This is a genomic window from Sphingomonas sp. TDK1 (assembly GCF_001650735.1).
Classification (GTDB): Bacteria; Pseudomonadota; Alphaproteobacteria; order Sphingomonadales; family Sphingomonadaceae; genus Sphingomonas.
Window position 1 is genome coordinate 1 of record NZ_LXVY01000023.1, and the last position, 57,671, is coordinate 57,671.

Below are 57,671 nucleotides of genomic sequence, written 5' to 3' on the forward strand. Positions count from 1 at the left end.
ACCTGCTTCACCTGCTTCACCCATTTGCCGGCGGCCGGATGCTGCGCGACCTGCTCCGGCAGGAGGGCATGGCGGTAGGCCGGCTGCATGTCGCCACGCTGATGAAGCGGATGGGACTGGAGGCGCGTTGCATCGTTCCTGTGCCGGCTGATGCCGGCAAGTAGGATGTTGATACAGGCGCAGGATATGTACGCGCCCGCGCTGCTTGGTCTTTGCATGAATGGATACGCAAGGCTGGGACAGTTTGCCGTATCGCTTCGATGAAACGAGCGTTGTACCGGCGGATCCAGAGTCGCGGACGGTCGCCGGCGCAGCATGTGCGCCGCTGACCGCGAGACTGGACGGAAGACGAGATCTTGGCATGCTGACGAAAGGCGAGCGCCGGTTCCGGCGCGGGCTGCACCTGACCATTGCGCTGTTGCTCGCGTTCACCGCCTTCGTGGTGCTGTTCGAGCCCAAGCGATCGGCGGCGTCGGGTGCTGCGACGCCGCCGATGTGTTCCAGCCGCTAGCGGCGCAGACCGGCTACCGCGCCGCGTTCGCCCGGTCGAGCGCCCGGACGAGGTCGGCGAGGATGTCGTCGATATGCTCCAGCCCGATCGACAGCCGGACATAGCCTCGGGATACGCCCGTGACCGCCTGCTCCTCGGCGGAGAGTTGCGAATGGGTGGTAGAGGCCGGATGGATCGCCAGGCTGCGCGCATCGCCGATATTGGCGACATGGTAGAAGAGCTCAAGCGCGTTGATGAATGCACGGCCCGCGTCGCTGCCGCCCGCGAGCTCGAAGCCGACAAGACCGCCCTGGCCACCGGTCAGCACGCGTGTGGCGCGTTCGGCCTGGATGCCGGTCTGGACCGAGGGGTGGATCACCCGGGCTACCTCGGGGCGCGCCTGCAGGAAGGCGACGACCTTTGCCGCATTCTCGCAGTGGCGGGGCATCCGCAGCGGCAGCGTTTCCAGGCCCTGGAGGATATGGAACGCATTGGTCGGCGACAGCGCCGCCCCCAGATCACGAAGCAGCACGGTGCGGGCGCGCAGGATATAGGCGATAGGTCCCAAGGGCTTGGCCGCCTGGCTCCACACCGCGCCGTGATAGCTGGGATCGGGCGTGTTGAGCAAAGGCTGCCGGTCGGGAAAAGCTTCCCAGTCGAAATTGCCGCCATCGACGATCATCCCGCCGATCGAGGTGCCGTGGCCGCCGATATATTTGGTCGTCGAATAGACCACGATCGCGGCGCCGTGATCAAACGGCCGGGCGATCAGCGGCGCGGCGGTGTTGTCGACGATCAGCGGGATGCCCAGCGGACGGCCGAGCGCGGCGATCTCGCCGATCGGGGCGACGATCAGCTTGGGGTTGGGCAGCGTCTCGACATACCAGGCGCGGGTACGCGCGTCGCTGGCGCGGACAAAGGCGTCCGGATCAGCGGGATCGACGAAGCGGACTTCGATGCCCATGTCCTTCAGCGTGTTGGCGAACAGGTTCCAGGTGCCGCCATACAGGTCGGTGCCGCTGACGATGTTGTCGCCGGCGCGGGCGAGGTTCTGCACCGCATAAGCCGAGGCTGCCTGGCCCGAGGCCACCGCCAGCGCCGCCGCGCCGCCTTCGAGGGCGGCGATGCGCTGCTCCAGCACGTCGGTGGTCGGATTGCCGAGCCGGGTATAGATGTTGCCCAGCTCGCGCAGCGCGAACAGGTTCGCGGCATGCTCGGTATCGCGGAACTGGTAGGAGGTCGTCTGATAGATCGGCGGCACCACCGCGCCGGTGCTCGGGTCGGCGCGCCAGCCGGCGTGCAGGGCGAGCGTTTCGGGGTGCAGCGGGCGATCGGCCATCGTTCTTCCTCTCAAGCGGCGGGTCTATCCTGTCGGGCAGGATGCTAGCGGGCGTCCCCGCGAAGGGGAGATAGATTTCCTTGGGATCGCCCCGCTGGACGCTCACCCGTGGCGGCGGCGCGGCCTCCGGCGCCGCCAGCGCAGCAGGCCGGTGACGAACAGCGCGGTCGGCGCGAGCCCCGCCACCAGCGCGAGCAGTCGCCCAGACATCCCGAACGCCTCGCCGCCATGCAGCGGGTGCAGCCAGTTGACCAGCACATCGCCGCTGCTTTCCGCCAAGCCGTCGCGTACCGCGAGGATCCGGCCGCTATAGGGATCGAGCCAGACATTGGTCCGCGGGAAGCGCCGGCTCGGTTCGCCGGGGCGGGCGAGGTTGATCCGGATCGGTGCGGTCGCCCGCGCGGGCGTCTCGATCCAGGCGAGGCGGCCATCGGGAAAGCGATGCTCGGCGCGCGCGACGAGGGTGTCGAGCGGCAGCGGGTTGCTGGTGGGCGCCACGGTCAGGGCAGGGGGCGTGAACAACGGCGACATCTGCCGGAGCAGGGGCCGGACCTGATCCGGCAGGTCTAGCAGCACACCCGTGCCGGTACCGATGAGCAACAGCACCAGCGTGCCCGCGCCGGTCAGCTTGTGCCAGTCATAGAGCCGCCGTACCGGCGCCGCCCGGCGCTTGAAGTGAAGGCTCCGCCGCCAGCCGCCCTTGCGCGGCCACCAAGCCCAGAGCCCGCTCGCCACTAGGATCAGCATCACGCCCCCGGCGATGCCCATCGCTACCCCGCCGGGCTTGTCGAGCAGCAGCCGGTAATGGAGATCGTAGGTCCAGGTGAAGAGGGTCTCGCCCCAGAAACCGGTGCGGATCGTCGTCTGCCGGACCGGGTCGATCCAGACGAGCAGCGGCGCGAAATCGCGCGCCGCCGTCTCTTTGGGCTTGTAGTAGCGCACCGGTATCGCGCCGCCGCCTTCCGTCACTTCGATCCGCCACGCGCCGGTGCGGGCGGGGTGCTCGCGGTGAAGGGTGTCGACCACGGCCTGCCAGGATGCCGGCCGCGCCCCCGCTGGCACCGCCCGCAGCGCCGGCGACAGCGCTGCGTCGATCTCCGGATAGAAGACCAGCAGGCTGCCGGTCAGCCCGGCAACAGCGAACAGTGCGCCGATCGTCAGGCCGAGCCAGAGATGGACCCGCCGCACCAGCACGCGCAGCGAAGGGCGCGCCGCCGCCATCAGAAGCGGAAGCGTACCGCGCCGTAGAGCGCGCGCGGGTCGGCCGGCCCGTGCAGCCGTTGGGTGCCGTCGAACCAGACATATTCGTAGCGGTCGTTGGCGAGGTTCTTGAGCTGGGCCGAAACCTCGACATGCGCGTCGATCTGGTAGGCGACCTCGGCGTTGAGCACGACATAGTCGCCGAACCGGCCCTGGTTGTTGGCGGCATTGAGCTGGTAGCTCGACTGGCCGTTGCCGGTCAGCGACAGGCGCAGCTTCTCGGTCGGCGTTACGTCGATGCCGCCGGAGAAGACATGGCGGGGAACATGGTCGATATCGTTGCCGGCCTGCGACGGCGTCGCCGGATCGGGGGTGACGACCCGCGCGGTCTGGTAGGAATAGCTGCCCCACAGATCGACGCCCTTGATCGGCTTCAGATCGACCTGCACGTCGATGCCGCGCCGCCGGGTTTTGCCGAGATTGTCGAAATCGCCCGAGGGATCGTTGAGCCGACGCTTGAGCTCGCCGCTCGCGGTCTGCTGCCACAGCGCGACGCGGGCTTCCAGCCAGCGCCCGCGCGCCAGCTTGATGCCCGCCTCATAGCCTTCGTTGATCGAGGGGGCGAGATTGGCGGTGCGTGGCGGCACCAGATAGGCACCCGAGCCCGCCCCGATCTGGAAGCTGCGGCCGTAATTGCCATACAGCGTCACGCCCGCGCCGGGGGTTACCGCGACGCTCATCTTGGGCTGGCTGATCGTGCCATAGTCGTTGATCGGCGCGGTCGCACCGTTCAGCCGGTTGGTGAAGCTGCCCGCCACCCGGTCCACCCGCCAGGCGGGGGTAAGCTTCAGCCAGACGGTCGGTTCGATCACCGCCTGCAGATAGCCGCCATAGACGGTGAGGTCGAATTTCTGGTCGCGGGTCTGGCTGGTCAGCGTCCGGCGATTGGCCAGCCAGCGCAGGCTCTTGTTGTCCTGCACCTGCACGTCGCCGCCGGCTTCCAGCATCAGCCGATAGAGGAAATCGACCTGCGGGTGATAGTGCAGCGCCAGCGTGCCGCCATATTGCCACTCGTCGGCCAGCCGTCGCTGCTGCGCGACGTTCGCCGAATAGCGCACATAGCGGTCGTCACGCAGGCTATTCGCATAGCCGGTGGCGTTCAGCGCCAGTGCATCGTTGAGGCCGCTGTCGAGATGCAGGCTGTACTGGCCGATCCGCCGCGTGCCGCCATCGGTTTCGGAAATTGGATAGGAGATGCGCCGACGGGTGTAGGCGTCTGCATCGGTAAGGTAACCGGGCTCCTGCGCGGTCGCGTCCGAATAGCGGACGATCGCTCCGATCCGCGTGCCGCCGAAATTGAAGAACCATTTGCCGGCCAGGTTCAGGCGTTCGAGATCGGCATGCGCGCGGTAGCCAGTGGTCGAGCGGTAGCCGACCATGTAATTCTGGCTGAAGCGTCCGCGCTCCAGCCCGGCGGAAAGCTGCCCGTCCATCGTCCCGAACGATCCGCCGAGTAGTCGAGTGTCGAGGTACGTGCCGCCGATTCGGGTGGCGATGCTGGCACTGCCGGCGATGGCGTTGAGCCCCCAGCGTGGATCGGCGGTGCCGCGCACCAGCTCGATTCCGGCGATGTCGAGCGGCGATATCATGTCGATCGCGGTCATCGCGCCGGCATTGTCGTTGCTCGGCACGCCGTCGACCAGCAGCTTGACCGCGTTGATCTCGCCCTCGCCGTTGAAGCCGCGGATCGAGAAGCGGCCCGAGGTCGTGCCCTGGTTGAAATCGGTCAGCACCACGCCGGGTAGCCGCGCGAACAGCTCCCAGGCATTGTCGACCGACTGGCGCTGGGCGACATCACCGCCGAGCACGTCGACCGAGGTGAGGACGTTCTCGGTCGAGCGGGCCATGCTGGGCGCGGTGACGACGATCTCACCGATGGTGAAGCGGGTATCGCTTTCGACCGGGGCTGGTTGGGCGGTCTGCGCCAGCGCCGGTCCGGCGATCGCAAGGCATGCGCCGGCGAGTAGGATGGTCTTCAAGAGAGCGTTCCCCTATTTTTCTGGATAGGTCGAGCGTCAGGACGCGATCACGCGCTTGAGCTTCGCCAGCGCGGCGTCCTGCGGTTCCTGGTGATCGATGGTGGTGACGAACCGGCCTTCGCGGTCCATCAGGTAGATCGCGGCGGTATGGTCGATGGTGTAGTCGCCGCCCGGCACGGGCACCTTCTCGTAATAGACGTGGAACGCCTTCACGATTTGCGCGAGCTGGGCATCGGTGCCGGTCAGGCCGATAATCGGCGTGCCGAAGAGCGTGAGATAGTTGCCGATGTCCTGGCGCTTGTCGTGGCCGGGATCGACCGAGACGAAGACGATGGCGAACTTCATGCCGTCAGGCCCAAGCTGCTTGCGCAGCTGCGCCATGCGGTTGAGCGAGGTCGGACAGACGTCCGGGCAGCGGGTGAAGCCGAAGAAGATCGCATAGGGCTTGCCCCGCAGCGACCGGTCGGTGACCGTATTGCCGTTCTGGTCGGTCATCGCGAAGGCGCCGCCGAAGCTCGGGGCGGCGACGGTGGGGGGCGCATCGCGGCGGGTGACCCAATAGGCCGCCCCGCCCGCCAGCGCGAGCAGCAGGAGGCCGCTGATCGCCCAGCCGATCCAGCCCCGCGCGGCGTCACGCGGCCGGGGCGTACCGTCCGGATCAGTGGTGGTCATGCGATGCCTCCCCGGTGAAGCCGACCGGCTCCACCTTGAGCTGGACGGTGATCGCACCGGCCTTCTGGAAGCGCAGCGTCAGCGGCACCGTCGTGCCGAGCGCGAGCGGCGCCTTCAGCCCGATCAGCATCACGTGATAGCCGCCCGGTGCGAGCGTGAGCGTGCCGCCGGCGGGGATCGGCAGGCCGCCAGTTACCGGGCGCATGCGCATCACGCCGCCCTCCATCGTCATGTTGTGCAGCTCGGTCTTGGCCGCAGCGGGCGATACGACGCCGACCAGCCGGTCGTCTGCGCGGCCTTTGTTGGTGACGACGAGGAAGCCGCCGCCATTGCTCTGGCCCGAGGCGGTCTGGCGGGTCCATGGATGGGCGATCTGGAGGCTGCCCAGCGTGAATTCATGGGCGAGCACGGGGGTGGCAGCTGCGATGGCAAGCGTGATGCCGGCGAGAAAGCGTTTCATGGCGTATGTTCCTTGTCGTCAGGAGAAAGTGCGGGCCGCCCGCAAGGCGGCCTGGAGCCGGGGCGCGACGGCGCGGCGATCGGCGGCGGATATGAACTGCCCGATCCGGTATCGTTCGCGCCGCAGGACCAGCCATAGCTCGCAATCGAGCTCGGAGCGGCTGGCGATTTCGAGCCGGGTCCAGAAGACCGGCAGCGCGTGTTCGGTTCGCCGGCCGTGATGGTCGATCCGGACCAGCTCCAGCCGGTCCCCGTGGATACGCAGCTGTTCCTCCGGGACCGGCCGGCGGCGGAACAGGACAAGCGCGACCGCGAGGCCGCCCAGGTCGAGTATCGAGAAGGCCAGGACCGGCCATGCGCCGAGCAGCAGAAATCGCAGCGAGACGAGGATCGCAGCTACCGTCGCCCCGCCCAGCAGGAGCTTGCCCTCGAACGAAAGGGCGGAGCGCGGCGCCGCCATCCGTATCTCGAAGGCGTTCGTTTCGACCGATCCCCAGGGATCCGGCGGCGGCACCGGCGTTGCGGCGGCGCTCATCGCGTCTGCTCCGCTGCGGCGGCGGTCTCGGCGTGCCCCAGCGGGGCATCAGGCATCAACGCGGCGCCGACGCGCAGCACGAGGCAAAGCGCGATCAGACGCCATGCGGATCGTCGGATACGGCGGAGCCAGCCGATAAAGGGCGGCAAGCCGGTCGGTAACGGCGCCCGTGCATGGACGGAGTTGCGACGGGCGAATGCCCGTGCAGCAGGAAACGAAAGCATGGATGGCAGTCCTCGACGCCTGCGGGCGCCGCGTATGCGCGCGACACCCGGTCAGGCCTTGCTACGAGGCGGGACGGCCGGCGGGAGGTCTGCGCCCAGGCGCAGCTTCCCCGTTCAGCCCGTCACGCGGCGGCGTCGATCAGAATGCCGGCGGCCCGCGCAGGGGCGGCCGCAGATAGGGCGGTGCAGCCATGGCCGGCGCGGCCAGCACGCGGATGCCCATCGCCAGCACAAACAAGAGGGCCAGCGCGAGCAGGATCGGGTCAGTTGCCGCCAATGACGGCGCAGACAGGCCGGAAAAGGCGCAGGGCGGTTCGTGCTTCTCGCGATGGTCCTCGCCATCGTGCTTGCCCTGTTCGAGACCGGGGATGGCCATCACCATCGTCATCGGTCCGGTGCCCGAGCACATCCGCACGACCATCCGCCCTTCCGCCACGGTCGGCATGAACCCGACGGGCAGCACGAGCTTCATCGCGAGCGCAAGCACGAGGATCGCACCTGCGACGAGACGATGGCTGGCAACAAGGCGACGTAGCGGCTGCACGACGCTATCCTAGCGCGGGCGGATAAAGTTGTCATGTGTCGGGAGGTGGGAGCCGAAGATCGGCTTTTGATTTTTGACGAGGCGCTTTCGGTCATTGGGCGCGATTTACGTCGACATGGCTTGATGGGGGTAGTTTCCTTCGGGTCCGGCGTAGGGCGGAGCGCAATCGCTGCCGCTTATAATGGGCAACCGAGGCAGCAGCGGATGGCCAGACCACGATTTTCGTCGATGTGGCTCCGGATGGCGGCTCCCGCCACAACCAGTCATTCCATCACGTTCGAGCCACCTCCCAACGGAGCCGATCAATCAGGGTGCGCAGCGATGGGCTAACGCCGCGATCGGGTGACACTACACCGGTCGATTGCAGGAGAAGCTTCGTGTTTCGCTGGCCAAGTCGGCCGGGACCGCATGCCCGGCCGCTAGGAATTGGGCGGCATAAGGATCGGCCATGGCGAGATGGGCGTTGCGGGACTGCCATCCACTGCACGGCCTGCGGCGCGGCGGGACCGGGCAAGACGCTTGGGTCGATAGTCGGGGTCGGGATCGTTTACGGAAGGCAACGCCACGGGCGACAAAGCGGGCGGCGCGGCCTGCGATGCCGGGTGGGTAACTTCTGCGGTTCTGACCCGAGGCGTTCAAGACGGCCGAACCGGCCAAGCGGACGTCCTTGCCGACGCCGTTCATGGTGGTGCGGGCCCTGAGCCTCCACGACAGGAGCACGATCAAAGACGAAATACGACAGGCTGCTCGACGGAACTGCGGCGTTGCTGCATCTAACAAGGCTGAGGGAAGCCTGTGAGTTCAGATCAGCTAGTCGTATGGGTCGGTCGCCACATCCTGCCGCACGAGCGGCAGTTGAGGGTCTGGTTGCGTGCGGCGTTTCCGGCGGTGGACGTGGATGACGTGGTGCAGGAAACCTATTGCCGGATAAGCGGGCTCGACCAGTTCGAGCATATTGACGATCCTCGCAGCTATTTCTTTCGCGCCGCGCGCAACGTCGTACTGGAGCAGATCCGGCGCGAGCGCGTGGTCAGCATCGGCGCCGCCAGCGGCCTTGCCGAACTGGACAACGCCCCCGATCCAGCCCAGTCGCCCGAAGAGATCGTCGCCGGACGTCACATGCTCGCCCGGATCGAGCGGTTGATCGACGCGCTGCCCGATCGCGCGCGGCAGGTGTTTCGGCTCCGCAAGATCGACGGCATGGCACAACGCGACATCGCCTTGCGGCTGCGCATCCCGGAAATCGCCGTCGAGAATGACGTCGCGCGTGGCCTGCTCCGTATCCTCAACCAACTGAGCGAGGAGGAGAAGGCCGAGCTCCCGATCCGGCGTCGGGCTGCGCGGACGGCGGGGCACGGCAAGCGGCGCGAAACCGGAGGGCGGCAATGATCGACGAGATTGCCTGCCGCTGGGCCGCCGCGATCGATCGTGGGCTGAGCGACGCGGAAGAGGCCGAGCTCGCGGCCTGGTTGGCGGAGGATCGTCGGCATCGCGGCGCGCTGCTGCGGACCAGGGCGGCGATGAGCCTGCTCGATCAACGACATGCGCTGCCCGACTGGGAAGAACCATTGCCGGCTCGGCCCCGCCGCCCGCGCTGGTGGAAGGTCAGCGCTGGCGCGGTCGCGGCGGTGTTGGTCGTCGCCTGGGGCGTCGGCGTGTGGATCGATCGTGGGGAGGTGATTGACACGCGGGTGGGTGAGATCCGGAGCATGCAATTGGCCGACGGATCGGTTGCGGTCGTCAACAGCGGGACGAGGCTTCGCGTGGCGTTCACCCGCGCCGAGCGTCATGTCGAGATGACCAAGGGCGAGGCGTGGTTCGAGGTCGCGCACAATAAGGCGCGGCCGTTCGTTGTCGCCAGCGGCCCCTATCGCGTGCAGGCGGTCGGTACCGCCTTTGATGTGCGGCGGGAGGGAGAAGCCGCGCAGGTCGTCGTGACCACCGGCGTAGTGAAGATCTGGTCGGTCGACAGCGTTGAACCGGCGCGGCGTGTCGCGGCGGGCGAATGGGCGGTACTGCAGCCCGGCAAGACAATCGCGACGCGGGCGATGCGCCCTCAGGCATCCGATCAGCAACTGGCCTGGCGCGAGCGAAAGATCGTGCTGGACAACATGACGTTGGGCGAGGCGGCGGCCGAGTTCAACCGCTACAACGTCACCCGGCTGGAGGTTGCGCCGCCACTCGTCGGCAGGCGCGTGGTCGGCTGGTTCCGCATCGACGATGTGGACGGCTTTGCCGTCTCCAGCGCCGCGATGGTCGGGGGGCGCGTGGAACGGATAAACCGGCCGGGCGAAGGGTCCGTCATGCGGATCCTGCCCTGAAAATTTTCGCATCGCCGACGGAAGTTGCGGGGCCGTGCATCCTTGGATCAGCGCCGTACGAAGCGCGTTCGACATTCCAGGGAGAGGTGCCTTGCGCAAGAGCCAGATTTTCAGCGTTTCGATGGTGGCGATCGCCGCCGTCCTTGCGACGCCTGCCGTAGCCGCCCAGACCATCCGCGAGTTCAACGTGCCGCGTCAGCCCGCCGCCGCGGGGCTGGTTCGGTTCGCGCAGCAGGCGAACATCCAAATCATCGCTCCGGGCGACGCGACGAATGGCCAGACCGTTTCGGAAGTGAAGGGCCAGTTCAGCGTCGAGGAAGGGCTGCGCAGGCTGATTGCCCGCAGCCATTTGCGATTGATGTCGTTCGACGGCCGTACCGCAGTGATCGCCGCGGCCGATCCGGTTGCCGCGCGCCATGCCAGCTATAGCGCCCCGCGCGACACGGCCGCCGGCCCGCAGTCGAGTCCTCCTGCTACGGAAACGGCGCAGGCTGAGGAGAGTCCCGAGAACGAAATCATCGTCACCGGCAACACCTCCGACAAGCGCACGCTGTTCAACTCCTCATCCAACGTCACGCTGGCCGGCGCCGCCGACTTGCAGCGGAAAGCGCCGCGCTCCACGGCGGATACGCTGGAGTTGGTTCCCGGGGTGTTCGTGGAGGGTACGGCGGGACCGATCTCCAACAACTATTCGGTGCGCGGCCTGCGGGGCGGCGGTCAGACTTTCATCACGCTGGAGGAAGACGGCATGCCGATCCTCTATGGCGGCGGCGGCGCGGACTTCTATTTTCAGAACGACATCACCATCAATCGCCTCGAAGCGGTCGAGGGCGGCACCTCGGGCGTGCTTGCTCCCAATGGCGCCGGGGCGACGATCAACTTCATCTCGATGAAGCCCAACCACGACCAGGCGACCGCGATGGTGCGCTTCACCGGCGCGACCTATGGCGACCTGCGTGCCGACGGCTATTTTTCGGCACCGATCGCTGATGGCTGGGCGTTTAATGTCGGCGGCTATGTCACCTCGCAAAAGGGGGTGCGGCGCACGCCTTTCACCTTCAACGCCTATGACGTGAAGGCGATGCTGGAGAAGAAATTCTCCAATGGCGGCCTGCTCCGCTTCACCATCAAGAATGGCGACAAGCATTTCCCCTATTACGCCGACATGCCGTTCCGCGTGGCCGCCAATGGCACGATCAGCAGCGTGCCCAGTCTCGATCTCAAGCGGGACGATGTCGGCGGGCGCGGCTTCACCGAGTTTTTGGTCCCCGATGCGCCTGCTACCGGCACGAGCCTGCGCCGGTTCAGCTCCGCAGACGGCGTCCACGTCAAGTCGACCACCTACCGCGTCGACCTGGAAATGCCGGTCAGCCCCAGCGTGCGTCTGTTCGCCCGGGCACGGTATCTGGACGGCTCCTATGACTTCAACGGCATTTTTCCCGGCAGCGGGTCGGGCACTGCGGGGCTAACCCCCGCGCTCAACTATCTGACTCCCGCCCTCTCGCCGCTTGCCGGGTTGACTCCGCTCCAGGGCTCGCCGCAGACCTACTTCCAGGTCGCCGCGCAGCGCTTCCCCGGGGCTGCCCAATATGGGCTGCGCAACATCCGCACGGGCCAGGTGATCGCGGCATCGAACACCACCGCGCTGAACGGCCTGAACGGCAATGGCCTGCTCCAGCAGACCGTCCTCAACCACCAGACGCTCGCGACGAAGGATTTCGGCAGCGACTTCGGGGTCAAATGGGACGCGAGCGGCAGCAACCTCGATAACTCGCTCACCGTGGGCGGCATGGTCTATAATGTTCGCCGGCGGAACGATCAGTCGGCGGTGGCGACAGTCCTCAATGACGTGCGCAACGACTCCAACGTCTACGACATGGTCGCGCTGAATGCGGCAGGCGGCGTGCTCGGATCGCTGACCAACAACGGTATGGTCAATTACGGCAACTGGGGGCAGGGCCTGTTCAACGACGAGATCACCTCGCTTTCCGCCTATTTCAATGACGAACTCACCATCGGCGAACGGCTGCACGTCGATTTCGGTGCGCGCTACGAGCACCAGCATGTGCGGGTCAACATCGGCAACACCGCGCTCGTCAACGCGCCGGTGCCGGCAGGAACGCCGGGTCTGTACGACAATGTCGGCAGCACGTTCGACGGCACCTATACGCGCCAGAGCGCCAATTATTCCGACTGGGCGTTTACGGGGGGCGTCAATTACGAGCTCACCGACCATGTCGCGCTCTATGTCCGCGGTGCGCGCGGATTCCAGACCAATGGCGGCGACACGGGCGGGACCCACAAGCCGACAGAGCTGACCCTGTATGAGGGCGGCGTACGGTTCAAGGCAGCCGCCTTCAACGCCTCGATCATCGGCTTCCGCACCGAATTCCGCGACCAGTCCTACCAGTTCGTCAACCCGGCGAACCCGGCGCAGGCGAGCAACGCGCTGGCAGACAACACCACCAATGGCGTGCAACTCGATGCCATGGTGCGGCCGGTGCAGTTCTTCAGCCTGAGCGTGCAGGGCGTGTACCAGGAGCCAAAGCTCGGCAATCTGCGCTTCGACGGCGTCGCGCAGCCTCAATATGACGGCAACACGCCCGAGCGCACCCCCAAGAAGCTGCTGACCGTCACCCCGTCCTTCATCCTGCCAGGCGGGCTGGGCGAGATCTATGGCCGCTACAAATATGTCGGCAAGATCTTCGCCGACAGCGGCAACGGCATTGCGCTGCCCGATTATGGGGTGTTCTCGATCGGGGCGAGTCTCGACGTCACGCCGCGCCTGAACCTGTCGGTCAGTGTCGACAACCTGACCGACGTGAAGGGCTTTACCGAGGGCAACCCGCGCCAGGGACAGACCCAATCGATCGTCGACGGCTATTTTTACGGCCGTGCGATCGTCGGGCGCAACGCGCTGATCAGCGCGACGCTCAAGCTGTGAGGCTGAAGGCGGGGCTGCGGCCGTCGTTGGGGCTGGCGGCGGCGTTGCTGTTGACCGGTGCCGCCCCCGGTACCGCGCAGGTCGAGCAATATGCGGTGCGCGAAGGGCTGAACCTCAACAGCTTCACGCGTTCGGGTCCGGTCGCGGCACATGTCGTGCTGCGATCGGGCCGGCAGCCCCGGCTGCTCGTCGCCTTTCCGGCGGGCAACAGCGGCACGGCGCTGTGGTTCGAGCCGCTCGCGAAAGATGCCGAATGGCGTATCGAAGGCGCGCCCCGACCGATCACCCAGCGCGACGCCAAGGGACGGCCGCTCCACGGCGTCCGCTTCGTCGCGACGATCGACGCCGAACGCCTTGTCCCGCACCAGGCGGTGCTGTCGAGCATCCGAGTCATCCGCGATTACCAGGCGCTGGGCAAGGCGCCCGCCTCGGTGCTGACCGCACCGCGGCTGACGGGCGATGGCATCCGGTGGTCGCGCGCTCGGCTCGACGGCGCGGCTGGCTATGATCTTGCGATAAACGTCATCGGTGGCCGCGTCGCGGGCGGTGCCATTCTCGCCGGCCGGGACGGGAGGATCCGCCTGGCCGTGACGGCGGTGACGGGCGAGACGCCGCTCTCCCCGCGCGGCGGTACGGACCTGCTCAACGACAAGGCGCAAGCCGATCCGGGTGCGCGTAACGCGCTCACCTTCCTCAGTTATGCCGAGAAATATCTGGCCGGATCGTGGCGGTTCGACACCTATTTCGGGCGCGACACGCTGATGTCGGTCCGCCTGCTGATGCCCGCGCTGCAGCCTGCGGCGGTGGAGACCGGCTTGGAATCGGTACTCACTCGCCTGTCTGCCCAAGGCGAGGTCGCGCATGAGGAGGATATCGGCGAGTTCGCCATCCTCGACCATCAACGGACCGACGGCACCCTGTCCGACGCGCCGGTCTACAACTACAACATGGTCGACAGCGACTATATGCTGGCGCCGGTCGCGCGGGCGTGGTTGCTCGACGATCCGCGCGGGAGGGCGCGAGCGCAGGCTTTTCTGGCGCAGCGAATCGGCGGCGAAACCATGGGGGCGCGGCTTGTCCGCAACCTGCGTTTCGTCTTGCGACAGGCGGCGCCCTTTGCGCGTGATCCGGTGGCCGCGCATCTGGTCGCGCTCAAGCCCGGCATGGACGCGGGCGAGTGGCGCGACAGCAATGACGGGCTGGCGGGCGGCCGCCTTCCCTATGACGTCAACGCCGTACTGATTCCTGCGGCGCTCGATTCCGCCGCGGCGTTGCACGCGAGTGGGCTGCTCCGTCCCTATTTGGCTGCCGGCGATCCGGCTGCCTTCACACAAGCCCGGGCGGTAGCCGATGTCTGGCGTGCCAAGGCGCCACCATTGTTCGACGTGACTCTGTCCGCCGCAGAGGCGCGGCGCGCCGTCAGCGACTATGCGCGCACCGTCGGGGTGCCGGACGCGCCCGCGCTGGCGGCGATCGGCGCCCAGCCCGTACGCTTCCCGGCCATTGCGCTGGATGCGCAAGGCCGGCCGATCCCGGTGCAGAACAGCGATCCGGGCTTCGCGCTGCTGTTCGAAGAGCCTTCCGCAGAGGCACTGGAGGTCATGACGGCCAGCCTCATCGATGCCTTCCCGGCCGGGCTGCGCATCGGTGCGGGCATGCTGGTCGCCAACCCGGCTTTTGCCGGGGCGGGAATACAGCGGAAATTCTCGCCTAATGCCTATCACGGCACGGTGATCTGGAGCTGGCAGCAGGCGCTCGTCGCCGCCGGGCTGGCACGACAGCTCGATCGCAAGGACCTGCCGGCCAAGGTCCGCCACCGGATCGCCCGCGCGCAGTCCTGCCTTTGGGACGGAATCGAGAAGACGCGCAGCGTGCAGAGTTCCGAACTCTGGTCATGGCGCTATGCCGATGGTCATTACCAGGTTGTGCCCTTCGGTGCGGCGGGGGCGGATGTCGACGAATCCAATGCTGCGCAACTGTGGAGCACCGTTTATCTGGCACTTCGCCGGCCGGCAGGCCCGGCGATCGCCTGCACAGGCGGATGACGCTCGCGGGCACGCGTGAGATGTGGCTAGACGGAGCACTATGACCGACAATCGCATTCGCCGGATCGTGATACTGGGTGGCGGAACGGCGGGCTGGATGAGCGCGGCCGCCCTGTCCCGCGCGCTGGCAGGGCAACGCGTCGCGATCACGCTGGTCGAATCCGACACCATCGGAACGATCGGGGTGGGCGAGGCGACCATCCCCACCATCCACTGGTTCAACCAGATCATCGGCTTGGACGAGCGCCAATTTATGGCCGAGACCAAGGCGACGGTGAAGCTCGGCATCGAGTTCGTCGGCTGGAACGGCGAGGGGAGCCGCTATTTCCACCCCTTCGGCACGTTCGGGCCGCCGGGCGACGGCACGATGTTTCTTCATCGCCTCATCCGCGGACGTGCCGACGGCGATACAGCGCCCACCGAGGCCTATTCGCTGACCGCGCAGGCGGCGCGCTCGGGCCGCTTTGCCCGGCCGGTGCCCGATCGCCGGTCGCTCCTGTCAACCTTGGGCTATGCCTATCACTTCGACGCAGGCCTTTATGCACGCTACTTGCGCGGGCTGGCCGAGCGGGCGGGCGTGACCCGGATGGAGGGCATGGTCGGCTCAGTCCAGCAGGACGGCGAAGGCGGTTTCGTCCGGTCGCTGACGCTGGACGACGGGCGCGTCGTCGAAGGCGAGCTTTTCCTCGACTGTTCGGGGATGCGCGGCTTGCTGATCGAGGAGACGCTCGGCGTTGGCTATGACGACTGGTCGCACTGGCTGCCCTGCGACTGTGCCTGGGCAGCGCCGAGTGCCGCGGAAACCCGCCTCACCCCGTTCACCCGCGCGACAGCGGCCGAGGCAGGGTGGCGCTGGCGTATCCCGCTCCAGCACCGGGTCGGCAATGGCTATGTCTTCGCCAGCCGCTTCCAGGACGAAGCGGCGGCGCGCGCCTCGCTACTGGCCGCGTTGGAGGGACCGCCGCTCGCCGATCCGCGCCTGATCCGCTTCACGCCAGGCATGCGGCGCGAGGCATGGCGTGCCAATGTGGTGGCGATCGGCCTGTCTAGCGGGTTCCTCGAGCCGCTCGAATCGACCAGCATCCATCTGATCCAGAGCGGCATCGCCAAGCTGTTGTCGCTGTTTCCGGCGGCCGACTGTTCGCCCCTGCTGGCGCGGCAATTCAACCGGATTTTCGGGCAGGAGATGCTCGATATACGCGATTTCCTGATCTTCCATTATCATGCGACGGCAGGGCGGGAGGAGCCGATGTGGCGCGAGCGGCAGGCAATGGCGATCCCCCAGACGCTCACCGAACGCCTGGCGCATTTCCGGAACTCGGGCCGGATCGTCTTGTCAAGCGACGAGCTGTTCCGCGATGCGAGCTGGTTCGCGGTGCTTGACGGCCAGGGTGAGTGCCCCGGGGATTACAACCCCTTGATCGAGGGGGTCCATGTTCAAGACAATCTCCGCCAATTGGGGGCATTGCGGTCGGACATTGGGCGAGCGGTGGAAGCTTTGCCGGCACTATCGCGTCCATAAGGCGCGCGGTTGATTGCCGGTGGCCTCGACCATCCTGACGCGCTGGATCGGGTATTCCGCGGCTACCCACTAAGCGATCGGGACCATCTTGGCTTTGGATGGCGGACGTCCGCGGGCGATGCGGCGATCCTTGGCCTCCCCGCCATGCATAGAGGGGCGAGAACAATGCATTTGGGTTGCAGGCCTCTCTGTGACTATCGTGAGGCGGCCCCAGCAACCGCCGCTACAGAATGCCACGCGCCGCCCTCACGGGCGGCGTTGTAGTTTGTAGCGAATGCGACCAAATCTTTCACTTTCGCAACCACCTCCGCCTGCGGACCATCCCGCTCGTCCGGGTAGCCGTCACGCTCTCGATGAGGCCCGAAAGAATCCCCGCAGCTTCCGGTCGCGAGGCATCGTCATTGAGCGATGCCCGCAGCTCTGCAGCCTTCGTACGGAACTGCTTCAGCAACTCGCCATACGAAAAGAGAACGGGAGTAGTTGCATTCCAGCCCTTATCCGCATCCCAATCCGCAAAGTGGCTGCGTGCTTGGCAGCCGGATGGCAGCTTACCGACTTTGTAAGCGTTCGACCCGCATCTGCACGATGCAATCGTCCGTTGATGTCGTTCAGCGCTCAAATTGGGCGCCTCTGGCGCTGTAACGGGAAGAGCTGGCGCCGCTTATCCGACGAGAAGTGGCGCCTTGACGTGTCTAGGGCTTTGCGAAGCCGGCATGCGTTGTAGCAAGGCTGAGCGGCCTGCGACCTTGACGACTCCGACGGTAACTAATGCCCTCGATAGGATCCCGCTCTTACACTATTTCCACCTGCCAATCCGCTAAGAAGGCTTACGCCGACTCGTTCAAAAAAGGCGCGATCGGCGGCTGCCTGGGCTCCGTCCCATTCGGGATGCCATTGCACGGCCAGCACATCGGCGCCGCACGGGCGAGCAGAGATCGCCTCGATCAGGCCGTCCTCCGGCGACAATGCCTCAATCGTCAGGCCATCGCCCAGTCGGTCGATGCCTTCGCGGTGGACCGAATTGACGCTGATGCGGGTCCCTTGCGAGAGGCCGCCTAATAGTCCTCCCGGTGTGAGCGTCACATCGTGGCGCTGGTCAAACAGCGCCTCGAACGGGATGTCGCCGGCGCGGTGATGCTCTGCGCCCAGATCACGGCGCAGCGAGCCGCCGAACAGCACGTTGATCTCCTGCAGCCCGCGACAGATGCCGAACACCGGCCGGCCGCTTTCAATCATCCGCTCGGCCAAGGCAAGGGCAACCCGGTCGCGCTGCGGGTCCGCACGGGATTCCGGCACGGCCCGCCCGCCATAATGGTGCGGTTCGACGTCCGACCTTGAGCCGGTGAGCAGCAGCCCGTCCAGACGCCCGGTGAGCGCCGCCACATCGGCCACTTCCACCAAGGCGGGAACCAGCAGCACCGTCGCCCCCGAGATCCGCGACAGCGGCTCGATGAAGCGGCTGGCCACCGCCTGGATCGGCCGGTCCGCCACTTCGTTGCAGCAGAGCACGCCGATCACGGGTCGCTGGGTGGCGGGTGCAGGATCACGGCGGACGAAGCGGGCCACGCGCTCAGTCCGCTGCTTCGGGCTGCGGCACCGTGCGCAGATAGGGGGTGTGCTCGGTCCAGCCGGCCGGGAACAGCGCTTTTGCTTCATCCGCGCCAAGCGAGGGTAGAATGATCACGTCGTCACCCTGATGCCAGTCGGCCGGGGTCGCGACCTTGTGCGCGTCGGTCAGTTGCAGGCTGTCGATCGTGCGCAGCAGCTCATCGAAGTTGCGGCCGGTCGAGGCGGGGTAGGTGAGGGTGAGGCGGACGCGCTTGGCGGGATCCACCACGAACACGCTGCGCACCGTGTTGGTGTCCGAGGCATTGGGGTGGATCAGGTCGAGCAGCGTCGCCACGCGGCGGTCGACATCGGCGATCAGCGGGAAGTTGAGCGCTGCCCCTTGCGTCCGCTCGATGTCGCCGGCCCAGGCGAGGTGCTGGGCTACCGCATCGACCGACAGGCCGATCGCCTTGACGTTCCGCTTGTCGAACTCAGGCTTCAGCTTCGCGACCGCGCCCAGCTCGGTCGTGCAGACCGGCGTGAAATCCTTGGGGTGGGAGAACAGCACGACCCAGCTGTCGCCTGCCCAATCGTAGAAGTTGAGCGGACCCTGTGTCGATTCCTGGGTGAAGTCGGGGAAGGTGTCGAGTATCTTGAGCGACATGGGAATCCTCCTGTGGCCGACGACCGGCAGCCACTAATCTCCCTTATATAGATGGGAATTGGAGCGAAGAAATTATTGGGGCTGCTGAAGCGCACTGGAGGGTCCCCAGGCTACAATTTTAGGCCTGTGCAAGGGCGGTAACGGCGGGCGATTGGAGATTTGGCGAAAAGCCGAGCTTGCATGCGTGCACAGTTTTTGTGCGTCAAAACCCCATTGGTGAGATGGGAGCTTGTTGCTCCACATCTCGCGCGTGTTGCGCGCAGGGGGCTTCACATCACCGCTGCACTGTTCGCTTGCGTTCTCCCGCTGCCCGCCGCTGCGCCGCCGCCGGGTCGGCCCCGACGGTCGGAGTCGCCGGCTTCGAGGCGCTGCCCAAGCCACTGCCGCCAGCCTATGCCGAGAAGGCGACGCAGATGCGGCGGTGAAGGCGGCCTGGCGCCGCACGAAGTCCTTGGTGCGGGATAGCGATCCGCGCTAGTCGAGCCGGAATCCGAGGCCGTGCAGCACGGCACGCAGCGCATCCCGACCGTCGATCGACGCCGCGCCGCGGGCAGGGGTGACGGCCTATCTGGGGCGGACGGTCACCTACAACCAGCCCGCCCGCTATGGGGTGACATTGCGAACGAAGTTCTGAGCCAGACGCCTGCGCGCGCTGTATCGCGAGCGGTAGCGGGCCGTTCGAATGACGGTGGTGCGCTCCTTGGGGCCGAGCCTAGGCGGGGCGGGCCCCGTACGGTGTTTCGGCGGTCAGGACCGCTCGCGCAGATAGGCCAGGCACATGCGCGCAAGTTCGCGCTTCAGCGATTCCCAGTCATAGTTTCTGGCCGATTCTGCCGTGGACCCAAGGCTCAGCTCACGCGCAAGCGCCGCGAAAATGATGTGATAGACCGAATCCGCTTTCAGCGCCGCATCGCCGCCGATCTCGTCCGAGAAGCGCAGCATTGCGCGATGGGCACCGGCCGCCGAGCGGTCCGCTACCTGCTTGCCCGGGGCCGAGATGAGCGGATCGAATGCCGCGCGGCGCATCGCCAATCGCAGCAGCGGTGCATTGACGCGGAGCACCTCGGCATATTCGTGGACATAGCGCGGCACGAATTCGCCCAGGTCGTGCGCTTCATTGGCCAGGCGCTCGAACATCGCCTCTTCCGAGGAGGCAATCTCTTCCAGCGCCTCGCAGATCACCGCACGGACCAGATTGTCCTTGGATTCGAAGCGCAAATAGATCGAACCGATTGAGACGTTGCCGCGCTGGCTCACCTCGATAAGCGTGAATTCCTCATCCCCCCGTTCCAGCATCAACGTCCGCGCGGCTGCGAACATCCGCTCGTACGACGCCTTGCTGCGCCCCTGCTGGGGCACGCGCCCCACCTGCTCCACGGCGAGGGGGGAACGCGGTTTCCTCTTGGTCGACTGGCTTGACATCGCGCGCAGACAAACCCTATCAAAATAGGAACGTCAATTCTAATTGTCATGGGCCCGAATCAAACGCCCAGGCATTTTTTGGGAGAGTGGCCATGCGCTTTTCAGTTTTCTTGAATGCACGCTCGACGCGCCCTGACCAGGATGGCCGCCTGATCACCGACCTGATCGATCACTCCGACCGTGCCGCCGCGGCAGGCTTCGACGCCATTTTCATGCCGGACCATCACTTCAACGGCTATATGCCGGTGGCCAGCGACAGCTTCATCCTGGCGGGTTATCTCGCCGCCAAGCACCCGGATCTGCATTTCGGCTTTTCGGTCGTATCGGTGCCGTTGCACCACCCGGTGCGCTTTGCCGAGCGGATCAGCATCCTCGACCATCTGACGAAGGGCAAGTTGCTGGTCGGGGTCGGATCCGGCACAACGCCGGAGGAAATGATCGGCTTCGCCGTGAACTACAAGGACGCGGGCGCGATCTCGGAAAAGAACCTGGCGCTGGCCGAAGCTTTGTGGGCGAAGCAGATGGACGATCCGGCGATCGAGATCGACAACGGCCCGCATCAGGGGCGTGTGCTCCAGCGGATCACGCCTGCGCCCTATGGGGAGAAGCACGCCCGGCTGATGCCGGTGGCGATGAAGGAAAGCAGTGCGCGGCGCGCGGCGGTCAACGGCTGGCCGGCGTTCATCCCGGCGTTCACCCCGCCGCAGATCTATGGCACCGAACCCTATGCTCATGTGAAGAAGTATTTCGATACCTATAAGGGCATGCTGCTCGAAGCGGGGCATTCGGATGCGGTGATCGCCGAGGCGCTGAGCTGGAGCACCCACAGCTACCAGTGCGTCCACCTCGCCGAGACCGACGCGCAGGCGCGAGAGGAACTGGAGATCATCCTCCAGGGCTATCAGGACGCGGTTGACCGCGAGAACGAGTTCAATCGCCGCGCCGAAACCGGAGACGCCAACAAGAAGACGGACGTCAATATCAGCGCGCTGCACGAAGGCTGGATCGGCACCTGGTGCCTCTACGGATCGCCGGAGACGGTGATCGAGCATCTGCGGCCCTATGCCGAACTCGGCATCGGCAACATCCTGTGCGGCACCACGACCGGACCGCTTACCGAGCGGCGGCTCGCTTTCGCCAACCAGACGCTCGACCTGTTGTCGCGCAAGGTGATGCCCGCCTTCAAGGGCCGCTGAGCGATGGCCCGCAGGATTGTCGGGATCGGCGGCACGCTGCGCGCCAATTCCTCGAGCGAACTGCTCGCGCGGGCGGTGCTCGCCGAATGCGCGCGACGGGGGGCGGAGACGCGCATGTTCGGCGGACCGGCGCTTGCGCAGTTGCCGCACTTCAACCCGGAGGAGCCGACGCGAAGCCCCGAACAGACCGAGCTGGTCGCTGCCGTCCGCGCGGCGGATGCGCTGGTGATCGCGACGCCCGGCTATCATGGCGGCGTCTCGGGCGTGGTGAAGAACGCGCTCGATCTGCTGGAGGATACGCGGGGGGACGCACGGGTCTATTTCGACGGGATGCCGGTGGGATTGATCGTTTCCGCCGCCGGCTGGCAGGCAGGCGGGGTTACGCTGGCGGCGCTGCGCGGCATCGTCCATGCGATGCGCGGCTGGCCTACGCCGGCCGGCATCGCGCTCAACTCCATCGAGCAGAAGCCGTTCGATGGCGGCGGCACGATCGTCGATCCGGGCGTGGCCCAGATGGTCGCGGTGCAGGCGGAGCAGCTGATGGCGTTCGCACTCGCGCCGGTCGCTTGCGAAAAGGCACTATGATGCGGGAACCCAGCTTCGAGGAGCGCTGTGCGCTGACCGCCGGCGCGGCGATGTGGCAGAGTGTCGCGGTACCGGAGGCGGGCATCCCGGCCTTCACCATGGCCGACGGGCCGATGGGCGTGGCGAGCGGCAATGTCGACGAACGCGATGTCTCGCTGCTGACGCCGTGCCCCACCGCGCTGGGCGCCAGCTGGGACCGGGAGACGGCGCGGGCGATGGGGCGGGTGGTCGGCGGCGACGCGGTAGCGCGCGGCGTCGACGCATTGCTCGCGCCCAACCTCAACCTGGCGCGCAGCCCGCTGGCGGGACGCGCCTTCGAGTATTTTTCGGAGGATCCGCTGCTGGCCGGTGTTCTTGGCGCAGCGTGGATCGAGGGTCTGCAATCGACCGGGACGGGCTCCATCGCGAAGCATCTTGTCTGCAACGACAGCGAGACCGCGCGCGACACGGTCGACGCCCAGGTCGACGAGCGAACGTTGCGCGAAGTCTATCTGCTGCCTTTCGAGATGGCGGCCGGTGCCGGCTGCGCGGGCATGCTCGCGGCCTACAACAAGCTCAACGGTGCCTGGTGCTCCGAGCAGGCCCATGTGCTGACCGACATCGTCAAAGGCGAGTGGCGCTTCCCCTATCTGATCATGAGCGACTGGTTCGGCACGCATTCGACGGACGGGACGATTGCCGCCGGGCTCGACCTGGAGATGCCGGGGCCGGCGCGCTTCATGGGGCCGAAGATCGCTGCGGCAGTGACCGCGGGGCTGGTCTCGATGGACCGCGTTTCCGATGCGGCGGCCAGGGTCGCTGCGACCGCCCGGCGGGTTACCGGCGCCAAGACCACGCCGCTCCCGGGAGAGACGACCGCGGCGATGTTGGAGGACGCCGCGGCGGAAGGCTTTGTGCTGCTGCGCAACCAGGGCGGACTTCTGCCCCTCGCGCCCGATCGCGTAAAGCGGATCGCGGTGATCGGCCCGAACGCGGCAGCGCCCTGCTATCAGGGCGGCACCTTCGCCAAGATCGCGGTCGCGCCCGACACGCCGACGCCGATCGAGGCGATCCGTGCCCGCTACGGCGATGCCTGCGAGATCGTCTACGAACCCGGCGTCGATCCGCAGCCGCGGCTGCCGTCGATGCCGGTGCAGCCGGCACGCGATCTGGGTGACGGTTGTACCAGTGGCATGACGCTCGACTATTTCGCCAGCACCGATTGTTCGGGCGAGCCGCTGTCGAGCGAGACGCGGGCAACCAATTCGCTGGTGTGGTTCGTCGGGGTACATGCCCAGGGGCGGTTCAACGAACCCGGCTCGATCCGCGCGACCGGCCGGTTCACGCCCGCCAAGGACGGCGTGCATCTTTTTTACCTGGGCGGCACCGGCGTGGCGCGGATGCTGATCGACGGGCGCGAAGTGCTGCGTGCGGGCCGGGAGCTGGCCGCCGGTGACGTGATGGGCGTGCTCAAGGCGGGGGATGCCGACGCCGTCGAGGTGATGCTGAAGGCCGGTCGCGAGGTGATGGTCACGGTGGAATTCCACTATCTCGGCGCGCGGGTGCAGGGGCTGTGGTATGGGATCCGAACGCCGGACAGCCCGGAGGCGATGCTCGCGCGGGCCGTCGAGGTCGCGCGATCGGCCGACGCCGTGTTCCTGGTGATCGGAGAAACTTCGGATTCCAGCGTCGAGAGCAAGGACCGACCGGACACCCGTCTGGCGCCCGAACAGCTGCGACTGATCGAAGCGGTGTGCGGGGCAAACCCGCGGACCGTTGCGATCGTGAATGTCGGGCACGCCTTCGACGCCGAATGGGGCGGGCAGGCGGCGGCGCTGCTGGTCGCTTGGTATCCAGGGCAGGGTTTCGCGCCGGCGCTGGCAAGCGTGCTGGCCGGCGACCGCGAGCCCGGTGGCCGCATGCCAATGTCCATCGCCCGCGCCGAGGCGCATTATTGCGGCTATGGCGTCACGCCCGCGGCCGATGGCAGGCTTGTCTATGCCGAGGGTACCAAGCTCGGCTATCGAGGGCTGATCGCCAACGATACGCCGGCCCGCCACGCGCTGGGCAGCGGCTTTGGCTATGCGCGCTTCGCATGGTCGGATGCGTCGGCGGTGAACGACGCGGTGACGGTGACCGTCACCAATATCTCCGATCGCGCGGGTGCCGAGGTCGTACAGGTCTATCGCGACGCGCCCGAGTGCGCGCTGGTCGGCTTCGCCAAGGTGCGACTGGCGCGCGGCGAAAGCCGTCGCGTGACGGTGGAGCTTGAAGCCCGCACGCTGCGCATCTGGCAGGGCGGGGAAGGCTGGCATTCGCTGCGGGGTGAAATCGCGCTTCGCGTCGCGCGGTCTGCGGAGGATCCAGGAATAGCGGTGACGCTGCTCCGGTGACGTTCCGAAGCGCGCGCGTCCTTTTCCTGCTCAGGGGGCGGTCGCCGACCCAGTCAGGGTATCTGGTGCGCGTCCAACCAGGCAAGGGTGGCCGGCATATGGCCTTTGACGGCCTGTTGGCGGACGGTGCCGCTCGCGTCCCTGGCGCGCGGGTCGGCGCCCGCACGGAGCAGCAGCAAGGCGACCCGGTCGTCCTCCGTGGATAGCAGGGCGGTGGTGCCCTCCACGTCCCGCGCATTCGGGTTTGCGCCGTGCGCCAGCAACAGCTGCGCGAGCGCTGGAGAGTTGCAGCCCATCAATGCCGTCCAGCCGATGCTGCTTCGGGCCTCGAGTGGGACGCCGAGTTCTACCAGCGCGCGCGCGGTGGCCAGTTTCCTTTCGGGCTGCTTCTCGCAACGGGGCGCCATGCCCAAGAGTGATGTCAGCGCGCTCCCTTCCGTACCAGGCCTGCGCGGATCGGCGCCCGCCTTGACCAACGCGCGAGCGATCGCCGGACTACAGCCCAGTCGATTGAAGGCGCCGGTCAGGTCTTGTGCGGACACCAACGCAAGTGCGTCACGCGCAGATAGCGCGTCGAACAGGCGGTCGCTGCCGGCCTGGGCTGCGGCTTGCACAAGTATCGCCGCCAGTGTCCTGTTCCCTATTCGCGCACCCAGCGGTACGCCCCGGCCGACCAGCGCGATCAGGAGCTTTTCGATATCTCCGGCCGGACGATAGCCATCTAATCGGGATGCGGCAGCCGCCGTCAGCGTCGCGGCGACGGAAGTGTGATAGTTGAAACGGGCCGCGTCGAGTTCGGCCAGGGTTTCGAGATTCCCGTCCACCCATCGCGCGGTGCCCGCGACGGCATCGACGGCATCTTCCAGATCCCGAACGGCCTGGGGCATCCCGGCTTCGATGCCGATGTAATCGGTGACCGTCTTGCTAGTTTTGCCGACTTGTACCGTGAGGACCTGGGTGGGGTTATCGGTAGCCGGATAGGTATATTCGTCGCGAAGCCCAAAGAAATGTGCGTCGCGAAACCGATCGAGCAGGCGCGCCACCCCTGCCGGATCGACCCGCGCGAGGTGACGGCCAGGCAGCAGAACATTGTTGCCGATAGTATCGAGATGGGCCTGCGCTGCCGTCCCGGGGGAATGGTATTCGCCGGAGTCGAATTCGACCCGTCCGTCGCCGTGCACGGTCACGCGATAATCGGGGCATTGCCCGTAGCAGGCGGTGCGCTGGAGCGTGATCCGAAAATCTCTCGGCGCGGCGGCGGGAAATGCAATCGTCCTATTCGGTGGAATAGGCCGTCGTCGATAGGCGATGCTGACGCGACCTACCACCTGCGCGGGCCGGCCTTCGAAGGTCTGCGGACGGAACGTCCAGGCACGCACCGCCTCCATCGCCGGAGCCACATCGAGCTTTTCGAAATTGTCGATCGGTTGGGCGGCAATCACCTTTCCGGCGGTATCGATTGTCACCCGGAACGAGAGGGTGGAGAAACTGCCTTTCTCTGCAAAAACGGTTGTCTCTCCGGTACGCCGCTGATCGTCCAGCGTGTAATATCCAATCGTCGGAGCTGCATCGGTGGGACGTCGGGGAGATGCCGTGGCCACCCAGCATAGGGCGCAACCTGCCAATACAGCCGCGAATCGCATACCCCTCTCCCCCGAGCGAAGGATGGCGCTCCCGGGGGAGGGTGGCAATGTGGGAGTCAGGCTGCCGCCACCCGCAGCGGGGCACGGGTACCGAGGCCGAAGCCCACCGCTGCGCCGCAGATCCCCACCAGTCCCAGCGCCAGGAAGGCGCCCTGCATCGATCCGGCCGCACCGGCGATGTTGCCGACGATGATCGGCGAGATCGCCTGGCCGAGGAAGAAGGCGCTGGTCCAAACCCCCATGCCCCGCCCGCGATGGGCGAAGCCGAACTTGCTCTGCGACCAGGCGATCAGCGCCGGTATCGCCATGCCCGCGCCGGTTTGTTGCAGCGTCATGCCCAGCTGCATCGAGGTGACGGAGCGGGCGAGGCCGATCGCTGCCAGTCCCAGCCCGAGCATGCCGAGGAAGCTGGCGATCTGGACGGCATTGTTGAAGCGCGAGACGAGGCGAAACAGGATCGACCCCACGACAATGAACAGCGCCGGAATCACCGTGAGGGTGCTGACCTGGAGCGGATCGGTTACTCCCACTTCCTTCCAGGCGATGCTGCCGTTCACGATGAACACGTAATAGAGGACCGACGCGAACAGCGTCACCGCGGCTACCAGCATCGCTGCACCGGCAGGGAAGGGCCCCGGCGCTTCGACCGCGCTCGTGCCTTCCTGCGCCACTACCTGCTCGCGCTTGGGTTCGAACAGGAAGAAGTACATGGACAGAAAGATCGGGAAGGCGACCAGATAGACGAGGAAGCCGCCGTTCCAGCGCACTGCGGCGACGCTCGCGACCAGCACGAATACGGCCGGCTGCAGCGCGGGGCCGACGATACCCTGCAGCATCAGCCAGTTGCGGCGGCTGCGATCGGCCCAATAGTCAGCGATCAGCGTGTTGACGATCGTCAGGATGCCGGCTTCGCACACGCCCAGCGCCAGCCGGGTGGCGATGATCGAATCGAGGCTTTCGAGGAAGAAGGGCGCGGTGCCGGCGACGCCGTAGAAGAACGTGCAGGCCAGGAGGATTCGCCGACGGCCGAAGCGATCGCACAGCACGCCGGCAAAGGGTGCGAGCAGCGCGATGGCATATCCTGGCGCGGTGACCATTGCAGGCACCTTGATCGCGGCGTTGGGATCGTCGTGAAAATGGCCGATGATCGAGGCGACCACCGGGAACATGGCGATGATCGCGAACACCGGCAGAAAGCCAGCGATGATCATCGTGAAGCCCTGCGGCTTGAGCGTCAGCTCTGCCCAGAACGCGCGAATCGCCTTCATCCTCTCTCCAATCGCTCTTGCGCCGGTTTCCGAGCGCTTCCTTGTCATTGCGGAATATCAAAATAGAACGAGCATTTCAAAATCAAATTGCGACGACAGGGGACCGGGCGCACATAAAAAAACGGGCGCCGCCGGCCAGCCGGGGCGCCCCGAGGAGGAGACGGAGATGCGCTCAGGCGGCGAGCGCAAGTTCCTTTGTGTCACGGGTGGTGGGGACGAAGGGCAGGTAGCTCACCCGCATCCGCACCGCGAAGGTGATCTTGTGGGGGCCGGCTGCAAGCCCGCCTGCCTTCAGCGCGATGATCCGCGCCTTCTCGCCAAAGTTCCAGCGATCGTCATAGACCGTTTCCATCTGGTCGAGCGTGTACGTCTTGCCGCGTACCGAGAAGCGGATGTTCTCGCGCGGGATCTCCTCGCCGTCGACGCTGACCTGAATGTCCTCGATCATCGATAGGCCGAGGCCGCGATAATATGGCAGCCGTCCGAGAAAGGCGAAGCCCACCGTCGCGCCGCCTTCGACGACATTCTCGAACAGGTCGGTGCAGATCATCTTGTTGTCCATCATGGGAAGGCGCTCCTCAGGCTGCGATGGGGGTCTTGAGCGACGGCACGGCGGCTTCGCCCAGCAGCCGCGCTAGCATCACCTGCTGGCGGCGGACTTGCTCTACCGAGTCCGGTTCCTCAGCATCCTCGATCCAGCGATTGCCCTCATATTCGGAGCAGATATAACCGCTGTAGCCGCCCTTCTGGAGCACTGCGACGATCTCGTCATAAGGGATCGACGGTTCCACATAGTCGGCCGTCATCTCGTAGAACTTGCCGTGCACATTGTGGATGCGGTGCATGTAATCGAGCATCCGCTTGGGCTCGAACGCGGCATTGTGGCGCATCACCTCGGCCATGGCGATGGCCGGGCCGGTGCCGCCCATCTGCTGGACGTTGAGAATGACGTACTCGGAGAGGACGCGGTCCGCATATGCCTTCTCGACATAGTCGGCGATGTGCGTGGGCACGCCGACCCGCAGGAACTTCTCCTTCCACACGCGCGGATAGGCGTGGAGGAACATGCCCATGTCGGGGAGGAAGCCGAGCGCGTCCGATCCAGCCTTCTCGAAGGCCTCGGCATGGCGAATGATCCAGGGATGGTCGAAGTGCAGCGGCGCGTGCACCTCGATCAGGATCTTGATGTTCTTTTCTTCGGCGTAGGGCGCGGCCGCGACCAGCACCTCCGGCGCGATCGAAACCAGCGCGCGGATATACTTCATGCCCAGCCGGGCGCCGAAGTCGATATCGTTCTTCACGCTCGCGACCTGCTCGTCGAACGGCATTTCGCGGCCCTTGTAGCGCTTGTAGTCGAGCATGAAGTCGTGGCTCACCGGCGTGGTGCCATAGGCCTGCATCAGCCGGTGCCATTCGGCCACCGCCGTGTCTTCCACGCCGACTTCCGGCCAGCCCCAGAAGGTCTGTTCGCCGATGATCTCGATGCCGTTTGCACCGAGTTCGGCGCAGGTGCGCACGCAATCTTCCAGGGACATCTTGCCCTGAAACGTCTCGTTCTGGAAACTGTAGAGGCTGACGCCCCGCTTGATACCGCTCATCGCATTCACCTCTTCAAATAGCGTGGATCTCGGTGAAGCGGGGGAGGTGGCGACACCCTTGGCAGCGGGCCCGCGCCTTTCTTCAACCTCTCCCCTGGGGCGCTGCACGCCCTGATTGGAATGAATGTTCTATATTACCATCGGCGCGTCAACCCATGGTTTTACGGGAGGGCCAGAACAGGATGCACAGCGCCTGCAGCGACAGCAGCAGCAGCGGCGCGCCGTAATAGGCCCAGCGGATCGTCTGCACTGCGGCAGGGGTAACCGCCCCCGGCGCATATGCGGCATAGGCCAGCGCATAGGCGATCGCCGCCGATCCCAGCGCCATGCCTATCTTTGTGGCGAGGCTGACGCCGGCCGAAAGCAGCCCCTCGTTGCGGCTGCCGAATCGCGCTTGGTGATAGTCGACCGATTCGGCGATCATCGTGAAGATCGCGGTGATGGTGATCGAGGTCGCCATCGACGCCGCGAGGTACAGCGCCAGGAAGGCGATGGGCGACGCCTCGGCAAAGGGCAGCAGCGCGAACAGCAGCAGCGACACTCCCAACGCGCCGAGCGAGCCGCCGCGAATGCCGGTACGCGACAGGATCGGTGGCGCGACGAACGCCGCGAGCAGCAGCATGCCCGAAATCGCCGGCAGCATCACCGAGATCATCCAGGGCCGCTTGAGCACCTCGATCGCGAAGAAGGCGGTGACCGACAGCATCGCACCGAAGCGCACGAAATAGAGGAGCGTGAACAGGAAGCACACCCACCAGGCGCGGTTGCGCAGCATCTCGCCGATGGCGGTAGGGGCGGGTGCCGGGGCGGCATCGGCGTCGCCGACATGGCGCTCGCGGCAGTTACGGAACAGCGCAAGCATCGCGCCCAGCGCCAGCACGGCGAACAGCAGGGCGGTAAGCAGGAATCCCCTGCGCTCGTCACCGGCGCCCAGCAGCCCGACCAGCGGCATCGTCGCGGCCGTGCCGAGGATGACCGAGATCGACGTGCCGATCGACCGCATCGAGCCGAGCTTCAGCCGCTGGTCGGTATCCGCGGTCATCATCGGCAGCAGCGCGGTGTAGGGAATCGAGCCGAACGACATCAGCAGCCCGAGCAGATTGAAGGTTACAAAAGCCCAGGCGAGCTGCGCGTTCACGCTGCCGCCCGGCACCAGAAAGATCGCCACGAACACGACTGCATAGGGAACCGAGGTGAACAGGATATAGGGGCGGGCGCGTCCCCACCGGCTGCGCGTGCGGTCCAGCAGCACCCCCACGCCCAGATCGACGACTGCATCGAACAGCCGGGCGGTGAGGAAGATCGTGCCCACGGCCGCCACGGGCAGCCGCAGCACCACCGTGTAGTAATAGAGGAGGAAGGCCCCCACCATGTTGTAGGGGAGGCTGTAGCCGAAATCGCCGAACCCGTAGCTCAGCCGCTCGACCAGCCCCAGTCGCGGTGCGCGCGGGGGCAAGGCGACCAACATGCCGCCCTCAGAGCCCGAGCGCCGCGCGGGTCGCTGCGAGCGATTCGGCCGGGGGCAGGGTCGGCCGGTATTCCAGACCGATGGCGCCGGTATAGCCGAGGTCGCGCAGCGTCTGCATCGTTCTGGCCCAGTCGATCGTACCGGTGCCGGGCTCGTTGCGGCCGGGCATGTCGGCGACCTGGACATGGTGGACCAGATGCATGCGACCGCGCAGCACCGTTTCCATGTCCTCGCCCATCACCTGCGAGTGATAGACATCGTAGAGCAGCCGCAGATGCGTGCTGCCGACGGCCTCGACCAGGTCGAGCCCCTTGGTTGTCGACACCAGCCACATGCCGGGATGCTCGACCCGGTCGTTGAGCGGTTCGAGCACCAGCATCACGTCGGCGGCCTCGGCCAGCACGGCGGCCCGCTTGAGCGCGGCGACGGCAGCGGCGAAATGCGCCTCCTCGCTGACGCCCTCGCGGGTGAAGCCGGAGGCGATAATCATCGGCGGCGAGCCGATCGTCTTGGCGGCGGCAAGGCTTTCCTCGACCGCCTTGGCGAACTCGTCCTGCTGCGCCGGATCGACCAAGCTGCGGCGGGGATCAACGCAGGCGCCGGTCAGCCGGCTGCCGGTTTCACGCAGCGCCACGGCAACCGACTCGAGGTTCTTGTCGCGCCAGAGGTGGAACTCTCCCGCCGCATATCCTGCGCTCGCGGCGGCGCGGATGCGATCGCCCATGTCCGCGCAGGTGTCCGAAAACATCCATTCAATGCAAGGTGATAGCTGCACGTCATCCTCCCCGGAGCGGCACGCATTTCGGTTGCGCGCTCACTGCCCGCACCGCGGCGTTGCGGTGTATGAGTATTAGAATATGCATTCTGTTTGATGGGAGTCAAAGCATTTTTCCGTAGTTGAGAACGCTGATTCGAATCTGCTTGACATGGGGCGACAGACGCGATTTTTTAGAACGCATATTTTACTTCAGGTGGCGCAAAGCCGCCGAGAGCGGGAGAGAGATCATGAACGGCAGGACCGTGCTCGTGCTGATGGCGAGCGCCAGTGCGCTGGCAGGCGGCGTCGCCCAGGCGCAGACCGCGCCGCCGGCACCCCAGGACAGCACGCAGCTCACCGACGAGATCATCGTTACCGCGCAGAACCGTGCCCAGAGCGTGCAGAACGTGCCGATCGCGATCTCGGTGATTTCCGGCGATGCCCTGAAGGACAAGGGCGTCACGGACTTCACCTCGGTGCAGAAGGTCTCGCCCGCGCTGCAGGTGACCAACGATACCAACAACACGCGCGTTTCGGTGCGCGGGGTCGGCTCGCTGACCAACAACGAGGCGCAGGACCAGTCGATCGCGGTCAATATCGACGGCGAATACATCAACCGCCCAACCATCCTGAACGCGGCGATCTTCGACCTCGATCGCGTCGAGGTGCTGCGCGGGCCGCAGGGGACGCTGTACGGCCGCAACTCGACCGGTGGCGCGGTGAACTTCATTACCCGCAAGCCCGGCGACACCTTCGCGGTCAACGCGTCGGCGAGCTACGGCAATTACAATCAGGTGCTGGTGGACGGCGGCGTCGACGTGCCGCTGGGTGATGTCGGCGGGGTCCGGGTCGCCGGCTTCTACCGCTCGCATGACGGCTATACCACGCATCCGAACACGCCGTTCAGCCCGACCTCCGCCTTCACCCCCAGCAAGACGGCGGAAAGCGATACCGACAATACCGGCGGCGGTCGCGTCAGCCTGCGCCTCAAGCCCGCGGCGGGCTTCACCATCGACGCGGCGGTGGAGCATGTCGAGCAGACGCTGATCCCGGCCGCCCAGGCCTGGCAGGACATGGCGAGCGCCGCCAACAATCCGGGTTCGAGCACCACCAGCTGCGCCAATGGCTGGGCGGCGGCCTATACCGTGCCGGGCGGCGTCGGCTGCGTGCCGAATAACACCAACACGCTGTCGAAGATCGACCGCAGCAACTATGCCTCGCCACTGATCGGCGTCGGATCGCTGCATCAGATCTCGACGGCGGTGCGCGGGCGGCTCGCCTATGATTTCGGCCCCGCGACGCTCACCTATACGGGCGGCTATCGCACCACCAAGAACACCGGGCAGAATACGCTGTCACCGGCCTTCGCGTTCACCAATTTCGGCGGCCGGGTGAAGACGCAGAGCCACGAGCTGCGTCTGAACGGCAATGCGCACGGTATCGAATGGCAGACCGGTGCTTTCTATTTCCGCGAGAAGCAGAACACCAATGGCGGCCTGTACAGCCCGTTCATCGGCCCCAACGGTTCCTATGTGAATTACTTCCGCCATCCGACGCTGAGCGAAAGCGTGTCGGGTTTCGCGCAGGTGGAGGTCCCGCTCACGACCCAGCTGACCGCCGTGGGCGGCGCACGCTACACGCATGACGTTCGCAGGGCGGACTTCACCAACTATTTCTTCGCCTTCAACAGCGGGCCGATCGAGCTGACGAACCAGCCCGCCGCAACCACACCGCTGCACTATTCGGGCAGCAAGTTCACCTGGCTGGCCGGGCTCAACTACAAGCCCAATGCCGATACGCTGCTCTATGCCAAGGTTTCGACCGGCTACAAGGCGGGCGGGTTCGACGGGACGGGCAAGACCTTCAACCCGGAGAACAACACCGCCTATGAAGGCGGGGCCAAGCTGCGTTTTTCGGGCAACAACACCTTCAACGTCGCCGGCTTCTACTACGACTACAAGGATCTGCAGAACGACGTGTTGCTTAATCCCGTGGTCGGCGCGCAGACCTTCAATGCGGGCAGCGCCAAGATCTACGGGGTAGAGGCCGAAGCCAATCTGCACCCCAGTCGCGCCGACACGATTTCGCTGGCCGTGAACCTGATGCACGCGACCTATCGCAAGTTCCAGGCGAGCGTAGCGGCCTTTACCAACGGCAACGTGCCCGCCACGCCGCCCACGGTGGACCTGGGCGGAAACCGTCTGCCTCAGGCGCCCAACGCGATCGTCTCGGTCGGCTGGGACCATGTGTTCGACCTAGGGGGCGCGGGCACGATCACGGCTTCGGCCTATTCGCGCTACAAGGGCAACTATTATCTCGATTTCTACAACTACAATGACTCGAAGCAGATCGGCCATACGCAAAGCGACTTCAGCCTCGAGTACAAGCCGGCGAACAAGCACTACAGCGTGCAGGCGTTCGTGCGGAACATCGAGAACTACCGCCTGATCGCCTATGCCGGTAACACCGTGGTGCCGGGGGTGGCGAACATCTACAATTGGCAGTTCACGCCGCCACGGACCTATGGTGTTCGTCTCGGCATCGACTTCTGATCGAAAGGGGCGGCGCACGGCGTCGCCCCAGCCTCATACGCGTAAGAGAGGATCCGGGATGGCGGAACGACAGGCGGCAGGGTGGAGCCGTCGGGACTTCTTCGGCGGCGCAGCGTTGTTGGCGCTGGCGGTAGGGATTCCGGCCACCGTCGTGCGCTATTCTGACCTCGATCCTTCGGACGAGCCCAGCGACCGCCAGCGCGCGATGATCGCGCGCGTGTCGCAACTGGTGATTCCACGCACCGACACTGCCGGGGCCGGCGACGTGGGTGTCGGGGACTTCGTTATCCTCGCGCTTGCCCATGGGCTGGAGGGATCGCGCGCGCCGGTCGCCGCCGATGCGATGCCCAATCTGGCCAGCTACCAGCGGCGTGACGGATCGCTGCGCCATCTCGATTGGCTCGATACGCAGCTCGACCAGCGCGCTGCCGGCGATTTCCAGAAGGCAGATACCGGTCGCCGGGTCACGGCGTTGCAAACGCTGGACAGGGAAGCCTTTGCCGAGGGGGTTCGCCTCCATCCCTGGCGGACGATCAAGGGCCTGATCCTTACCGGCTATTACACCTCGGAGATCGGCGGGTCGAAGGAACTCAACTACGAACTGGTGCCGGGCCGCTGGGATCCGGACCTTCCGCTCAAGGCGACGGATCACGCCTGGTCGAGCGACTGGACTGCGGTGGATTTCGGCTGATGGCGGGGAAGGCGATGCAATTCGATGCGATCGTGGTGGGCTCCGGCATCACCGGCGGCTGGGCGGCCAAGGAGCTGACCGAGGCGGGCCTGCGGGTGCTGATGGTAGAGCGCGGCCGCGCCATCCGCCACCAGCAGGATTATGACACCGAGACCAAGGCACCGTGGGAAATGCCGTTCCGCGGAATCGGCGACACGGCGCGCTACCGGCAGGACTATCCGGTGCAGATGCTCAACCGGCATTTCACCGAGTTCACCGAAGGCCATTTCGTCAACGATCGCGAAAATCCCTATGCCACCGCGTCGGGGACGGACTTCACGTGGTTCCGTAGCTACCAGCTCGGTGGCCGGTCGCTGACCTGGGGGCGGCAATCCTATCGCTGGTCGGACTATGACTTCGGCGCCAACAAGCGCGACGGGCACGGGTCCGACTGGCCGATCCGCTATGCAGACCTCGCGCCCTGGTACGACCATGTCGAGAGCTTCATCGGCGTCTCCGGCGCCGCGGAGGGGCTGAAGCAACTGCCCGACGGCAAGTTCCAGCCGCCGATGGCGCTCAACGTGGTCGAGCAGCACGTCCGCGGCGTGCTGGCGGCAAAATTCCCCGGTCGCTGCCTGACGATCGGCCGTACCGCCAACCTGACCGAGGCGAAGCCCGACGAGGGCAGGGCGCAATGCCAGTACCGGAGCATCTGCGCACGCGGCTGCTCTTATGGCGCCTATTTCTCCACCCAGTCCTCCACGCTGCCGGCGGCGCAGAAGACCGGCCGGCTTACGGTGGTCACCGACGCGGTGGTGGAGAAGATCGATTACGATCCCGTCACCCGGCGCGTCACCGGCGTCCGCTGGATCGACACCGCCTCGAACCGGCGGCGCTCGGCCTCGGCGCGGATCGTGTTCCTCAATGCCGGCGCGTTCAACTCGGTGCACCTGCTGCTCAATTCGGCGAGCGAGGCGATGCCGCACGGCCTGGCAAACGAGAGCGGCGTGCTCGGCACGCACATCATGGACCATGCCAACACCCTGTCGGCGATGGCGATCATGCCGGGGTTCGAGGCGCACACCACCTTCGGCAACCGCCCGACGGGCGTGATCGTACCGCGCTACCGCAACTTGGACGTGATGGACGGCACCGGCCACACCCGCGGCTTCTCCTTCCAGGGCGGCGCGCTGCAATCGACCTGGACCGCGGGCAAGCGCGAAGCCGGAATCGGCGCGGATTACAAAGCGAAGCTGCGGCAGGTGGGGCCGTGGAAGATGGTGCTGGTAGGCTTTGCCGATTGCGTGCCGCGCGCCACCAACCGCCTGACCCTCGATGCCGTGAAGACCGATGATCGCGGGATCCCGCAGCTCAACGTGGCCTTTGCGTTCGGCAAGGAAGAGCAGGCCGCGCTCGCCCAGGCCAAGGCGGACGCAGCGGAGATGCTGACGGCAGCCGGCGGTCATGTGATCCTCGGCTTCGACCGGCCCGGCCCGGGCGGCACCGCGATCCACGAGATGGGCGGCGCGCGGATGGGCTGGGATCCGGCGAGTTCGGTGCTCAACCGGTTCAGCCAGGCGCATGCCATTCCCAATCTGTTCGTTACCGATGGCGCGCAGATGAGCAGCTCAGCCTGCCAGAACCCGTCGCTCACCTATATGGCGCTCACCGCGCGGGCCTGTTCCTACGCCGTCGAGCAGCTGCGTGCCGACAAGCTCTGACCCCGTCACCCTGACCGAGCGGCAGAAGAGCTTTGCCTTCTTCACGCTGATCATCGCGCTGGTGCTGGAGATCGTCGACGTGACGATCGTGAATACCGCGCTGCCCTCGATTCAGGCGGAATTCGACGGGTCGGGCGCGTTCGCCCAGTGGGTGGTTGCCGGCTATGTGCTGCCCTATGCCCTGCTGCTGATGCTCTCCGGCCGGTTGGGCGATCTGTTCGGCAGCCGCACGCTGTTCCTGCTCGGGGTCGCGGGCTTCACTGCCGCATCGATCGGTTGCGGGCTGGCGCCGAACGGCAACATGCTCATCGTGGCGCGGGTGCTGCAGGGGGCGGCCGGCGCGCTGATGGCGCCGCAGGTACTGGCGGTGATCCAGCAACTCTATACGCCGGTCGAGCGGATCGGGCGTCTCGCCTGGTTCGGCGTGATCGGCGGGCTGTCGTCGATCGCCGGGCCGATCCTGGGCGGCTTTCTGATCGCAGCGAATATCGGCGGCCTGGGCTGGCGCACGGTATTCCTGATCAATGGGCCGATCGGGCTGGTCGCGCTGCTTGCCGGCTGGTGGCTGTTGCCGCGCAGCCGGGGCGATGCAGCCACGCGGATCGATCTTGTCGGCACGCTGACCTTCGGAATAGCCATCCTCGCGCTGCTCTTTCCGCTGTTGCAGGCGGAGAAGGGCGGGCTGGAAGGGCCCTTGCTGGCGCTGCTGATTGCAGGCCCGCCGCTTCTGCTCGTCGCCTGGTGGATGCTGCGACGGCGTGCCGCCGCGGGCGGACCAGTGTTGTTTCCCCCGCAGCTGCTCGGTAATCCGGTGTTCCGTGCCGGTATCCTGCTGCTGCTGCTGTTCTCCGCTGCCAATACCGGCTTTCTGTTCCTGTTTGCCTATGCGCTGCAGCGGGTCGCGCATTTCTCGCCGTTCGAGACCGGGCTGATCCACATGCCGTTCAGCGTCGGGGTCATGCTGGGGATGGGCGTCATCGGCCGGCGATTGGCTCGGCGCGCGGAGAAATGGATACTCGTGATAGGGTATGGCCTGCTGGCGCTCTGCGCGACGGCGTCGCTCCTCTGGATCGACGTCGGCGGCTTGTCCCTCAGCCTGTTATTGCCGGTGCTGCTGGTAGCTGGCGCGGGGATGGGGATGAGCAGCGGCCCGGCGACTCCGCTGATCCTCGCGCGTGTGAACCGGGCGGATGCCGGATCGGCCAGCGGGATCGTCAAGACCGTGCAGCAGATGGGTGGCGTTACCGGTATCGCCTTGGTCGGCGCGGCGTTTTTCGGGATTTCGGGTTCCCGCAGTCTCGTGCCGGCGACACTGGTGATTGCCGGTCTGCTTGGCATCGGTGCTGTCTTGGCGTCCAGGTTGCCTGCGCGCATCTACGCGGACTGAAGCGATTCCTTGAGTTCGACGCGGTTGCCGTCCGGGTCCTGGAGATACAGCGATCGACCGGTGCCCTGCGCACCATAACGCGGGGCGATCGGCGGCTCCGTCAGCACGCCCCTTTCCGCAAGATGCGCGAGGAGCGCGGCCTCATCGAACGGCGCGATCTGCAAGCAGAAATGGTCGATATTGTCGCCGGCGCCGGTGCGTTCTTCGTGGCCGACAAGATCGATCATGGATGCGCCCGCCCGCAAATGCACAAGATTAAATTCCGGGCGTCGCCGATCGACGGTGCAGCCGATGACGTCGCAGTAGAAGCCGATACTACGCTCTATGTCGGCAACTCGCAGCACGACGTGATCGAGAGCCTCAAGGTGGAAGGGGGGCTTTTTGTCAGCGGACATCGTTTCTCTCCAGCGCCGACAGGATATGCAGCCCGATCACACGGGTCGAGTGTCCGTTTGGGCGCTTTCGAGCATGGGCGGAGCGTCGCGGGAATCGTCGAGAAGGGTTTCGGTGCGGCGCTCCCGAAGCAGCAATCCGTCCGCATGACGCGCAATGGCGGCGCGTCATCTCGGTCGAAACTCAATTGCCCCGGTAGGTCGAGTAGCCATACGGGCTGACGACGATCGGCACGTGATAATGCCCCTTCGGATCCTCCACGCGAAAGGTAAGCGTGATCTCCGGGAAGAAGGGGGCGGCGGCGGTATTCTGGTAGGCGGACATGTCGAATGTGAGGCGGTACACGCCCGCATCGAAGCCGGCAGCGTCGCCGAAGCTGCGGATCCGCCCGTTCGCGTCCGTCTTGGCGCTTGCGACCTGCACCCAGCGATCGTCGCCAGTCTTCTTGGACAGGGTGACCGGCACGGCCTTGCCGCCGATACCCTGGGCAAGATCGAGGACATGGGTCGAGATGTCGGCGGCCATCGCGGGCGCGGCGAGGAGCAGCAGCGGTAGCGCCACGGCGGGAAGGGTCTTCATCCTGATTCTCCAAGGTAGGGACAGGGCGCCGCCGCATGCGCGCCGGGCTGTCGGTCATTTGGGAAGCAAATCGGTCATTTGCGAATGAGATGTTTGCATGACGATCATGCGCAATCATAATCGAGACATGCTCGACCTCCGGCTGCTCCGCGCCTTTGTTGCCATTGTCGACTGCGGGGGATTCACCGCTGCCGGCGCACGCCTCCACGCGACCCAGTCCACGGTAAGCCAGCAGCTGGCGCGATTGGAGCAGGCCCTAGGGCGAACGCTTGTCGATCGGGCCTCCCGGCCCGTCCTGCCCACGCCGGGCGGCGAGCGCCTTCTTGCCCATGCGCGGCGATTGCTTGCCCTGCACGATGAGGCCGAAAAACTGCTCGCGGATCCCGCGGGGACGGCGGCGATCCGCATCGGCCTGCCCGATGATCTCGTCACGTCGGCGCTGAGCCTGGAAATCGCTAACTTCGTGGCGCACCATCGCGAGGTGCGGGTAGACATGACCACCGGCCTCAGCCGCAACCTGCTGCGCCGCTACCGAGACGGCGAGTTCGATATCGCGCTGGTCAAGGAGCCGGTCGCCGCAGCGGATGCGCGCGCTTCCTTTGTCGAGCCGCTCGCCTGGTTTCAGGCTCGCCACCATGTCGGCGATTGGCCGGCCCCGCTTCCGCTCGTGGCCTTTCCCCCCGGAGGCTTGTACCGGGACCGGATGATCGAGCGGATCCAGCAGCGCGGTTGCGGCTGGTACATCGCATTTACCGGCACCAGCCTGGGCAGCGTGCTGTCCGCGGTGGAGGCGGGGCTCGGCGTCTCGATCCTGCCGATAAGCGCCACTCGGCAGCACGCCCTGGTGCGGGCGCCCCAGTTTCCCGAAGAGACACCGCTCGTCGTTTCGCTCTATGCCTGGGAGGCGGATGGGCCTGTGGGTGCGCTGGCTGCGCGGGTGCGGGCGGTGGTCTCCCAGCGCAGCGGCTGACTGCGGGCATCTCGGCGGTTCAGACGCCACGAATGCGGGCGGCTCGCTGCCTAAATAAATAGGGACCGGGCCGCCACTTCGATACATGAAGTTCGGATTCCCTCGATCGGCCAGTCGTTACTTCCGAGGGGGCGCCAGCATACAACCATCCGGAAGTGTATCGATACTTTGGTAGTATGCTGTTCGAAATCGGCCAGAAATTCCTGCCTGATAGCCGATGTGACGCGGCTTGTTGGTTCGATTTCTTCAACGCAGGATGGTTTCAGGCAAGAACCGCTGCGGTGCGGCCATCATCTTCCAAGCCGTGAAGTGGTCTTACCCGACCGCGCAGCTTGCGAGGAAGATAATGACGAAGCGTGTTGCAGATCTGGTTACCGAAGTTCTGGCGAACGCCGGCGTCCGCCGCATCTTCGGTGTGGTGGGAGACAGCCTGAACGGCATCACGGAATCGTTGCGCAAGCGCGGCGACATCGAGTGGATTCACACCCGACATGAGGAAGCGGCAGCCTTCGCCGCGGGGGCCGAAGCCGCGCTGACCGGCCGGCTGGCGGTTTGTGCAGGTTCGTGCGGGCCGGGCAATCTGCATCTGATCAATGGCCTGTTCGACTGCCATCGTACACGCGTGCCGGTCCTCGCCATCGCCGCGCATATTCCCTCCGCAGAAATCGGCCGCGGCTATTTCCAGGAAACCAAGCCCGAGGCACTGTTCCAGACGTGCAGCCACTTCTGCGAGACGGTGTCGCACCCGTCGCAGCTGCCTGGTGTCCTCGAGTCCGCGATCCGCGCGGCGGTGGGACATCGCGGCGTCGCGGTTATCGTGCTTTCGGGCGACGTCGCGCTGGAAGATGTGCATGCGACGCTTTCCGCGCCCCAGTCGCTCGCGCTTGCCGCACCGGTGGTGACGCCGGCCGTGCCCCAGCTGGATGCGCTGGCAGATTTGCTCAACGGCAGCGCGCGGACCACCTTGTTCTGCGGCCGCGGTTGCGCCGGCGCACATGATGCGGTGATCGCGCTCGCCGAACGGCTGAAGGCGCCCATCGTCCATGCGTTCGGCGGCAAGGAACATGTCGAATGGGACAATCCCTACGACGTGGGCATGACCGGCCTGATCGGATTTTCCTCCGGCTATCATGCGATGATGGGCTGCGACACGCTGCTGATGCTCGGCACCGATTTCCCCTATCGCCAGTTCTACCCGACCGAGGCGAAGATCGCGCAGATCGACCTCTTGCCGGAAAATCTCGGCCGTCGCACGACACTCGACCTCGGCATCCTGGGTGATGTGAAGGCGACCATCGAAGCGCTGTTGCCGAAGCTCGACGCGCGCGAAGACCGATCGCATCTCGATGACAGTCTGGCCGATTATCGCGAGGCGCGCCGCGGGCTCGACGATCTCGCTGTCGGCAAACCGGGGCACAAGCCGATTCACCCGCAATATCTCACCCGCCTGGTCAGCGAGGCGGCCAGCGACGATGCGGTGTTCAGCTTCGACGTTGGCACGGTCACGGTATGGGCGGCGCGCTATCTGAAGATGAACGGGCGGCGGCGGCTGCTCGGCTCGCTCGCGCACGGCTCGATGGCCAATGCCATGCCCCAGGCGATCGGCGCGCAGGCGGCCTTTCCGGACCGGCAGGTGATCAGCCTGTCGGGCGATGGCGGTTTCGCGATGCTGATGGGCGATTTCCTGACGCTGCGGCAGCACGACCTGCCGGTGAAGGTGATCGTCTACAACAACGGTTCGCTCGGTTTCGTCGCGCTGGAGATGAAGGGCGGCGGCTTCCTCGAGTTCGGCACCGATCTCAACAACCCCGATTTCGCCGCGATGGCGCGCGCCGTCGGCATCCACGCGATCCGCGTGGAGGATCCGGGCGAACTGGAGGCGGCGATCCGCGACGTGCTGGCGCATCCCGGCCCTGCGTTGCTCGACGTGGTGACCAACCACCAGGAACTGTCGATGCCGCCGCATATCGAGGGCGAGCAGGTGAAGGGCTTCGGGCTCTGGACGCTGAAGGCGGTGATGAACGGGCGCGGCGACGCGGTGATCGATCTCGCGGTGCATGGCCAGCTCGCCCGATCCTTGCTCGGTTGAGGAGGGCGGCCCCATGGACGCGACCGCGCTGCTCCTGTCCCGGCTGCAATTCGCCGGGACGGTTTCCTTCCACATCCTTTTCCCTGCCTTCACGGTCGGGCTGGCGGCTTGGCTTTGCGTCCTGGAAGGGACTTGGCTCGCCACCGGCAAGCCGGTCTATCGGCGCCTATCCGATTTCTGGCGCAACATCTTCGCCGTGGCGTTCGCGCTGGGCGTTGTGTCCGGCATTGTCATGGCCTTCCAGTTTGGCACCAACTGGAGCGAGCTCTCCCGCCGCACCGGTGCCATCCAGGGGCCGCTGCTCGCCTATGAGAGCTTCACCGCCTTTGCCCTGGAGGCAAGTTTCTTCGGCGTGCTTATGTTCGGGCGCGATCGCGTGCCGCGCTGGGTATATTTCCTCGCCTGCCTGATGGTGGCGCTCGGCACTACGCTGTCGTCGTTCTGGATCATGGTCAACAACAGCTGGATGCAAGCGCCGGTCGGCTTCGCACAGGGGCCGGACGGGAGCTTCGTGCCGACGGACTGGCGGGCGATCCTGCTGAGCCCGGTGGTTTGGGTCCGCTTTCCGCATATGCTGCTGGCGGCCTATATCACTTCCGCCTTCTGCATCGCTGCGACGGGTGCCTGGCACATGCTGCGAGGGCGGTTCCTGCGCGACGCCCGCACGATGATGGGAATGGGCCTCGGCCTCGCCGCGGTGCTGGTGCCGGTGCAGCTGGGTTTCGGCCATCTCGTCGGCGACTATGTCCATGATCGCCAGCCGGCGAAGTTCGCTGCGATCGAGGCCCGCTGGCACGACGAGCAACCCGCGTCGGAGGTGCTGATCGCGTGGCCGGACGATAAGGCGGAGCGCAATCGGCTTGCCGTCACCATCCCCTATGCCGGCAGCCTGATCGGTTCGGCGAGCCTCACCTCGCGCGAAGTGGGGCTGACCGATTTTCCCGCGAACGAGAGGCCGCCGGTGGCGGTGCCGTTCTTCGCCTTTCGCGTGATGGTCGGCTGCGGCCTGCTGATGCTGGCGATCGCTTGGATCGGAAGCGTGCAGCTGGCGCGCGGTCGGATAGGGCAGCAGCGCTGGCTGCTCTGGGCCATCTTTCTCTCGTTCCCGCTCGGCTTCGTGGCGACGGTGACCGGCTGGTTCGTCGCCGAGGTGGGGCGCCAGCCCTGGACGGTCTATGGCCAGCTGCGCACGGCGGACTCCGTAACGCCGTTCCTGACAACCCCAGAGCTGATCGCGACGTTGCTGCTGTTCTGCCTCGTCTATGGTGCGATCTTCGCGTTCGGCACGCTGTATCTCTATCGCCTGCTGCGCCGCGGACCGGTCATCTGCCGCGATCCTGCAATGGGCAGCACCAACCCAAAGCGCCCGCTCTCCATCCCGGCCGACCTGCCGAGCGACGAGATCGAAGGCGCCGATCGGGAGTATGCATGATGGATAGCTTCTGGATCGGCGCGCTGGCGCTGACGATCTTCCTGTACGTTATCCTGGACGGGTTCGATCTGGGCGTGGGCATGTTGCTGCCGTTCGCCCGCGGTGGCCGTGGCCGGAGCGAAATGTTCGCCTCGATCGCGCCCGTCTGGGACGGCAACGAGACCTGGCTGGTGCTGAACGGCACGATCCTGTTCGGCATGTTCCCGCTCGTCTACGCGACGCTGCTCTCGGCCTTTTACCTGCCGCTGATGCTCATGCTGGCGGCGCTGATCCTGCGGGGCGTGTCCTTCGAATATCGGGAGAAGGCAGTCCACACCCGCGCATTGTGGGAGGCGTGTTTTATCGGTGGCTCCTTCGTGGCGACGCTGATCCAGGGGACGGCCGTCGGTGCGCTCGTGGTCGGGTTGCCGATGGAGGGCACGCGGTATGTCGGCGGGGCCTTTGGCTGGTTCTCGCCCTTCGCGCTGTTGTGCGGCGTGGGGCTGTGCCTGGGGTATATGCTGATCGGCGCGGGTTGGTTGACCTACAAGACCGGGGACGCGGTGGCGGGCTTCGCCTTTCGCCTTATCCCCTGGCTGCTGACCGGGGTATTGGTGTTCCTTGCGATCGCCTTTGTTGTCGCGCTGCACCTCGACCTTTCGGTGATGCGGCTGTGGAGCACGCGCCCGCTGCTGTTCTGCTTCCCCGCGCTCGGCCTGCTGGCGGCCATCGGCATGATCTGGGCCGTTCGCCATCGCCGTCCGCTGATGCCGTTTCTGTTCGGCGTGACGCTGTTTGCGGCCGCGTTTGCGACGCTGGGATTCTCCTTCTACCCCTACATGATCCCATTCGCGATCACCGCAAGCCAGGCGGTCGCGCCGCCTTCGAGCGTCGCTTTCCTCTTCTACGGCGCAGGTCTGTTCGTCCTGCCCCTGACCCTTGTCTACACGCTTGTCGTCTACTTCGTGTTCAAGGGGCGTGTCGGCGCTGGGAGCGGTTATGGCGCGGAGAGGTGATCGCGTATTCCGGTCCTCTTGCGCCGGGGCGATGGGCAGGTCCGCTGCTAAAACTGCTCCGTCCGCCTGCGGCCGTTTCGCAGCAGTATCGAATGGAAGCCCGGCCATTTGGAGCAGCTATGGGGACGGCAGGCCCCGAGGCGAAGGGGTACCCATGCCTCGGCCGCCCGGATCGCCGGCTCTTTTGTGATGCGGGTGACGTCGGCGGCGAACGGCGCGAAATAGGCCGGTTCGCCCATCGAAGCCCGAATATCGGCAAGGGCCTGTTCCGGCGCCTCGCCGCGGGCGTGTATCGCGATGTCGGCCAGCCCGCGGCAGACCCGGAACAGCAACCAGTGGAGATGGCCCAGCATGTCGAGAGGATCGGCGAACAGCCCGTCCTCGGCCATCAGCATTTCCGCATAGATCCCCCAGCCTTCGGGAAAGGCCGCGGCATAGCGGAGCCGAAGCGGGTGGGGGGCTGCGCGCGCCTCCAGCGGCATCTGCGCCATATGGCCTGGCAACAGCTCGTGTGCGACGACGCTCGGCAGCGAGAAACGCGGTCTCCGGCGTATTTCCTTGAGGTCGACCACATAGCTGCCGCGGATGCCCATGTCCGGCAGGATGCGGTAGCCGCCCTTGCCCGCAGCGATCTCGCGAGCGTCCAGTCCACGCACCTCGACGCGCCGACACGCGACCGGCAGCATGCCGATCAGGCGCGGCAGCCTCGGGCGGATGGTGGCGAGCGTCGCGCGCATGGCGTTGATGGCGGCGGCGCGACCCTCTTCATCGTCGGGGAAAAGGTTGCGAGGGTCCCGCCACAAAGCTTCGAAGCGCGCACCGACTGATTTGCCCGGGACGGCAAGCTGATCGAGCAACGCGGCTGCTTGCGCGACCAGAGCGCGATGCGCAACGTCGAGATCGCGCGCGACGCGTTCGAGCGTGGCGTCGTTCCCGGCAATGCGCTGAACCTGGAAGGCAAAGCGCTCTGCCGCGTCCAGGGTGCGCTGTTTGAGCGCGAGGTCCACGCCGAGACCGGCACGTGCCGCCGCCAGATCAAGGCGTGCCCCGGTTGACGCTGCGACGTTTTCAAACCGGGAGAGCAGCGCAAGGGCGCGGTCGGGTGGTAGCGTCGCGGCCGCATCCAGTGCGTGTCGGACGTCAGCGTCCTGGTGCGCCCATGCCCGTGTCGGCATCATGGCCGCTGCGCCGCCGCCGGCAAGGAAGTGGCGCCGTGAGAGCATCACCGGCGTTTCGGGAGTGCGACGCGGTTGTTGAGGCGCGTTACTTCCGGCGCATCGTGCGGAAGCGCCACCTCGACCATTGCGGCCCCCTCGACCGCAGGCAATCGCACCACGACCGACCGGGGGCGAAGATCGGTTGGCGCGGCGATGGCTGGGATCGGCGCGGTTGCCAGTACCGCACCGCCGGCCGTGCGGAGGGTAACCGTGCCGCCCTCCGTGGGCTTTGCCCCCAGGCTATGCACCGTAACGCGCAGCTCGTTGGCTGCCAGCGCCACATCGTCGATGCCGATGCCAAGATCCGGCCGCTGTTCCACCGGGGTGGCGGGTGTCGCCAGCGCGAAGTCGTAAATGGTCGTGCCGTGCGGCGCGAAGACGACATTCGTGCCGAGGCTGCGCTCGAGCGGCACGATGGCGGCGGCGCCGTCCGCGACGCGGGTTTTACCGCCGTCCCCGCTTGTCGAACGCTGCATCGTCCAGCTGCCGGCGGTAACATTCCAAGCGGTCATCACCGCGTGCTGCGGCCGATCGGTACGATTATAGGCGATCACGCGAAACCGATCCGGCGTCGCGCCGGGTACGAGGATCGCGACCTGCTCGCCGGCGCCGGCTTCCGCAAAGCGCCACGACACGCTGTTGCCCGGCCATGTCTGGTTGCGGCGCAGGGCGATGCCGCCCAGTCGTTCACGTTGCAGGATCTCGTTGGGTTGTTCGACCCGATCGGACCACCAATGGCCTTCCGTGTACAGATATTCGTGCTGCGCCTTGTCGGCGATGGCGTCGGCGTGCAGCCGTTCGAGCGCGGCGACGTCGCCGGTCGCGTCCCAGCGGGTGTAGAGGGAGAAGGGATCGGATCGATCGCTGCCGACGATGTCGGCCCGCAATTTCGCGCTGCCGGGAAGGGCAGTGAACGCATTCTCGTTGAACTCTGCCACCACCGCTGGGCCATTCTTGGCGATCCGCGCCTCGATCGGGCGGAGATATCTGGCGTCGCCCGTGAAGCGCCACGCGCTCCACGCCGCCTGCAAGGGCGTGGTGACACCGCCGCCATCGCCGACGCGCTCGGCATCGGTGCCCCAGTTGATCTCGTTGGGAAAGCTCCACCCGCCGCCCACCTCCTGCCGGCCATGGGCGAGCCATCCGTCCATGACGCCCGTGACGAGCCCGCGTGCCTTGGCATTGCCGTTGTACAGCCCGATCAGGATCGGCGCGTGCATCACCGTGAAGCTGTACGGCTTTTGCCAGGCCCAGGCAGGATCGCGATACATCTTCCGGCCGCCATACCAGTTGGACGCGAAATGCAGATGGCCTGCGGGGTTCTTGAGGATCACGCCTTGCAGTGCGCGCGTCGTTTCCATCAGTCGCTCGACGGCCTTGGGCTCGCCCCAGTTCAGGTACAGCCGCTCGGCGTCGGCGTTCAGGCCCTCCTCATAGGCGTGCAATTCGTCGGTAGTGATGGTTCCCAGGCCGTTGGTGTGCATCCCGCTCGCATACGCCGCGTCCGAAAGCGCGCGGAGCGAAGCGTTGATCTTGTCCGGCTCGATGCCCATCAGCGCCAACCCCGGCCATTGCTGGGTCAGGTCGGTATCGTCGGAAATGCCGCCGCCGAAATCGCCGTAGGGCACCTGGCGCTCGTCGATCCACCAGTCGACGAAGCGGCGCACGTAGCGGAGGTCCTCCAGCTGGCGGAATGCCCAGAGCGGCTCTCCCGCATGCGGTACTGGCTGGGTGAAGGCGGGCAGGTTTTCCGGTCGATAATTGATGTCGGCCCAATAGGTTCGCGCCAGCTTGTTCTCCGGGTCGACCCGCAGCAGGTCCGTCATGTCGGCGAAGAGACGGCGATAAAGCGCCATCCGCTTCGACGCCGTATGCTCCTCGACGAGAAACGCCCAATTGTCCTTCACCTGGTTCAACCGATCGGCGACATGCTCCGTCATCGCCTCTGCCCGCGGTTTGAAGACCAGCCGGATTCGCGTGCTATCCAGGCTGGCGGCGGAGAAGGCAGGATCCGAGGCTGCGATCGAAAGATACAGGCTGTCCTGCGGCAAGATCCGATCGCGCAGGTCGAGCCAGAGCGTGCGTTTCTCCCCCGGGCGGACGGAAACGGTGAGGTCGATCATGTCACGCTCTGGCCAGACAGGATCCTTGATCCGGATATCGAGCGCAATCGGCTGGGCCCCTGGCAGGGGCGGCAGGTCGATGGCGATCCCGTCCAGACCATCATGGATATTCTGCCAGCCATAATCGAAGGCCCGGGCCACCGGCTGATCGGGTGGTGCATCCCCGAGGCTGGCGGGCACCAGAATGTGGACGATGGGGGCCATCCCTTTCGCACGTTCCACCTTGCCGCCGCCGCCCGCCGCGCCGGCGCCCACTGCGGCCTTCACGCCAGCGGTCGGCATCGCGACGACGGTCGCACGTTCATCCCAGGCATATCGGCCCGCGATGAAGGCGTTGAGCGGCATGAGCGCGGCAAGCGTTGGCGCCATGTCCGACCGGATGGTGTAATCAAGCGTGAAGCTCCCGGTCGGCTCAGCGCCCGCGCCGATGTCATAGGCCCAGAGTTCCTGGATCGGCTGTTCCTGCATCACATTGGTAAAATGCAGGACGCCGCCGGTACGCGGCGCGAATTGGTCGACGCTGCGCACCACTCCTTGCGCCCGCTTGGCTAGCACCAGTTCCTTGCCCTGATCGCTCCAGCTTAGCGTGCCATAGGCGGCACCGCGCAACTCCACTCGATTGAAGCGCGCACCCGCCGGCACCGTAAGATCGTAGCGCTTGCCGCCTTCGACATAGGTGTTCCAGTCGGGCAACTCGAAATAGTCATCCCGGCCGGGCAGGCGCGAGCGGTTATAGACGCCGGGCCAGGTCGTCTCGGCAATGCCGTCGATACCCTTCCACATCCATTGCTTCAGGTCCTTCGCGTCGGCGAACTCCACCTTCCGAACGCGGGTGACGGGCGCATCAAGCACGGGGGGCAGCGTCTTGTCCCAGCCATAGCGGTGGAGCCAGGCACTGCGCTCGGCGACGGGATCGGATGCGGGCACGGGACCCGGCTCGGACTTGGCGGCAAGTCGGGCGATGTTTTCCGCCGAGAGCATCCGATCATAAACACGGATCTCGTCCACGTCCGATCCGCGCATGAAGCTGTAGCGGCTCTGCACCTGATGCGGGGCCATGACGCGACCGGCAAGCCCGAACTGATCGAGCCCGGAATCGAGGTCCGCGCGTTGATCCTTGCGGGCGACTTCGCGCCCGTCGACATACAGCCGGACGCCCCGTGTCTCGTCCCAGGTGAACGCAATGTGCTTCCAGGCTGCAGGATCGGGCAGGCGGTCCAAGCGCCAGGAGACGCGGAGTCGCGAAAGATTGGCGTCGGTGACGAAGGCATCGAATCCGTGGCCGTTCCAGTCGATCCGCAGGAACGCCATGTCCCAGCTCGTATGGTCGGCGAAGCCGGCGCGGAAGAGAACGAAGGGCACCTCGCCTAGCGGTTCGCGCGCTCGCCAGAAAAAGGAAAGCGTGCCGCGCGCCGCGCGCATGTTGCCGGGCGCCTTCCATGCGACATAGCCATCGTCCGCCCAGCGTGCCGCGCCGCCGATCGCACCATCGGGCACGATGTCGACATGGGCCCGGAAATTGGGGGCGGGGTCGCCCCGGGCGAAATCGGCGTCGAGCGAGGTGTCGGCGGATGCTCGGAAGAGCAGGCTGGCAGCCGCATCCATCTGCGCCTGCGCCGGCGAGGAAAGGCAGCCGACGGCCAGGGCGATCGCGGACGTGAAGGGGCGGGTGGGCATGGCGGCGATCCTGTCCTGCAGGCGGCTCAGATTCTGTCGACGCGGGCGAGACGCGGGCTCAGCAGATGGACCACGGCGACCGCGAGCAGATAGACGCTGCCCGCGACGGCGAAGATGATGGTGTAGCTGCCGGTCGCCTCCAGGATATAGCCGGTGAACTTGGCCATCATCATTCCCCCGATCGCGCCCACCGTGCCGCCAATTCCGACCACCGACCCTACCGCCGCGCGCGGAAACATGTCCGACGGAATCGTGTAGAGGTTGGCGGAAAATGCCTGGTGCGCCGCCGTGGCGAGCCCGACGATGGCCACCGCGAGCCAGAGATGGTCGACATATTGGGCGAAGAAGATTGGCGTCACCAGGATCGCGCATGCCAACATCGTCCATTTGCGAGCGGCGTTGGCCGTAAAGCCGCGCTTCATCAGCCGCGACGAGGACCATCCGCCGGCGACGCTGCCCAGATCCGAAATCAGGTAGATCACGATCAGCGGCGGGCCGAAGCTGACGAGATCGAGATGATAGGTCTTGGCAAGGAAGTCGGGCGTCCAGAAGAGGAACAGCCACCAGATCGGGTCGATGAGGAACTTGCCCAGCGCATAGGCCCAGGTTTCGCGATAGCCGAGCAATTTCAGCCAACCGATCTTGCGGACCGGATCGGGCGTGTCGCTTTCGATATAGGCCAGCTCGGCTGCCGAGAGCTTGCTGCTTTCGCGCGGACGGCGATACAGCATCACCCAGGCCACCAGCCAGACCAAGCTGGCCACGCCCGTCACGATGAAGGCCATCCGCCAGCCGAAGGCGATGGTGATCGCCGGCACGATCAGGGGCGTGGCCACGGCGCCGACATTCGCGCCCGCATTGAAGATGCCCGTGGCGAGTGCGCGCTCGCGGGCGGGGAACCACTCGGTGACGGCCTTCAGACCGGCAGGAAAATTACCGCTCTCGCCGACCCCCAGGATGAAGCGGGCGACGGAAAACTGAAAGGCGGAGCCGACGAAGCCGCAAAGCGTGTGACCGATCGTCCAGATCACGAAGGCGATCGAATAGCCGATCCGCGCACCGACCCAGTCGACCAGCTTGCCGAAGCTCAGATAGCCGATCGCATAGGCTGCCTGGAACCAGAAGATGACGTCGGCATAGGTGGTCTCAGACCAGCCGAGCTCACCCGAGATGGTCGACTTCAGCACCCCGATCATCTGGCGGTCGACATAGTTGATGGCGGTGGCGGCGAACAGCAGCGCGCAGATCACCCAGCGATACCGCCCGACCTTGCCCGCCGCGGCCGTGACCGCCGGCGCCTCTCTGCTAGCCATTGGTCCCTCTCTCCTATGTGCGGCCTCTTTTGCGGGCCGTTACTGTGCCGCGATCGTACAGCGGATCGAAAGCCGTGCGTCGAACCGCGCTTCCACCCGATCGCCGATCGCGACCGGATGCACGCCGGTTACGGCGCCGGTCGAAATCCACTGGCCGGGCGTGACGGCGATCCCACGCGCCGCCAGATGCTCGAAGAGGAAGCGTGCGGCCCCGAATGGCCCGTCGAGCATGTCTGCGGCGAGGCCGAAGCCGATCTCGGCGTCGTTGATGTACAGCGACACCGGCCAACGGTTCAGATCGATGTCCTGCCATCCCGCGACAGCGGCACCCACGACCAGGCCGTTGTTGTTGCCGAAATCGGAAATGGTGACCATCGGGCCGTGATCGTTGATGCCGGCGAAAGGCGAACTGGCGATTTCAATGCCGACATGCACCGCATCGATCAGCATGCGCGCCTCGTCCATGCTGAAGCGGCGCTGTGCGGGGTCCGGTGCACGGCCGACGCGCAGTAGGAATTCCGCCTCGGCGGCCCCGAACCCGTTGGCGAAGATCGGCATGGCGGCACCGTCTTCGGCTTTGATCTGATCCGCGAAGATAGGTCCGGCGAGCCGGTCCACGCCGCCGATGGGCGGATTGATGCGCCCGACCTTCCAGCCCGCAGCATGCTGGCCGACCAGCGCCAGCGCTGCGTCCTGCACCGCATAGGCGGCGGGGAGATCGGGCGGGATCGGCCCGGGAAAGGCGGGAAGGGGAGACGCCGTCCGCCGCGCCTCAACGAACGCACGCGCAATCTGCGAAATATCGCTATTCGGCTCCACCGCCGGCCCTCTCACTATCGTCATCGCTATGCGATCGGTATGGGAAACCGGTGTCATTGGCAAGTAGCCGCCGCGCGCGATCCGACGAAAATCCGGCGCCGAAACGCGCGTCGCCGGGGCTGGCGAGATCGAGCCGAGCGCTTTACACCCGGGTCCATGCAGAAGACCGGGCAGCCGACGATCAACGATGTGGCGCGGGTCGCCGGTGTGTCGAAAAAGACCGTCAGCCGGGTGATCAATCGTTCGCCGCTCCTCAACGAGGACACGCGCAAGCGGGTCGAGGATGTCATCGCGGGACTGGGCTATATTCCCAACCCCCAGGCGCGGGCCCTGGCGCTGCGACGGAACTTCCTCATCGGGCTTGTCCATGACAATCCTAACGCGCAGACCGTGATGAACGTCCAGCAGGGGATGCTCGAAGCGCTGCATGACACCGAGTTCGAGATGGTCGTACGCCCGCTCAACCGGGGCTCGGCCACGATGCTGGAGGATCTGCGCCATTTCCTTGAGCGGCAGCGGCTGTTCGGCGTCCTGCTCATGCCGCCGATCAGCGAGAACGACACGGTGGCGCAATTGTGCGACGATATCGGCTGTCGCTACGTCCGCATGGGCTCGGCAGCGTTGGACACGCCCGAGCATATGGTGGCGTCCAACGATAGAGAGGCGGTCCGCACCGCGGTCGCGTATCTGATCGAGCAGGGACATCGGCGCATCGGTCTGGTGTGCGGTCCGCATGGCTTCCGGTCTGCGCGCGAGCGGCGGCTGGGCTTCGAGGATGCGCTGGTCGATGCCGGTATCACGCTGCCGCGCTCGTTGATCGCGGAGGGCAATTACACGTTCGAATCGGGGCTCGTGGCCGCCGAGCGGCTGCTGGATCTGGTGCCGCGGCCGAGTGCGATCTTTTCCTCAAACGACGAAATGGCGGCGGGTGTGATCCACGCAGCCCGCCAGCGCGGCTTGGAAATCCCACGGGACCTCTCGATCATCGGTTTCGACGATACGCCGATCGCTGCGCATGTATGGCCGCCGCTGACGACGGTGCGTTGGCCGATCGCGTCCATGGCGCGGTCTGCCGCGCTCAAGCTGATAGCGGGAGGGATGGACGAGGAGCCGGAGGTGGAGGAGCCATCGCTTTTCCTTTCGACCCTTATCCGGCGCGCCTCCGTCGCAAGCCCGCGAGAATGAGGCTTTTGCGCGGCGGGGTTGCACAGATTCCTGACACCGGTTACCAATTCATCCGCGCCGCGCAGGGGCGTATCGAGAGGATCGTCATGGCCGGGGCAACGCCCGTCATCGCTGCATCATTGGTGCGAAGCCGCAACGGCACTTGGCTGCCCGGTCGCCGGGCGGCGTCGATCCGGTGCCACGTCGGTTGGCGCGGCCGCCTGACCGCCTGATCCCCCCGATTGCCCGCGCGCAAGATTTCGAAGGAGTATCCCATGTACGACCGGACCTATTACGCCACGCACCCGGACATGATGGAGTGCGTGAGCAATGAGGAATTGCGCGACCGCTACCTCATCTCCGACCTGTTCCGCGATGGCGAATGCGTGCTCAACTACACCCATGCCGATCGCTTCGTGATCGGTGGAGTCGCCGTGAAGGACGGCGACGTGAAGCTACCGGCGCAGACCGAGCCGAAGTCGGCCGAGGGCCACCCATTTCTGGAGCGACGCGAGCTCGCGATCGTGAATATTGGCGGTGTAGACGGTAGCGTTACGGTGGACGGGGAGACGTTCCGGCTCGCCAACAAGGACTGCCTCTACGTTACCATGGGCGCCAAGGACGTGACCTTTTCGGGTGCGGGCGCACGCTATTATCTGGCCTCCTGCCCGGCGCACCGGGCGTTCACTACCCGCAAGCTCGGCATTGCCGACGCCAATGCGCTGGAGCGGGGCAGCGTAGAAGAATCGAACGAGCGGACGATCTACCAACTCGTCATTCCGGGCGTATGCGACAGCGCGCAGCTTGTGATGGGGCTGACCGTCCTCAAGCCCGGCAGCGTGTGGAACACCATGCCGCCGCATGTCCATGAACGGCGCAGCGAGATCTATTTCTACTTCGAGCTCGACGATCTCGAAAAGGACCGTGTCATGCACTTCATGGGCGAGGGGGAAGCGACCCGCCACATCGTGATGCAGAACGAGGAAGCGGTGATCAGCCCGCCCTGGTCCATCCACATGGGCGCGGGCACGAAGTCCTATGCCTTCATCTGGGCGATGGCAGGCGAGAACCAGGATTATACCGACATGCAGGTGCTGGACATCTGCCAGCTGGCCTGAACAGCGCTTCCCCCGCATCCCACCGGGGAATGAGGAACCGACATGACCAATCCTTTCGACCTTACCGGCCGCGTGGCTGTCGTTACCGGCGCCAACACCGGGATCGGCCAGGCGATTGCGGTGGCGCTGGCCGCAGCGGGCGCCGACGTCGCGTGCGTTGGCCGCACGCCCGCCGCGGAAACCGTCGAGAAGATCACCGCGCTCGGCCGCCGCGCGGAGGTGATCGCCGCCGACCTCTCGACCATCGCTCCGGTGGGGCAGGTCGTCGACGAAACCATCGCGCGGTTCGGCAGGCTGGACATTCTGGTCAACAACGCCGGCATCATTCGCCGTGCCGATGCGCTGGACTTCACCGAGTCCGATTGGGACGCCGTGATTGATACCAACCTGAAATCCGTGTTCTTCCTCAGCCAGGCGGCAGGGCGGCACATGGTCCGGCAGGGCAGGGGGCGGATCATCAACATCGCCTCCATGCTGACCTTCCAGGGTGGTATCCGGGTGCCGAGCTACACGGCATCCAAGTCCGGGGTGGGCGGGCTTACCAAGCTGCTCGCCAATGAGTGGGCGAAGCATGGCGTGACGGTGAATGCCATCGCGCCTGGCTATATCGCGACCAACAACACCGCAGCGCTCCAGGCGGATGCCACGCGCAACGCGGCGATCCTCGATCGCATCCCCGCCGGGCGTTGGGGGGAGCCCGGCGATCTGGGTGGCGCCGCCGTCTTCCTTGCCTCCGATGCCGCCGCCTATGTGCAAGGCCATATCCTGGCGGTGGACGGCGGGTGGCTCGCCCGGTGAACTCGCCGGCCCCCGGGCTTGCTGCGGGCTGGACACGGCGCGGAGCGATCAGCGCAGGGGCCGCGATGCTCATCGCTTCAACCGCCCACGCGGCACCGTCCGGCGCAGTCAGGGCCGCGGCAGGCGACTTTCTCGGTACTTCGGACCGGGGCGTTCGGGCATTTCGGGGCATCCGCTACGGGACCGCGCCGCGATTCCGCGCGCCGGTCGCCTTCGCCGCGCCCGGCCGGCAATTCGCAGCGGATCGGTTCGGGCCGGTGTGCCCGCAACGTGGCCCCTACGACCCGCAGGATGAGGACTGTCTCTACCTGAACATCTGGACGGCGGAGGCGAACCCCGGCGCGCGCAAGCCAGTGATGCTCTATATCCATGGCGGCGCCTATTCGAACGGCAGCGTCACCGACCCGCTCAACGACGGTCAGGCGCTTGCCGCTCGCGGCGACGTCGTGGTGGTCACGGTGAACCATCGCCTCAACGCCCTCGGCTATCTCTATCTCGCACGATTCGACTCGCGCTTTGCCGATAGCGGCAATGCGGGGCAGCTGGACCTGATCCTCGCGCTGCAATGGGTGCGCGCGAACATCGTCGCATTCGGCGGTGATCCGGATCGGGTGCTCGTTTTCGGCCAGTCGGGCGGCGGCGCGAAGATCGCGACGATGATGGGCATGCCCGCGGCACAGGGGCTGTTCCAGCGTGCTGCGACGATGAGCGGCCAGCAGGTCACCGCCTCCGGCCCGCTCCATGCCACCGAACGGGCGCGCGCCTATCTGGCGGCGCTCAGGCTCTCCGAGCATGATCTGTCCCCGTTGCTAGAACTGCCGGCGGCGCGGCTCGTCGAGGCGCTGGCGGCGCAGGACCCGATACTCGGCGGCGGCCTGTATTTCGGGCCGGTGCTCGACATGAAATGGCTGACCCGCCATCCGTTCTGGCCCGATGCCAACCCGCTCGGCAACGCGATCCCGATGATGCTGGGCAATGTGCGCGATGAAACCCGCGCCTTTCTGTCACCGGACTCCCCGCTGGTGCGGACGCTCGACTGGGATAACCTGGCCGCGCGCATTGCCCCGGAACTGAAGATCGACATCCTGCCAGAGTGGGTGGTGGCGCAGTATCGCGGGCGGGTTCCCGACTGGTCTCCCGTCGAGATATTTTACGCCGCGACCACCGCAGGCCGGAGCTGGCGCGGGCAGGTGATCGAAGCCGAGGCGCGTGCGGCCGCCGGGGCGCCCGCCTTCGTCTACCAGGTCGACTTCTCCTCGCGCACGGACCCGAGGCGCGGCGCCTTCCACACGATGGACATCCCGCTGGTATTCGGCACCCTCTCGGCGAAGGGCTCGCAAACCGGCACCGCTGCCGACGCGCGCGCCGCCAGCACCGCCATGCAGGACAGCTTCGTCGCGTTCGCCCGAACCGGCGACCCAAACCATGCCGGCCTGCCGGTCTGGCCGCGCTACGAGAACGAGGCGCGCGCGACCATGGTCTTCGACACGGACGCACATGTCGAAAATGATCCTCGACGCTGGCAACGCGAACTGTTCGCGCGCGTGCCCTACATACAGCCGGGCACCTGATCGGGGGCAGATCCGTCTGCGATCCCGGGCCGCCTGAGACCTTTGACGATCCCGACGACGAGACCGGCACAGCGCGGTTGGACAACGTGCATTTGTCCTGTTGACACCGGTTACCTAACTGCGCCACAAAAGTGAAGGAAGCAGCGGGCGAAGACCTGCAGTTCCGGGGAGGATCAATGAGACGCTCGTAGAATCGCGCGCAGCAACCCTCCTCACCACGGGTTCGATGCCGATCGCGCACCACGCGCTCGATCGGTTTCAGAATGGACCGTCCTGCCGGGGCGAAGGGAGAGAGAGATGGCTGAAGGTTTGGCGCGGCTCGAACAGGCACGCATGCTGCATATGCGGGGAGTTTCGGCAGGCGCATTGATCCTGGCTCTGGCAACACCGGTGGCCGCGCTGGCCCAAGTCGCGACGGAGGGCAGCCAGACGGCGCCATCGTCCGCAGCGGATGCGGCGCAGGTCGACGCCACCAATGCGGACATCATCGTCACCGGCTTCCGCCGTTCGCTCGACGCGGCGCTCAACGTGAAGCGCGATTCCGTCGCCGCGGTGGACGCGATCGTCGCCGAGGACATTGCCAAGTTCCCAGATCAGAATCTTGCAGAATCGCTCCAGCGTATTCCCGGCATCTCGATTCAACGCGACGCAGGGGAGGGCCGTGCGATCACGGTGCGTGGTCTGGGCGCGCAATTCACGCGCGTACGCGTCAATGGCATGGAAACCGTGGCGACGTCGACCGACGGGGCCAGCGCCAATCGTGACCGCGCCTTCGATTTCAATGTATTCGCTTCCGAGCTCTTCACGTCGATCGTCGTCCATAAGACGGCCGAAGCCTCGTTGGACGAAGGTTCGCTGGGGGCCGTGGTCGACCTGAACACCGGCAATCCGTTGGCGGGGAAGAGCGGTTTTACCGCCGTGGGTTCGGCGCAGGCAAGCTATAACGATCTCTCCAAGAACTGGCGTCCGCGCCTCGCCGGGCTGCTGTCCTGGAAGAACGATGCCGGCACCTTCGGTGCCTCGGTGTCGGCTGCCTACAGCAAGACCAACAATCTGGAGCTCGGCAACAATACCGTCCGCTGGGCGCAGGCACGCTTCGATTCGGTGGACGGCACGCCCTGCTTCTTCAACAGCGCGACCGGTTCGACGCCCGTGCGCAATAGCGGCGGCACCTATCGGCCGAGCGCCGCCTGCGACCAGGCGGCACTCGCCTTCCACCCGCGCATCCCGCGCTATGGCGAGGTCCGCCATGATCGCGAGCGGCTGGGCATCACCGGCAGCGTTCAGTTCGCGCCAACCGATGCGACGAAGATTTCGATCGACGGCCTCTATTCGCGCTTCAAGGAAACGCGCGAGGAAAAATGGGGCGAAGTGCTGCTGCGCTCCAACGAGCGCTCGATCGATCTGCTGAACCCGACCTATGACGGCAAGGGCAACATGGTGTCGGCCACGCTCAACGATGCTTGGGTGCGCACCGAGCACTATCTCCGCCAGTCACAGACCGAGTTCTACCAGATCGGGGGCAGCTGGGATCAGGATGTCACCGACCGGCTGCGCTTCACGCTGTTGGGCGGCGTTTCGAAATCCGATGCGACCATCCCGGTAGAGACGACCTTCGTCTTCGACAACCGCACGGCCCGGAATTACAGCTATGACTATCGCAACATGTGGCAGCCGAAGTTGACGTTCGGCACGAGCGTGACCGATCCGGCCAACTTCCAGCTCGCTGAAATCCGCGATCGGCCCTCCAGCGTCGTCAACAAGTTCCGTACGGCGCAGCTGCGCGGCGAATGGGACGTGGCGGACGGGTTCCAGCTGAAGGCTGGCGGCGTGTATCGCCGTTTCGAGTTTGACTCGCTTGCCTATACCCGCGACGCGGTCGTCTGCCCGACCAAGACCAGCGCGGCCACGGACGCGGTGCTCGGCACCGTGACCTGCTCGGGATCCGGCCAGGTTTTCGCGCCGGGCGCGGTGTATGGCTATCCGGCGGCGGGCCTTGGCGAGACGTTCAATCTGGGCCAGGCGGGGCAGCCTGCAGGCACCACCAGCACGTTCCTGATCCCCAACATCGATGCCTCGGCGAAATATACCGGCCTATATGCGCGGCCGCTGGCCGTGGATGCGGGCAATGTCCGCAACGTCGTGGAGGCGGTGAAGGGCGGCTATCTCGAGTTTGACGTGAGGGGCGAGCTGTTCGGCCTTCGCTACGCCGCCAATGCCGGCATGCG

Annotated in this window: 45 protein-coding genes and 1 pseudogene (1 of these 46 running past the window's edge); 24 read left to right on the forward strand and 22 right to left on the reverse strand. The window is 66.0% G+C overall.

Annotation, left to right across the window (positions count from 1 at the left end; all coding sequences use genetic code 11):
• Positions 1–125, forward strand: a pseudogene (locus A7X12_RS25120) (IS3 family transposase); the annotation flags it as partial.
• 236 nt (positions 126–361) lie between these two features.
• Positions 362–511, forward strand: coding sequence for a hypothetical protein (locus A7X12_RS25555; protein ID WP_157105591.1), 150 nt, complete (start codon positions 362–364; stop codon positions 509–511).
• Positions 512–524: 13 nt separating this feature from the next.
• Here the strand turns inward: A7X12_RS25555 and A7X12_RS12810 are convergent, their stop codons facing one another.
• From A7X12_RS12810 to A7X12_RS12840, 7 genes are all read right to left on the reverse strand, one after another.
• Entirely contained in the window at positions 525–1,829 is a 1,305-nt protein-coding gene (locus A7X12_RS12810; RefSeq protein WP_064312000.1) for an O-acetylhomoserine aminocarboxypropyltransferase/cysteine synthase family protein, read from the reverse strand.
• Between the two features lie 102 nt (positions 1,830–1,931).
• Positions 1,932–3,050, reverse strand: a complete 1,119-nt coding sequence (locus A7X12_RS12815) for a PepSY-associated TM helix domain-containing protein (protein ID WP_198162024.1) — start codon at positions 3,048–3,050, stop codon at positions 1,932–1,934.
• Positions 3,050–5,068, reverse strand: a complete 2,019-nt coding sequence (locus A7X12_RS12820) for a TonB-dependent receptor (protein ID WP_064312001.1) — start codon at positions 5,066–5,068, stop codon at positions 3,050–3,052. Before A7X12_RS12820 ends, A7X12_RS12815 begins: the two co-directional genes overlap by 1 nt.
• A gap of 36 nt (positions 5,069–5,104) precedes the next feature.
• Complete coding sequence (locus A7X12_RS12825) at positions 5,105–5,740, reverse strand: SCO family protein (protein ID WP_064312002.1); 636 nt, start codon at positions 5,738–5,740, stop codon at positions 5,105–5,107.
• Entirely contained in the window at positions 5,727–6,200 is a 474-nt protein-coding gene (locus A7X12_RS12830; RefSeq protein WP_064312003.1) for a copper chaperone PCu(A)C, read from the reverse strand. Before A7X12_RS12830 ends, A7X12_RS12825 begins: the two co-directional genes overlap by 14 nt.
• Positions 6,201–6,218: 18 nt before the next feature.
• Positions 6,219–6,734: a DUF2244 domain-containing protein gene (locus A7X12_RS12835; RefSeq protein WP_064312004.1), complete on the reverse strand. Its 516-nt coding sequence runs from the start codon at positions 6,732–6,734 to the stop codon at positions 6,219–6,221.
• Positions 6,735–7,097: 363 nt separating this feature from the next.
• A complete protein-coding gene (locus A7X12_RS12840; RefSeq protein WP_084445414.1) occupies positions 7,098–7,502 on the reverse strand; it encodes a DUF2946 family protein in 405 nt (134 codons plus the stop codon).
• An 855-nt stretch (positions 7,503–8,357) separates the two neighbouring features.
• On the opposite strand from A7X12_RS12840, the gene A7X12_RS12845 reads away from it, so the two are divergent.
• The 5 genes from A7X12_RS12845 to A7X12_RS12865 all read left to right on the forward strand — a co-directional run bounded on the left by A7X12_RS12845 (position 8,358) and on the right by A7X12_RS12865 (position 16,334).
• Complete coding sequence (locus A7X12_RS12845) at positions 8,358–8,891, forward strand: RNA polymerase sigma factor (RefSeq protein WP_064312005.1); 534 nt, start codon at positions 8,358–8,360, stop codon at positions 8,889–8,891.
• Positions 8,888–9,823, forward strand: a complete 936-nt coding sequence (locus tag A7X12_RS12850) for a FecR family protein (RefSeq protein WP_064312006.1) — start codon at positions 8,888–8,890, stop codon at positions 9,821–9,823. Before A7X12_RS12845 ends, A7X12_RS12850 begins: the two co-directional genes overlap by 4 nt.
• A gap of 91 nt (positions 9,824–9,914) precedes the next feature.
• A complete protein-coding gene (locus tag A7X12_RS12855) occupies positions 9,915–12,767 on the forward strand; it encodes a TonB-dependent receptor domain-containing protein (RefSeq protein WP_064312007.1) in 2,853 nt (950 codons plus the stop codon).
• On the forward strand, positions 12,764–14,812 hold the full coding sequence (locus A7X12_RS12860) for a hypothetical protein (RefSeq protein ID WP_064312008.1): 2,049 nt from the start codon (positions 12,764–12,766) through the stop codon (positions 14,810–14,812). The genes A7X12_RS12855 and A7X12_RS12860 overlap by 4 nt, the downstream gene beginning before the upstream one ends.
• 40 nt (positions 14,813–14,852) lie before the next feature.
• Positions 14,853–16,334, forward strand: coding sequence for a tryptophan halogenase family protein (locus tag A7X12_RS12865; protein WP_064312009.1), 1,482 nt, complete (start codon positions 14,853–14,855; stop codon positions 16,332–16,334).
• Between the two features lie 765 nt (positions 16,335–17,099).
• Here the strand turns inward: A7X12_RS12865 and A7X12_RS12870 are convergent.
• A complete protein-coding gene (locus A7X12_RS12870; protein WP_198162025.1) occupies positions 17,100–17,900 on the reverse strand; it encodes a gamma-glutamyl-gamma-aminobutyrate hydrolase family protein in 801 nt (266 codons plus the stop codon).
• A gap of 4 nt (positions 17,901–17,904) precedes the next feature.
• Entirely contained in the window at positions 17,905–18,546 is a 642-nt protein-coding gene (locus A7X12_RS12875) for a peroxiredoxin (RefSeq protein WP_064312010.1), read from the reverse strand.
• Positions 18,547–18,839: 293 nt separating this feature from the next.
• Here A7X12_RS12875 and A7X12_RS26610 point away from each other — a divergent pair, with 293 nt between their 5' ends.
• Positions 18,840–18,971, forward strand: a complete 132-nt coding sequence (locus A7X12_RS26610; protein WP_269747819.1) for a hypothetical protein — start codon at positions 18,840–18,842, stop codon at positions 18,969–18,971.
• A gap of 322 nt (positions 18,972–19,293) precedes the next feature.
• Here A7X12_RS26610 and A7X12_RS12880 read toward each other — a convergent pair whose 3' ends face one another.
• Complete coding sequence (locus A7X12_RS12880; protein ID WP_232318495.1) at positions 19,294–19,905, reverse strand: TetR/AcrR family transcriptional regulator; 612 nt, start codon at positions 19,903–19,905, stop codon at positions 19,294–19,296.
• 155 nt (positions 19,906–20,060) lie between these two features.
• Here A7X12_RS12880 and A7X12_RS12885 point away from each other — a divergent pair, with 155 nt between their 5' ends.
• The 3 genes from A7X12_RS12885 to A7X12_RS12895 are packed head-to-tail and all read left to right on the forward strand — an operon-like array spanning position 20,061 to position 24,121.
• Positions 20,061–21,164, forward strand: coding sequence for an LLM class flavin-dependent oxidoreductase (locus A7X12_RS12885; RefSeq protein WP_064312012.1), 1,104 nt, complete (start codon positions 20,061–20,063; stop codon positions 21,162–21,164).
• Between the two features lie 3 nt (positions 21,165–21,167).
• Positions 21,168–21,749, forward strand: coding sequence for an NADPH-dependent FMN reductase (locus A7X12_RS12890; RefSeq protein WP_064312013.1), 582 nt, complete (start codon positions 21,168–21,170; stop codon positions 21,747–21,749).
• Positions 21,749–24,121 carry a beta-glucosidase gene (locus A7X12_RS12895; RefSeq protein WP_064312040.1) on the forward strand — a complete coding sequence of 791 codons (2,373 nt, stop codon included), beginning with the start codon at positions 21,749–21,751 and terminating at the stop codon, positions 24,119–24,121. Before A7X12_RS12890 ends, A7X12_RS12895 begins: the two co-directional genes overlap by 1 nt.
• Before the next feature lie 53 nt (positions 24,122–24,174).
• Here A7X12_RS12895 and A7X12_RS12900 read toward each other — a convergent pair whose 3' ends face one another.
• The 6 genes from A7X12_RS12900 to A7X12_RS12925 all read right to left on the reverse strand — a co-directional run bounded on the left by A7X12_RS12900 (position 24,175) and on the right by A7X12_RS12925 (position 30,846).
• On the reverse strand, positions 24,175–25,764 hold the full coding sequence (locus A7X12_RS12900; protein WP_084445416.1) for a DUF6438 domain-containing protein: 1,590 nt from the start codon (positions 25,762–25,764) through the stop codon (positions 24,175–24,177).
• 56 nt (positions 25,765–25,820) lie between these two features.
• Positions 25,821–27,032 (reverse strand): MFS transporter, encoded by a 1,212-nt coding sequence (locus tag A7X12_RS12905; protein ID WP_064312015.1) that lies wholly within the window; start codon positions 27,030–27,032, stop codon positions 25,821–25,823.
• Between the two features lie 172 nt (positions 27,033–27,204).
• A complete protein-coding gene (locus A7X12_RS12910; protein ID WP_064312016.1) occupies positions 27,205–27,597 on the reverse strand; it encodes a C-glycoside deglycosidase beta subunit domain-containing protein in 393 nt (130 codons plus the stop codon).
• A gap of 13 nt (positions 27,598–27,610) precedes the next feature.
• Positions 27,611–28,630 carry a sugar phosphate isomerase/epimerase family protein gene (locus tag A7X12_RS12915; RefSeq protein WP_064312017.1) on the reverse strand — a complete coding sequence of 340 codons (1,020 nt, stop codon included), beginning with the start codon at positions 28,628–28,630 and terminating at the stop codon, positions 27,611–27,613.
• A gap of 148 nt (positions 28,631–28,778) precedes the next feature.
• On the reverse strand, positions 28,779–30,098 hold the full coding sequence (locus A7X12_RS12920; RefSeq protein WP_064312018.1) for an MFS transporter: 1,320 nt from the start codon (positions 30,096–30,098) through the stop codon (positions 28,779–28,781).
• Between the two features lie 7 nt (positions 30,099–30,105).
• Complete coding sequence (locus A7X12_RS12925; RefSeq protein WP_232318496.1) at positions 30,106–30,846, reverse strand: TIM barrel protein; 741 nt, start codon at positions 30,844–30,846, stop codon at positions 30,106–30,108.
• Between the two features lie 257 nt (positions 30,847–31,103).
• On the opposite strand from A7X12_RS12925, the gene A7X12_RS12930 reads away from it, so the two are divergent.
• The 4 genes from A7X12_RS12930 to A7X12_RS12945 are packed head-to-tail and all read left to right on the forward strand — an operon-like array spanning position 31,104 to position 37,185.
• Positions 31,104–33,407 carry a TonB-dependent receptor gene (locus A7X12_RS12930; RefSeq protein ID WP_064312020.1) on the forward strand — a complete coding sequence of 768 codons (2,304 nt, stop codon included), beginning with the start codon at positions 31,104–31,106 and terminating at the stop codon, positions 33,405–33,407.
• Positions 33,408–33,465: 58 nt separating this feature from the next.
• The gene (locus A7X12_RS12935) at positions 33,466–34,098 is read left to right on the forward strand and encodes a gluconate 2-dehydrogenase subunit 3 family protein (RefSeq protein ID WP_064312021.1); all 633 of its coding nucleotides are present in this window, start codon (positions 33,466–33,468) and stop codon (positions 34,096–34,098) included.
• 14 nt (positions 34,099–34,112) lie between these two features.
• Positions 34,113–35,798 (forward strand): GMC oxidoreductase, encoded by a 1,686-nt coding sequence (locus tag A7X12_RS12940; protein WP_084445422.1) that lies wholly within the window; start codon positions 34,113–34,115, stop codon positions 35,796–35,798.
• Positions 35,782–37,185 (forward strand): MFS transporter, encoded by a 1,404-nt coding sequence (locus A7X12_RS12945; protein WP_232318497.1) that lies wholly within the window; start codon positions 35,782–35,784, stop codon positions 37,183–37,185. The genes A7X12_RS12940 and A7X12_RS12945 overlap by 17 nt, the downstream gene beginning before the upstream one ends.
• Here A7X12_RS12945 and A7X12_RS12950 read toward each other — a convergent pair.
• Both A7X12_RS12950 and uraH read right to left on the reverse strand, forming a co-directional pair.
• Complete coding sequence (locus tag A7X12_RS12950) at positions 37,173–37,580, reverse strand: VOC family protein (protein WP_064312023.1); 408 nt, start codon at positions 37,578–37,580, stop codon at positions 37,173–37,175. The genes A7X12_RS12945 and A7X12_RS12950 overlap by 13 nt on opposite strands.
• 181 nt (positions 37,581–37,761) lie before the next feature.
• Positions 37,762–38,157: a hydroxyisourate hydrolase gene (uraH, locus tag A7X12_RS12955; protein WP_084445418.1), complete on the reverse strand. Its 396-nt coding sequence runs from the start codon at positions 38,155–38,157 to the stop codon at positions 37,762–37,764.
• Positions 38,158–38,254: 97 nt separating this feature from the next.
• Here uraH and A7X12_RS12960 point away from each other — a divergent pair, with 97 nt between their 5' ends.
• The 4 genes from A7X12_RS12960 to cydB all read left to right on the forward strand — a co-directional run bounded on the left by A7X12_RS12960 (position 38,255) and on the right by cydB (position 43,643).
• On the forward strand, positions 38,255–39,127 hold the full coding sequence (locus A7X12_RS12960; protein WP_232318498.1) for a LysR family transcriptional regulator: 873 nt from the start codon (positions 38,255–38,257) through the stop codon (positions 39,125–39,127).
• Between the two features lie 346 nt (positions 39,128–39,473).
• On the forward strand, positions 39,474–41,216 hold the full coding sequence (poxB, locus tag A7X12_RS12965) for a ubiquinone-dependent pyruvate dehydrogenase (protein ID WP_064312044.1): 1,743 nt from the start codon (positions 39,474–39,476) through the stop codon (positions 41,214–41,216).
• Positions 41,217–41,229: 13 nt separating this feature from the next.
• The gene (locus A7X12_RS12970) at positions 41,230–42,648 is read left to right on the forward strand and encodes a cytochrome ubiquinol oxidase subunit I (RefSeq protein WP_064312024.1); all 1,419 of its coding nucleotides are present in this window, start codon (positions 41,230–41,232) and stop codon (positions 42,646–42,648) included.
• Positions 42,645–43,643 carry a cytochrome d ubiquinol oxidase subunit II gene (gene cydB, locus A7X12_RS12975; protein WP_198162026.1) on the forward strand — a complete coding sequence of 333 codons (999 nt, stop codon included), beginning with the start codon at positions 42,645–42,647 and terminating at the stop codon, positions 43,641–43,643. The genes A7X12_RS12970 and cydB overlap by 4 nt, the downstream gene beginning before the upstream one ends.
• A gap of 47 nt (positions 43,644–43,690) precedes the next feature.
• Here the strand turns inward: cydB and A7X12_RS12980 are convergent, their stop codons facing one another.
• Genes A7X12_RS12980 through A7X12_RS12995 form a run of 4 tightly spaced genes read right to left on the reverse strand, consistent with a single transcriptional unit; the run spans position 43,691 to position 50,816 of the window.
• On the reverse strand, positions 43,691–44,866 hold the full coding sequence (locus tag A7X12_RS12980; RefSeq protein ID WP_064312026.1) for a DUF885 family protein: 1,176 nt from the start codon (positions 44,864–44,866) through the stop codon (positions 43,691–43,693).
• Positions 44,866–48,660, reverse strand: coding sequence for a LamG-like jellyroll fold domain-containing protein (locus tag A7X12_RS12985; protein ID WP_064312027.1), 3,795 nt, complete (start codon positions 48,658–48,660; stop codon positions 44,866–44,868). Before A7X12_RS12985 ends, A7X12_RS12980 begins: the two co-directional genes overlap by 1 nt.
• A gap of 26 nt (positions 48,661–48,686) precedes the next feature.
• Positions 48,687–49,973 carry an MFS transporter gene (locus tag A7X12_RS12990; protein WP_064312028.1) on the reverse strand — a complete coding sequence of 429 codons (1,287 nt, stop codon included), beginning with the start codon at positions 49,971–49,973 and terminating at the stop codon, positions 48,687–48,689.
• 39 nt (positions 49,974–50,012) lie between these two features.
• Complete coding sequence (locus A7X12_RS12995; RefSeq protein ID WP_064312045.1) at positions 50,013–50,816, reverse strand: 2-keto-4-pentenoate hydratase; 804 nt, start codon at positions 50,814–50,816, stop codon at positions 50,013–50,015.
• Positions 50,817–50,948: 132 nt separating this feature from the next.
• On the opposite strand from A7X12_RS12995, the gene A7X12_RS13000 reads away from it, so the two are divergent.
• The 5 genes from A7X12_RS13000 to A7X12_RS13025 all read left to right on the forward strand — a co-directional run.
• Entirely contained in the window at positions 50,949–51,977 is a 1,029-nt protein-coding gene (locus A7X12_RS13000; protein WP_064312029.1) for a LacI family DNA-binding transcriptional regulator, read from the forward strand.
• 254 nt (positions 51,978–52,231) lie between these two features.
• Positions 52,232–53,074, forward strand: a complete 843-nt coding sequence (gene kduI, locus A7X12_RS13010) for a 5-dehydro-4-deoxy-D-glucuronate isomerase (RefSeq protein ID WP_064312031.1) — start codon at positions 52,232–52,234, stop codon at positions 53,072–53,074.
• A 42-nt stretch (positions 53,075–53,116) separates the two neighbouring features.
• Positions 53,117–53,872 carry a 2-dehydro-3-deoxy-D-gluconate 5-dehydrogenase KduD gene (gene kduD, locus A7X12_RS13015; RefSeq protein ID WP_064312032.1) on the forward strand — a complete coding sequence of 252 codons (756 nt, stop codon included), beginning with the start codon at positions 53,117–53,119 and terminating at the stop codon, positions 53,870–53,872.
• A 65-nt stretch (positions 53,873–53,937) separates the two neighbouring features.
• Positions 53,938–55,443: a carboxylesterase/lipase family protein gene (locus tag A7X12_RS13020; RefSeq protein ID WP_064312033.1), complete on the forward strand. Its 1,506-nt coding sequence runs from the start codon at positions 53,938–53,940 to the stop codon at positions 55,441–55,443.
• Positions 55,444–55,740: 297 nt separating this feature from the next.
• Positions 55,741–57,671: the 5' portion of a TonB-dependent receptor gene (locus A7X12_RS13025; RefSeq protein WP_232318499.1), read on the forward strand. The gene runs 976 nt beyond the window's last position; 1,931 of the gene's 2,907 nt are visible here — the first part of the coding sequence; its start codon is at positions 55,741–55,743; its stop codon lies off the right edge, out of view.

Coding starts and splice junctions, on each gene's coding strand:
- A7X12_RS25555 (WP_157105591.1), top strand. CDS start 362: ATGCTGACGAAAGGCGAGCGCCGGTTCCGGCGCGGGCTGCACCTGACC.
- A7X12_RS12810 (WP_064312000.1), bottom strand. CDS start 1,829: ATGGCCGATCGCCCGCTGCACCCCGAAACGCTCGCCCTGCACGCCGGC.
- A7X12_RS12815 (WP_198162024.1), bottom strand. CDS start 3,050: ATGGCGGCGGCGCGCCCTTCGCTGCGCGTGCTGGTGCGGCGGGTCCAT.
- A7X12_RS12825 (WP_064312002.1), bottom strand. CDS start 5,740: ATGACCACCACTGATCCGGACGGTACGCCCCGGCCGCGTGACGCCGCG.
- A7X12_RS12830 (WP_064312003.1), bottom strand. CDS start 6,200: ATGAAACGCTTTCTCGCCGGCATCACGCTTGCCATCGCAGCTGCCACC.
- A7X12_RS12835 (WP_064312004.1), bottom strand. CDS start 6,734: ATGAGCGCCGCCGCAACGCCGGTGCCGCCGCCGGATCCCTGGGGATCG.
- A7X12_RS12850 (WP_064312006.1), top strand. CDS start 8,888: ATGATCGACGAGATTGCCTGCCGCTGGGCCGCCGCGATCGATCGTGGG.
- A7X12_RS12865 (WP_064312009.1), top strand. CDS start 14,853: ATGACCGACAATCGCATTCGCCGGATCGTGATACTGGGTGGCGGAACG.
- A7X12_RS12875 (WP_064312010.1), bottom strand. CDS start 18,546: ATGTCGCTCAAGATACTCGACACCTTCCCCGACTTCACCCAGGAATCG.
- A7X12_RS12885 (WP_064312012.1), top strand. CDS start 20,061: ATGCGCTTTTCAGTTTTCTTGAATGCACGCTCGACGCGCCCTGACCAG.
- A7X12_RS12890 (WP_064312013.1), top strand. CDS start 21,168: ATGGCCCGCAGGATTGTCGGGATCGGCGGCACGCTGCGCGCCAATTCC.
- A7X12_RS12895 (WP_064312040.1), top strand. CDS start 21,749: ATGCGGGAACCCAGCTTCGAGGAGCGCTGTGCGCTGACCGCCGGCGCG.
- A7X12_RS12900 (WP_084445416.1), bottom strand. CDS start 25,764: ATGCGATTCGCGGCTGTATTGGCAGGTTGCGCCCTATGCTGGGTGGCC.
- A7X12_RS12905 (WP_064312015.1), bottom strand. CDS start 27,032: ATGAAGGCGATTCGCGCGTTCTGGGCAGAGCTGACGCTCAAGCCGCAG.
- A7X12_RS12910 (WP_064312016.1), bottom strand. CDS start 27,597: ATGATGGACAACAAGATGATCTGCACCGACCTGTTCGAGAATGTCGTC.
- A7X12_RS12915 (WP_064312017.1), bottom strand. CDS start 28,630: ATGAGCGGTATCAAGCGGGGCGTCAGCCTCTACAGTTTCCAGAACGAG.
- A7X12_RS12920 (WP_064312018.1), bottom strand. CDS start 30,098: ATGTTGGTCGCCTTGCCCCCGCGCGCACCGCGACTGGGGCTGGTCGAG.
- A7X12_RS12925 (WP_232318496.1), bottom strand. CDS start 30,846: ATGTTTTCGGACACCTGCGCGGACATGGGCGATCGCATCCGCGCCGCC.
- A7X12_RS12930 (WP_064312020.1), top strand. CDS start 31,104: ATGAACGGCAGGACCGTGCTCGTGCTGATGGCGAGCGCCAGTGCGCTG.
- A7X12_RS12935 (WP_064312021.1), top strand. CDS start 33,466: ATGGCGGAACGACAGGCGGCAGGGTGGAGCCGTCGGGACTTCTTCGGC.
- A7X12_RS12940 (WP_084445422.1), top strand. CDS start 34,113: ATGCAATTCGATGCGATCGTGGTGGGCTCCGGCATCACCGGCGGCTGG.
- A7X12_RS12950 (WP_064312023.1), bottom strand. CDS start 37,580: ATGTCCGCTGACAAAAAGCCCCCCTTCCACCTTGAGGCTCTCGATCAC.
- uraH (WP_084445418.1), bottom strand. CDS start 38,157: ATGAAGACCCTTCCCGCCGTGGCGCTACCGCTGCTGCTCCTCGCCGCG.
- A7X12_RS12960 (WP_232318498.1), top strand. CDS start 38,255: ATGACGATCATGCGCAATCATAATCGAGACATGCTCGACCTCCGGCTG.
- poxB (WP_064312044.1), top strand. CDS start 39,474: ATGACGAAGCGTGTTGCAGATCTGGTTACCGAAGTTCTGGCGAACGCC.
- A7X12_RS12970 (WP_064312024.1), top strand. CDS start 41,230: ATGGACGCGACCGCGCTGCTCCTGTCCCGGCTGCAATTCGCCGGGACG.
- cydB (WP_198162026.1), top strand. CDS start 42,645: ATGATGGATAGCTTCTGGATCGGCGCGCTGGCGCTGACGATCTTCCTG.
- A7X12_RS12980 (WP_064312026.1), bottom strand. CDS start 44,866: ATGCTCTCACGGCGCCACTTCCTTGCCGGCGGCGGCGCAGCGGCCATG.
- A7X12_RS12985 (WP_064312027.1), bottom strand. CDS start 48,660: ATGCCCACCCGCCCCTTCACGTCCGCGATCGCCCTGGCCGTCGGCTGC.
- A7X12_RS12990 (WP_064312028.1), bottom strand. CDS start 49,973: ATGGCTAGCAGAGAGGCGCCGGCGGTCACGGCCGCGGCGGGCAAGGTC.
- A7X12_RS12995 (WP_064312045.1), bottom strand. CDS start 50,816: ATGACGATAGTGAGAGGGCCGGCGGTGGAGCCGAATAGCGATATTTCG.
- A7X12_RS13000 (WP_064312029.1), top strand. CDS start 50,949: ATGCAGAAGACCGGGCAGCCGACGATCAACGATGTGGCGCGGGTCGCC.
- kduI (WP_064312031.1), top strand. CDS start 52,232: ATGTACGACCGGACCTATTACGCCACGCACCCGGACATGATGGAGTGC.
- kduD (WP_064312032.1), top strand. CDS start 53,117: ATGACCAATCCTTTCGACCTTACCGGCCGCGTGGCTGTCGTTACCGGC.
- A7X12_RS13020 (WP_064312033.1), top strand. CDS start 53,938: ATGCTCATCGCTTCAACCGCCCACGCGGCACCGTCCGGCGCAGTCAGG.